56 protein-coding genes, 6 tRNA genes and 1 rRNA gene (1 of these 63 running past the window's edge) are annotated in these 57671 nt (G+C 33.5%); 10 read left to right on the top strand and 53 right to left on the bottom strand.

Translation table 11 applies throughout. The features are described 5' to 3' along the window. From atpE to ACP7BT_RS11660, 21 genes are all read right to left on the bottom strand, one after another. A protein-coding gene (gene atpE, locus ACP7BT_RS11760) for a F0F1 ATP synthase subunit C (protein WP_002482721.1) crosses the window boundary here: on the bottom strand, positions 1–20 show its start. 187 nt of this gene lie to the left of the window's left edge; only the first 20 of its 207 coding nucleotides appear in the window; the start codon lies at positions 18–20; its stop codon lies off the left edge, out of view. A 39-nt stretch (positions 21–59) separates the two neighbouring features. Next, positions 60–788, bottom strand: a complete 729-nt coding sequence (atpB, locus tag ACP7BT_RS11755; RefSeq protein ID WP_002482720.1) for a F0F1 ATP synthase subunit A — start codon at positions 786–788, stop codon at positions 60–62. A gap of 27 nt (positions 789–815) precedes the next feature. Further along, positions 816–1166, bottom strand: a complete 351-nt coding sequence (locus tag ACP7BT_RS11750) for an ATP synthase subunit I (RefSeq protein WP_041080788.1) — start codon at positions 1164–1166, stop codon at positions 816–818. A 159-nt stretch (positions 1167–1325) separates the two neighbouring features. Continuing rightward, on the bottom strand, positions 1326–2456 hold the full coding sequence (gene wecB, locus ACP7BT_RS11745) for a non-hydrolyzing UDP-N-acetylglucosamine 2-epimerase (RefSeq protein WP_011302676.1): 1131 nt from the start codon (positions 2454–2456) through the stop codon (positions 1326–1328). Between the two features lie 23 nt (positions 2457–2479). Then, positions 2480–3109, bottom strand: coding sequence for a uracil phosphoribosyltransferase (gene upp, locus ACP7BT_RS11740; protein ID WP_002482718.1), 630 nt, complete (start codon positions 3107–3109; stop codon positions 2480–2482). A 19-nt stretch (positions 3110–3128) separates the two neighbouring features. Further along, entirely contained in the window at positions 3129–4367 is a 1239-nt protein-coding gene (gene glyA / locus ACP7BT_RS11735; RefSeq protein WP_002482717.1) for a serine hydroxymethyltransferase, read from the bottom strand. A gap of 22 nt (positions 4368–4389) precedes the next feature. Continuing rightward, a complete protein-coding gene (locus ACP7BT_RS11730) occupies positions 4390–4914 on the bottom strand; it encodes a TIGR01440 family protein (RefSeq protein ID WP_002482716.1) in 525 nt (174 codons plus the stop codon). 145 nt (positions 4915–5059) lie between these two features. Further along, positions 5060–5482 (bottom strand): low molecular weight protein arginine phosphatase, encoded by a 423-nt coding sequence (locus tag ACP7BT_RS11725; protein WP_011302672.1) that lies wholly within the window; start codon positions 5480–5482, stop codon positions 5060–5062. Continuing rightward, positions 5479–6522 (bottom strand): L-threonylcarbamoyladenylate synthase, encoded by a 1044-nt coding sequence (locus tag ACP7BT_RS11720; RefSeq protein ID WP_002482715.1) that lies wholly within the window; start codon positions 6520–6522, stop codon positions 5479–5481. The genes ACP7BT_RS11725 and ACP7BT_RS11720 overlap by 4 nt, the downstream gene beginning before the upstream one ends. A gap of 93 nt (positions 6523–6615) precedes the next feature. Next, positions 6616–7452, bottom strand: a complete 837-nt coding sequence (gene prmC, locus ACP7BT_RS11715) for a peptide chain release factor N(5)-glutamine methyltransferase (RefSeq protein WP_002482714.1) — start codon at positions 7450–7452, stop codon at positions 6616–6618. After that, positions 7439–8515 (bottom strand): peptide chain release factor 1, encoded by a 1077-nt coding sequence (gene prfA / locus ACP7BT_RS11710; RefSeq protein WP_002482713.1) that lies wholly within the window; start codon positions 8513–8515, stop codon positions 7439–7441. The genes prmC and prfA overlap by 14 nt, the downstream gene beginning before the upstream one ends. Further along, complete coding sequence (locus ACP7BT_RS11705; protein WP_011302669.1) at positions 8515–9114, bottom strand: thymidine kinase; 600 nt, start codon at positions 9112–9114, stop codon at positions 8515–8517. The genes prfA and ACP7BT_RS11705 overlap by 1 nt, the downstream gene beginning before the upstream one ends. Positions 9115–9456: 342 nt before the next feature. Next, complete coding sequence (locus ACP7BT_RS11700) at positions 9457–9714, bottom strand: type B 50S ribosomal protein L31 (RefSeq protein ID WP_002482711.1); 258 nt, start codon at positions 9712–9714, stop codon at positions 9457–9459. Between the two features lie 144 nt (positions 9715–9858). Further along, a complete protein-coding gene (gene rho, locus ACP7BT_RS11695) occupies positions 9859–11175 on the bottom strand; it encodes a transcription termination factor Rho (RefSeq protein ID WP_037538023.1) in 1317 nt (438 codons plus the stop codon). Between the two features lie 210 nt (positions 11176–11385). Next, complete coding sequence (locus ACP7BT_RS11690; RefSeq protein ID WP_002482709.1) at positions 11386–12813, bottom strand: aldehyde dehydrogenase family protein; 1428 nt, start codon at positions 12811–12813, stop codon at positions 11386–11388. Between the two features lie 412 nt (positions 12814–13225). Beyond that, a complete protein-coding gene (locus tag ACP7BT_RS11685) occupies positions 13226–13549 on the bottom strand; it encodes a winged helix-turn-helix transcriptional regulator (RefSeq protein WP_011302666.1) in 324 nt (107 codons plus the stop codon). Positions 13550–13635: 86 nt separating this feature from the next. Beyond that, positions 13636–14895 (bottom strand): UDP-N-acetylglucosamine 1-carboxyvinyltransferase, encoded by a 1260-nt coding sequence (locus tag ACP7BT_RS11680; RefSeq protein WP_002482707.1) that lies wholly within the window; start codon positions 14893–14895, stop codon positions 13636–13638. A gap of 380 nt (positions 14896–15275) precedes the next feature. Continuing rightward, positions 15276–16136, bottom strand: coding sequence for a class IIb fructose-bisphosphate aldolase FdaB (gene fdaB, locus ACP7BT_RS11675; RefSeq protein ID WP_002482706.1), 861 nt, complete (start codon positions 16134–16136; stop codon positions 15276–15278). A 257-nt stretch (positions 16137–16393) separates the two neighbouring features. Beyond that, positions 16394–18004 (bottom strand): CTP synthase, encoded by a 1611-nt coding sequence (locus ACP7BT_RS11670; RefSeq protein WP_069821669.1) that lies wholly within the window; start codon positions 18002–18004, stop codon positions 16394–16396. 319 nt (positions 18005–18323) lie between these two features. Beyond that, a complete protein-coding gene (gene rpoE, locus ACP7BT_RS11665) occupies positions 18324–18869 on the bottom strand; it encodes a DNA-directed RNA polymerase subunit delta (RefSeq protein WP_002482704.1) in 546 nt (181 codons plus the stop codon). A gap of 109 nt (positions 18870–18978) precedes the next feature. Continuing rightward, complete coding sequence (locus ACP7BT_RS11660) at positions 18979–19839, bottom strand: GNAT family N-acetyltransferase (protein WP_002482703.1); 861 nt, start codon at positions 19837–19839, stop codon at positions 18979–18981. Between the two features lie 215 nt (positions 19840–20054). Between ACP7BT_RS11660 and coaW the strand changes: the two genes are divergently transcribed. After that, positions 20055–20852 carry a type II pantothenate kinase gene (coaW, locus tag ACP7BT_RS11655; RefSeq protein WP_002482702.1) on the top strand — a complete coding sequence of 266 codons (798 nt, stop codon included), beginning with the start codon at positions 20055–20057 and terminating at the stop codon, positions 20850–20852. A 481-nt stretch (positions 20853–21333) separates the two neighbouring features. On the opposite strand, the gene ACP7BT_RS11650 is transcribed toward coaW, so the two are convergent. The 3 genes from ACP7BT_RS11650 to ACP7BT_RS11640 form a co-directional block, all read right to left on the bottom strand. Beyond that, entirely contained in the window at positions 21334–21999 is a 666-nt protein-coding gene (locus tag ACP7BT_RS11650; RefSeq protein ID WP_069821670.1) for a DUF2750 domain-containing protein, read from the bottom strand. A gap of 358 nt (positions 22000–22357) precedes the next feature. Then, on the bottom strand, positions 22358–23554 hold the full coding sequence (gene ldmS / locus ACP7BT_RS11645) for an L-aspartate--L-methionine ligase LdmS (protein WP_037538019.1): 1197 nt from the start codon (positions 23552–23554) through the stop codon (positions 22358–22360). Beyond that, positions 23551–24735: a M20 family metallopeptidase gene (locus ACP7BT_RS11640; RefSeq protein WP_041080792.1), complete on the bottom strand. Its 1185-nt coding sequence runs from the start codon at positions 24733–24735 to the stop codon at positions 23551–23553. Before ACP7BT_RS11640 ends, ldmS begins: the two co-directional genes overlap by 4 nt. 283 nt (positions 24736–25018) lie before the next feature. On the opposite strand from ACP7BT_RS11640, the gene ACP7BT_RS11635 reads away from it, so the two are divergent. After that, positions 25019–25489 (top strand): S-ribosylhomocysteine lyase, encoded by a 471-nt coding sequence (locus ACP7BT_RS11635; RefSeq protein ID WP_002482698.1) that lies wholly within the window; start codon positions 25019–25021, stop codon positions 25487–25489. Positions 25490–25582: 93 nt separating this feature from the next. Here ACP7BT_RS11635 and ACP7BT_RS11630 read toward each other — a convergent pair whose 3' ends face one another. The 4 genes from ACP7BT_RS11630 to deoC all read right to left on the bottom strand — a co-directional run bounded on the left by ACP7BT_RS11630 (position 25583) and on the right by deoC (position 29164). Then, a complete protein-coding gene (locus tag ACP7BT_RS11630; RefSeq protein ID WP_002482697.1) occupies positions 25583–25933 on the bottom strand; it encodes a DoxX family protein in 351 nt (116 codons plus the stop codon). Beyond that, positions 25933–27120: a phosphopentomutase gene (deoB, locus tag ACP7BT_RS11625; RefSeq protein WP_069821671.1), complete on the bottom strand. Its 1188-nt coding sequence runs from the start codon at positions 27118–27120 to the stop codon at positions 25933–25935. Before deoB ends, ACP7BT_RS11630 begins: the two co-directional genes overlap by 1 nt. A 12-nt stretch (positions 27121–27132) precedes the next feature. Then, on the bottom strand, positions 27133–28434 hold the full coding sequence (locus ACP7BT_RS11620; RefSeq protein ID WP_011302654.1) for a pyrimidine-nucleoside phosphorylase: 1302 nt from the start codon (positions 28432–28434) through the stop codon (positions 27133–27135). Between the two features lie 67 nt (positions 28435–28501). Then, a complete protein-coding gene (deoC, locus tag ACP7BT_RS11615; RefSeq protein WP_002482694.1) occupies positions 28502–29164 on the bottom strand; it encodes a deoxyribose-phosphate aldolase in 663 nt (220 codons plus the stop codon). A gap of 184 nt (positions 29165–29348) precedes the next feature. Between deoC and deoD the strand changes: the two genes are divergently transcribed. Continuing rightward, positions 29349–30059 (top strand): purine-nucleoside phosphorylase, encoded by a 711-nt coding sequence (deoD, locus tag ACP7BT_RS11610; protein ID WP_011302652.1) that lies wholly within the window; start codon positions 29349–29351, stop codon positions 30057–30059. A 184-nt stretch (positions 30060–30243) separates the two neighbouring features. On the opposite strand, the gene ACP7BT_RS11605 is transcribed toward deoD, so the two are convergent. The 9 genes from ACP7BT_RS11605 to ACP7BT_RS11565 all read right to left on the bottom strand — a co-directional run bounded on the left by ACP7BT_RS11605 (position 30244) and on the right by ACP7BT_RS11565 (position 38395). Then, positions 30244–30693 (bottom strand): Dps family protein, encoded by a 450-nt coding sequence (locus tag ACP7BT_RS11605; protein ID WP_002482692.1) that lies wholly within the window; start codon positions 30691–30693, stop codon positions 30244–30246. Positions 30694–30873: 180 nt separating this feature from the next. Then, the gene (gene rbsK, locus ACP7BT_RS11600; RefSeq protein WP_002482691.1) at positions 30874–31737 is read right to left on the bottom strand and encodes a ribokinase; all 864 of its coding nucleotides are present in this window, start codon (positions 31735–31737) and stop codon (positions 30874–30876) included. A gap of 33 nt (positions 31738–31770) precedes the next feature. Further along, entirely contained in the window at positions 31771–32154 is a 384-nt protein-coding gene (locus tag ACP7BT_RS11595) for a thiol-disulfide oxidoreductase DCC family protein (protein ID WP_002482690.1), read from the bottom strand. 330 nt (positions 32155–32484) lie between these two features. Beyond that, positions 32485–33852: an EVE domain-containing protein gene (locus ACP7BT_RS11590; RefSeq protein WP_011302649.1), complete on the bottom strand. Its 1368-nt coding sequence runs from the start codon at positions 33850–33852 to the stop codon at positions 32485–32487. Between the two features lie 72 nt (positions 33853–33924). Then, the gene (locus ACP7BT_RS11585; RefSeq protein ID WP_037538011.1) at positions 33925–34905 is read right to left on the bottom strand and encodes a YeiH family protein; all 981 of its coding nucleotides are present in this window, start codon (positions 34903–34905) and stop codon (positions 33925–33927) included. A 206-nt stretch (positions 34906–35111) separates the two neighbouring features. After that, positions 35112–35339 carry a hypothetical protein gene (locus ACP7BT_RS11580; RefSeq protein WP_037538009.1) on the bottom strand — a complete coding sequence of 76 codons (228 nt, stop codon included), beginning with the start codon at positions 35337–35339 and terminating at the stop codon, positions 35112–35114. Positions 35340–35363: 24 nt separating this feature from the next. Then, positions 35364–36302 carry a type I phosphomannose isomerase catalytic subunit gene (locus ACP7BT_RS11575; RefSeq protein WP_002482686.1) on the bottom strand — a complete coding sequence of 313 codons (939 nt, stop codon included), beginning with the start codon at positions 36300–36302 and terminating at the stop codon, positions 35364–35366. A gap of 605 nt (positions 36303–36907) precedes the next feature. After that, the gene (locus ACP7BT_RS11570; RefSeq protein ID WP_002482685.1) at positions 36908–37606 is read right to left on the bottom strand and encodes a FadR/GntR family transcriptional regulator; all 699 of its coding nucleotides are present in this window, start codon (positions 37604–37606) and stop codon (positions 36908–36910) included. Positions 37607–37735: 129 nt separating this feature from the next. Beyond that, positions 37736–38395: an NAD(P)-binding oxidoreductase gene (locus ACP7BT_RS11565; RefSeq protein ID WP_002482684.1), complete on the bottom strand. Its 660-nt coding sequence runs from the start codon at positions 38393–38395 to the stop codon at positions 37736–37738. Between the two features lie 153 nt (positions 38396–38548). On the opposite strand from ACP7BT_RS11565, the gene ACP7BT_RS11560 reads away from it, so the two are divergent. Further along, complete coding sequence (locus ACP7BT_RS11560; protein ID WP_041080804.1) at positions 38549–38845, top strand: ArsR/SmtB family transcription factor; 297 nt, start codon at positions 38549–38551, stop codon at positions 38843–38845. A gap of 22 nt (positions 38846–38867) precedes the next feature. Beyond that, positions 38868–39833 (top strand): CDF family zinc efflux transporter CzrB, encoded by a 966-nt coding sequence (gene czrB, locus ACP7BT_RS11555; RefSeq protein ID WP_002482682.1) that lies wholly within the window; start codon positions 38868–38870, stop codon positions 39831–39833. 181 nt (positions 39834–40014) lie between these two features. On the opposite strand, the gene ACP7BT_RS11550 is transcribed toward czrB, so the two are convergent. Further along, positions 40015–40746: a metallophosphoesterase family protein gene (locus tag ACP7BT_RS11550; protein WP_037538006.1), complete on the bottom strand. Its 732-nt coding sequence runs from the start codon at positions 40744–40746 to the stop codon at positions 40015–40017. Positions 40747–40877: 131 nt separating this feature from the next. Between ACP7BT_RS11550 and ACP7BT_RS11545 the strand changes: the two genes are divergently transcribed. Further along, positions 40878–41984: a hypothetical protein gene (locus ACP7BT_RS11545; RefSeq protein ID WP_069821672.1), complete on the top strand. Its 1107-nt coding sequence runs from the start codon at positions 40878–40880 to the stop codon at positions 41982–41984. A gap of 116 nt (positions 41985–42100) precedes the next feature. On the opposite strand, the gene ACP7BT_RS11540 is transcribed toward ACP7BT_RS11545, so the two are convergent. The 4 genes from ACP7BT_RS11540 to glmS form a co-directional block, all read right to left on the bottom strand. Further along, positions 42101–42958, bottom strand: a complete 858-nt coding sequence (locus ACP7BT_RS11540; protein WP_002482679.1) for an HAD family hydrolase — start codon at positions 42956–42958, stop codon at positions 42101–42103. A 66-nt stretch (positions 42959–43024) separates the two neighbouring features. Beyond that, positions 43025–43810: an ABC transporter ATP-binding protein gene (locus tag ACP7BT_RS11535; RefSeq protein WP_002482678.1), complete on the bottom strand. Its 786-nt coding sequence runs from the start codon at positions 43808–43810 to the stop codon at positions 43025–43027. Positions 43811–43870: 60 nt separating this feature from the next. Continuing rightward, positions 43871–44227: a DUF2200 domain-containing protein gene (locus ACP7BT_RS11530; RefSeq protein ID WP_002482677.1), complete on the bottom strand. Its 357-nt coding sequence runs from the start codon at positions 44225–44227 to the stop codon at positions 43871–43873. 415 nt (positions 44228–44642) lie between these two features. Beyond that, a complete protein-coding gene (gene glmS / locus ACP7BT_RS11525; RefSeq protein WP_041080808.1) occupies positions 44643–46448 on the bottom strand; it encodes a glutamine--fructose-6-phosphate transaminase (isomerizing) in 1806 nt (601 codons plus the stop codon). A 667-nt stretch (positions 46449–47115) separates the two neighbouring features. Between glmS and ACP7BT_RS11520 the strand changes: the two genes are divergently transcribed. From ACP7BT_RS11520 to ACP7BT_RS11505, 4 genes are read left to right on the top strand one after another with little or no spacing between them, the layout of a single operon-like run. Continuing rightward, positions 47116–48645 carry a PTS mannitol transporter subunit IICB gene (locus tag ACP7BT_RS11520; RefSeq protein WP_002482675.1) on the top strand — a complete coding sequence of 510 codons (1530 nt, stop codon included), beginning with the start codon at positions 47116–47118 and terminating at the stop codon, positions 48643–48645. 37 nt (positions 48646–48682) lie between these two features. Next, on the top strand, positions 48683–50713 hold the full coding sequence (locus ACP7BT_RS11515) for a BglG family transcription antiterminator (RefSeq protein ID WP_037538002.1): 2031 nt from the start codon (positions 48683–48685) through the stop codon (positions 50711–50713). Positions 50714–50718: 5 nt separating this feature from the next. Further along, positions 50719–51153, top strand: a complete 435-nt coding sequence (locus ACP7BT_RS11510; RefSeq protein ID WP_002482673.1) for a PTS sugar transporter subunit IIA — start codon at positions 50719–50721, stop codon at positions 51151–51153. After that, positions 51153–52256 (top strand): mannitol-1-phosphate 5-dehydrogenase, encoded by a 1104-nt coding sequence (locus ACP7BT_RS11505; RefSeq protein WP_069821673.1) that lies wholly within the window; start codon positions 51153–51155, stop codon positions 52254–52256. The genes ACP7BT_RS11510 and ACP7BT_RS11505 overlap by 1 nt, the downstream gene beginning before the upstream one ends. Before the next feature lie 352 nt (positions 52257–52608). Here the strand turns inward: ACP7BT_RS11505 and glmM are convergent, their stop codons facing one another. The 11 genes from glmM to rrf form a co-directional block, all read right to left on the bottom strand. Beyond that, on the bottom strand, positions 52609–53964 hold the full coding sequence (gene glmM, locus ACP7BT_RS11500) for a phosphoglucosamine mutase (RefSeq protein ID WP_002482671.1): 1356 nt from the start codon (positions 53962–53964) through the stop codon (positions 52609–52611). Positions 53965–53991: 27 nt separating this feature from the next. Then, the gene (locus ACP7BT_RS11495) at positions 53992–54924 is read right to left on the bottom strand and encodes a CdaR family protein (RefSeq protein ID WP_002482670.1); all 933 of its coding nucleotides are present in this window, start codon (positions 54922–54924) and stop codon (positions 53992–53994) included. Between the two features lies 1 nt (position 54925). Beyond that, positions 54926–55732 (bottom strand): diadenylate cyclase CdaA, encoded by an 807-nt coding sequence (gene cdaA, locus ACP7BT_RS11490; protein WP_002482669.1) that lies wholly within the window; start codon positions 55730–55732, stop codon positions 54926–54928. Between the two features lie 138 nt (positions 55733–55870). Further along, positions 55871–56776, bottom strand: coding sequence for an arginase (gene rocF, locus ACP7BT_RS11485; protein WP_002482668.1), 906 nt, complete (start codon positions 56774–56776; stop codon positions 55871–55873). Positions 56777–57053: 277 nt separating this feature from the next. Continuing rightward, positions 57054–57126, bottom strand: a tRNA-Lys gene (locus ACP7BT_RS11480). A 3-nt stretch (positions 57127–57129) separates the two neighbouring features. Continuing rightward, positions 57130–57204 (bottom strand) — tRNA-Gln (locus ACP7BT_RS11475). A 4-nt stretch (positions 57205–57208) separates the two neighbouring features. Next, a tRNA-Tyr gene (locus ACP7BT_RS11470) sits at positions 57209–57292 on the bottom strand. An 18-nt stretch (positions 57293–57310) separates the two neighbouring features. Next, positions 57311–57386: transfer RNA gene (locus ACP7BT_RS11465), tRNA-Val, on the bottom strand. 9 nt (positions 57387–57395) lie between these two features. Next, positions 57396–57467: transfer RNA gene (locus ACP7BT_RS11460), tRNA-Glu, on the bottom strand. A gap of 4 nt (positions 57468–57471) precedes the next feature. After that, positions 57472–57546, bottom strand: a tRNA-Asn gene (locus tag ACP7BT_RS11455). Between the two features lie 11 nt (positions 57547–57557). Then, positions 57558–57671 (bottom strand): 5S ribosomal RNA (gene rrf, locus ACP7BT_RS11450).

Below are 57671 nucleotides of genomic sequence, written 5' to 3'. Positions count from 1 at the left end.
GCTGCTGCGATTAAATTCATTTATAAAATCCTCCTAGTTTTTCTTTAAAATTTAATTAATTAATGACTGTCCTGAACTTTATGGGACATGTAAACCATTGAAAGCATAACGAAAATATATGCTTGAATTGTACCGATGAATATTGAAAACCCTTGCCAAACAACTAAACCAGGTAACCCGATTATCCAACCCCATGCTCTAGTTGAATCACCTGTTACTAATCCTGCCAATAATCCTAATAGCAATTCACCTGCGAAAATATTACCGTAGAGTCGAAGACCTAACGTTAAAGTTGAAGTGAATTCTTCAAAGATATTAATTGGTAATAAAAAGATTGGTTTTGTATAGTTTTGGAAATAACCTTTTGTACCTTTCATTCTAACACCATAAAAATGTGTTAATAGAATGATGAGTGTTGACAGTGTTAAAGTAACTGTCGCATCAGCTGTTGGTGATTTCCACCACAACGTATGCCCTGAAATTAATTGAAATGGAAGTCCTAGCATATTACTCACAAATATAAAGAATATAAGTGTTACTGCCAAGAAATGGAATTGCCCACCTTTTGACCATGCCATGTTACTTTCAATAATACCTCTTACAAAGTCAAAAACCCACTCTATGAAATTTTGTTTACCAGTTGGTCGTTTTTTGAGGTTGCGTGTACAAATAATAGCAATGACAAAAACAATAACCGCTGTAATAATCAACATCATAATTGATGAAAGATTAAACACTATGTCTAGACCAAATACATTCCAACTGACTAGAGGGTCTTTATGATTCATGCTTTCTCACCTCTTTCGTTTTAAAATTTATTTCTTGTGTAAAAATGGTTTGAAAACAATTAAAACATATGAAATCATTAAACCAATAACCACACCAATGATATTAATTTCATCCTTATAAAAATACCAAATACAACATGCTAGAACCACTATTAAATATCTCCAAACGTTGCCCGTTGAAATATGTATGTTATCTTTTTCTTTTGCCTTTGCTAAATAATATTCGAAAGTAAAAGTATTAAAAAGTGATCCAATTATACCTATTATAAGCCCTAATATAAATGGTGAGTATGTGAAAATAAACACAATTAATAGTACAACTATACCATATAAATAGTATTGAATGTATCTATTAAAAATGATGTTGAAACGTTCCATGACTAAGCCTCACTTCATCTTTTTCATGCAATAATGAGAACCATTTCAATCATACAGTTTTAATAATAATATAGGGGTAGTTAACGTGTCAATTCTATACAAAATGTAGTTTAATTTTTTCTCAAATTGTCACAGAACCGACACATTCCCCCTTTTTAATTATTTGAATGATTCTGGCTTTTTGGAAATTATATGAAAATAATATTTGATATTCTCACAAATTCGTAAAGCGGCATTTCCATCTCCATAAGGATTTCGTGCATGGCTCATTTTGTCATATAACATTTTGTCATCTAATAATTGTTTCGTAGAATCAAATATGTTTTTCTCGTGGGTGCCTACTATTTTAAGCGTACCAGCATTCACACCTTCGGGTCTTTCTGTAGCATCTCTTAACACAAGTACAGGTTTACCTAATGAAGGCGCTTCTTCTTGCACACCTCCAGAATCAGTTAATATCAAGTATGATTGATGGGCAAAATTATGAAAATCCACGACTTCCAATGGTTCCACCAATTCAATTCGCTCGTGATTTGATAAATAAGTTTCTGCAATTTCCCTAACTTTAGGATTTTTATGCACTGGGTAAACCACAACGACATCTTCAAATGCTTCGACAATATCTCTAACAGCTTTAAATATATGCACCATAGGTTCACCAATATTTTCACGTCGGTGCGCAGTTAACAAAATGATACGTTTATCTTTATGCTTTGCTATAATCTCAGAATGATAGTGATCATGTATTGTCGTCTTCATAGCATCTATAGCCGTATTACCTGTCACAACGATTGATTCCTCTGGTTTGTTTTCTGCTAAAAGATTGTGAGCAGCATTATTGGTAGGGGCAAAATTCAAATCTGCCATTACCCCTACCATTTGTCTATTCATTTCTTCAGGAAATGGAGCATATTTATCCCATGTTCTTAAGCCAGCCTCGACATGACCTATAGGAATCTGATTATATAATGCTGCTAAACTACCAGCAAACGTCGTCATTGTGTCACCATGAACGAGTATCATATCTGGTTGTTCTTTCTTTATAACATCCTCTAGTCTCGATAAAATACGTGACGTAATTTCAGACAGTGACTGGCCTTGTTTCATGATATCCAAATCATAATCTGGTGTGATGTGGAAGCTAGTCAGAACTGAATCAAGCATTTCTCTATGTTGAGCCGTAACAACTACGATAGGTTCTAGCGCATCGTCATGTTTCAACGCTTGAATTAGAGGTGCCATTTTTACTGCTTCTGGACGTGTGCCGAAGACAGTCATTATTTTTTTCATTTTTCCTCCACTCCTGGGCGAAACTATTTTGTACCGAATAAACGGTCACCTGCATCACCTAAACCTGGTGTGATATATGCATGATCATCAAGCTTTTCATCTAATGCAGCGATAAATATATCCACATCTTCATGAGCTGCTTGTAATTTTTCTACACCTTCAGGGGCAGCGATTAAACACATAAAACGAATATTTTTAGCACCACGTTTTTTTAATGAATTAATAGCTTCTATAGCTGAAGCACCTGTTGCTAACATTGGGTCTACAACTACAATTTCTCTTTCTTCAATATCTTGTGGTAATTTCACAAAATATTCAACGGCTTCTAGTGTTTCAGGATCTCTATAAAGACCCACATGACCTATTCTAGCTGCAGGTACTAATGTTAAAATACCTTGTGTCATCCCTAATCCTGCTCTTAAGATTGGTACAAACGCTAATTTTTTACCTGTTAATCTTTTAGCAATCATTTTTGTTACTGGTGTTTCTATTTCCACATCCTGTAATTCTAAATCTCTTGTAACTTCATATGCCATTAACATACCTACTTCATCTACTAGCTCTCTAAATTCTTTAGTCCCAGTATGTACGTCACGGATATAACTTAATTTGTGTTGAATAAGTGGGTGATCAAAAACATGTACTTTGCCCATAAATTTATTTCCTCCAATTTTAATTATATAAAGGATGTTTTGAAGTTAAAGTCTTAACTCTTTCTTTCCCTTCGGCTAATGCTTTTTCATTTTCTGGGTCTTTTAAAACTAAACTAATGATTTTCGCAACTTCTTCAAAAGCAGTTTCATCAAAACCACGTGTTGTTGCAGCTGGGGTACCTAAACGGATACCACTCGTTACGAAAGGTTTTTCTTGATCAAAAGGAATTGTATTTTTATTACAAGTTATTCCAATTGCATCTAGTGTTTCTTCAGCAACTTTACCTGTAATACCCACAGAACCTTTGACGTCTACTGCGACGAGGTGATTATCCGTTCCTCCAGATACAACTCTAAATCCTTCGTCAGTCAATGTGTTAGCTAATGTTTTAGCATTTTGAATCACTTGTTGTTGATAAACTTTAAAGTCATCTTGTAATGCCTCACCAAATGCAACTGCTTTAGCAGCAATCACATGCTCTAATGGGCCACCTTGGATACCTGGGAATATCGTTTTATCAATTTGTTTTTTATATTCTTCTTTACATAAAATCATGCCGCCACGAGGTCCGCGTAATGTTTTATGTGTAGTTGTCGTTACGAAATCTGCATATTCCACAGGATTTGGATGTAAACCAACTGCGACTAAACCAGCGATATGTGCCATATCAACCATTAATTTTGCGCCAACTTCATCAGCAATTTCTTTGAATCGTTTGAAATCGATTGTTCTTGAATAAGCTGATGCACCAGCAACAATTAATTTAGGTTTATGTTCTTTAGCAACTTTTAATACTTCATCATAATCAATTTGCTCATTTTCTTGGTCTACACCATATTCCACAAAGTTATAAAATTGACCACTAAAGTTCACAGGTGCACCATGTGTTAAATGGCCACCATGGCTTAAATTCATACCTAATACAGTATCACCGTGTTCTAATGCTACGAGATAAACAGCCATATTGGCCTGAGATCCTGAGTGTGGTTGAACATTAACATGTTCTGCGTCAAATAATTTTTTAGCACGATCAATAGCTAATGTTTCTGACACATCTACGTATTCACAACCGCCATAATATCTTCTATTAGGATAGCCTTCAGCATACTTGTTCGTTAACACTGATCCTTGGGCTTCCATAACTGCTTCTGAAACAAAGTTCTCTGAAGCAATGAGCTCGATATTGTTATTTTGACGGTTAAATTCATTTTGAATCACTTCATATATTTCTTTATCTTGCTTTTGAATAAATGACATTGGTAATTCCCTCGTTTCTGTATTAGTTATATTTTGCTCTTTCGCCACCAATTTTCTTAGGTCTTGAAGAAGCGATGGTTACAATTGCTTCACCAATTTGCTTAACACTTGTACGTTCTGGAATAGCGACATGCTTGATGTGCATTCCAATAAGGGTTTGACCAATATCAATACCTTTAGGTACCGATATATGTTCAACAACCATTGGTTCATCCATATGCTTGTATGCATAAGTGGCAAGACTTCCACCAGCATGAACATCTGGTACAACCGTAACTTCTTCCATCGTGAGGGGATTGAATTGTGCTCTTTCTATTGTTACCGCTCTGTTTATATGTTCACAACCTTGATATACAAAAGAAACGCCTGTTTCATTTTCGATTACTTTCAATGAATCAAATATTTCTTTAGCTACTTCCATAGAACCTACACTACCAATGCGTTCACCAATGATTTCTGATGTTGAACAACCGATAATGCATAATTCATTAGCCTTGAAAAAAGATTGTGATTTTAATTCATCTAACAATAACTTCAAATCTTCCATTCTTGCACCCCTTTTTATTAATGACATAAAAAGTAATTGAATCTCAAACCGCTTTAAAACATACAAAATTGACTGATAGCAAATTTGCTACACGTTTTTATTATAACGTATTTACTAACGTACTTATACTAATTTCACCAATTTATTAGTTTAATATTTTATTTTTTAAACTATCTATCAGTAAATTTAATTCATTATATATTTCAAGATATGCAGATTTACTCCCACCAAACGGATCGGAAACCTCTCCTATCTTGTCTACATACTCATTTAAAGTAAATACGTGATCGGTGTTATCATACAATTCCTTAATTATGCGCTTATGAGATGAACCCATCGTCAATATTAAATCTGCATTTATATCTGAAGCAGTAAAAGACTGGGCTTGGTATGGCACATTTAAATGACGCTCAAGTAAAATTTCCTTAGTATGATCTGATATCGGTTGACCATCTATAGCATACATACCACGTGACACAATTGTATGGTTAGGTAATTTGGACTGAGCGATACTTTCAGCCATAGGACTCCTACAAGTATTTCCTGTACAAACAAAAATGATTTTCATAAATCTGCTCCTTCAATAATAGATTGATTAGCCGCTTTCATCATTCTATTCATAATTGCCGTAGTGTTATCATTCAAATCAAATCCATAAATAAAGGCATGTTGAATTTGATCGTCTTGGTCTAACTGATGCAATATTTGATAAAGATTATGATTAGCCCCTTTAATATCATTTTCATCTTCGCATAAAGGTATAAATTTCGCAGCTTCTGGTATTAACGCTTGTTTGCTACGAGGTACGATAAACGCTGTTTGTGTCCAATTTGAAGTCGATGTAGGTAACGCATTAAAAGACTTCAATATTTTTACTGGTGTATCAGGTGAATAATGTTTATATTTCATACCTGGAGCAATTGGTTTTTCAGAATCTAATGTACCTATTGTTGTCACACTTTCTGGAATAACCGCTTCTATCATAGATTTTGTGATAGAACCGGGTCTAGCGATTTTAAATGGAAATTGTGTACAATCGAGCACAGTACTTTCTAACCCCTCTTCACTTTGGTCTCCATTCACAATACCATCGATACGCCCGTCCAAATCACGATAAACATGTTCAAATGTAGTCGGTGAGGGTCTGCCACTCAAATTTGCACTGGGTGCCGCAATTGGCATATCAACATATTTTAGTATTTGTCTTCCGATTGGATGACTTGGCATACGCACTGCAATGGAATCTAACCCACCACTAACACTTTCACATAAATAGCCTTTTTTTAATGGAACAATAAATGAAATCGGTCCAGGCCAAAATTCATTCATTAACATTTCAACTTCTTTTGACAGCTTATCTGTAAAAGCTTGTATTTGTTCAACTTTATAGATATGAACAATTAAAGGATTGTCAGATGGTCTACCTTTCGCACTATAAATGTGTTTAATTGCTGCTTCATTACGTGCATCTGCACCCAATCCGTATACAGTTTCAGTTGGTATAGCAATTAAACCGCCATTTTCAAAAATTACTTTTATATCATTCAGTTCATTATCTGTATTCAATTGATTATTAGATTGGCGTAAATCCCATATTTTTGTATTCACTTAGACTCACCCTTTCATCTTGTTATCTATTTTAAAACAAAATAAAAAGTTATGCACTCTCATGATTAATCATGTTTAGCACATAACTTATGATCACCAAACAAATGAAATTATTCGGTCGTTATTATTTATATCTTTAATGATTTGTACATCTAAACTTGGATATTTCTCAATAATACGTTGTTTCAATGTTTGTCCTTGATTAAATCCAATTTCAAACACAACTTTCGCATTTGGCAATAATACTTCGGGTAACTGATCTATAATTTTATCATAGATATCATAGCCATTGTTTTTTGCAAAAAGCGCAGTATGTGGTTCATAGTTTAACACTGTATTATCCATAATAAATGCATCATTATCATCAATATATGGCGGATTAGAAATAAGTCCATTTACTTTGATGCCGTGCTCAATCAGTGGCATTAATGTATCACCTTGTAGAAATCTAATTTCTACTTGGTGCATCTTAGCGTTAGCCTTAGCGACAGATAACGCTGAAGTATATAAATCTGTAGCATAAACTTCTAATGAAGGGTTCAATTTTTTTAATGAAATCGGTATATTCCCACTCCCCGTGCCTATATCTACAACACAATCTCCTGAATGAAGTTGATTATAAAAATGAAGCATTACTTCTTCTGTTTCAGGTCTTGGAATAAGACAATGCTTATTCACTTTAAAAACTTCACCATAGAATGTTTGTTTACCTAGGATATATTGTATTGGTTCATCATTTAGCATTCTTTGTGTTGCGTCATCAAATAAGTTTTTATGTTGAAGTGTTACTTCATCATCCATATGCATTAAGTAATTGGCTTTAGACCAATTAAACAAATCCAACATTAACCATTCGGCACGCGTTGATTCAATACCTTGTTCATTGCATTTCACTTTAGCTTGATTTAATAATGTTTTATAATTCACCATTATTTAATTCTTTCAATTTATCAGTTTGTTCCGCTAAAGTTAAAGCATCAATAATTTCATCCAACTTACCTTCCATAATTTGGTCTAATTTTTGTAAAGTTAAACCAATACGATGATCTGTTACACGGCTTTGCGGATAGTTATAGGTTCTGATACGTTCTGAACGATCTCCTGTACCCACTGCTGATTTACGTTGGGCAGCATATTTTTGTTGCTCTTCTTGTAATTTCATATCAAATAAGCGTGCTTTTAATACTTTTAGTGCTTTTTCACGGTTTTGGATTTGCGATTTTTCTGAAGAAGTCGCAATAACACCGGTTGGAATATGTGTAATACGCACAGCTGAATCTGTTGTATTAACGTGCTGACCACCTGCACCACTTGAACGGTATGTGTCAATTTTCAAATCTTCGTTGCGAACTTCTATTTCAACATCTTCTACCTCAGGAAGTACTGCAACTGTAGCTGTTGATGTATGGATACGTCCGCCTGATTCAGTTTCAGGTACACGCTGTACACGGTGTGCACCATTCTCATATTTTAATTTACTAAAAGCACCATTACCAGAAACAGAAAAACTTATTTCTTTATAACCACCATGATCACTTTCGGTAACTTCTACAATATCTGTCTTATAATTTAACGTTTCAGCATATTTGGAATACATTCTAAATAGGTCACCAGCAAAAATTGCTGCCTCATCTCCACCTGCTGCTGCACGAATTTCTACAATAACGTCTTTGTCATCATTAGGATCTTTAGGGATCAATAAGAACTTAAGTTCTTCTTCTAACTTAGGTACTTTATTTTGAAGTGTTTGATGTTCCTCTTTCAACATTTCAATTTCATCATTATCTTTTGTATCACGTAACATTTCTTCTACTTCAGAAATATCTTCTTTTGTTTGTTTATAATCGCGATAAACGTCCACTGTTTTTTGTAATTCTGCCTGCTCTTTAGAATATTTACGTAAATTATCTGGATTATTTACGACATCAGGATCACTTAACATTTCATTTAATTGTTCATATCTTTCTTCTACTATGTCTAATTGATCAAACACTACATTTCCTCCTTCTCAGTATTGCTAGGCGCTACTATATGATGCGCTCTGCATCTGGGTTCATAGCTTTCATTAGCACCAACTAAAATGACTGGGTCGTCGATTTTTGCTGGGTTACCATCAATTAATCTTTGCGTACGACTTGACGATGCACCGCAAACCGCACAAACTGCTTGAAGTTTAGTTACATCCTCACTCACAGCCATCAATTGTGGCATTGGCTCGAAAGGTTGTGCTCTAAAGTCCATATCTAGACCAGCAGTAATGACTCTATGTCCTTTTTCAGCTAACTGTTCAGCTATATGTACAATACCATTTTCAAAAAATTGCACTTCGTCTATTCCAATTACATCTACTTCTGATAAATCGTGCTTTAATATCTCAGCTGCTGTCGAAATATTAATTGCTTCTATAGCATTGCCATTGTGAGAAACAATCTTATCTTTATGATAGCGGTCATCTATAGCTGGTTTAAATACAACTACTTTTTGTTTAGCATAAAGCCCTCGTCTTAATCGACGAATAAGCTCTTCAGATTTGCCACTAAACATACTTCCAGTAATACATTCAATCCACCCGGAATGATAAGTTTCATACATTATGCGTTCCACCTTTTTTCAAAACATAATCGATTCATTATATCATATTTTCCACTACAAAATAGGATATATTTTCAAGTTACTGCGTTAATTTTATGTAACAATTTGGGATATACAAATAGAACTATCGTTAAATTCTCATTGAACTGCCTACTAACAAAACTGATCCACTTTGTTTCAACATTGTATACAAACTTAAATTTAATGCTATACTTGCAGCCAGTATCGTTACTCATAAAATAAAGGTATTTCAACATTGTTTATGATATCTATTTGTGATTAGGAAGTGCTTTTTAACATAAAAAGGCATTCTCATAAAATGAGAATGCCTTATACCAACAATTATTCGTTGCTTGATTTGAATCCGAATTTTTTGTTGAAACGTTCCACACGACCATCCGCCGCAGCGAATTTTTGACGTCCTGTGTAGAATGGATGTGAATCAGATGAAATGTCTAAACGAATAACTGGGTATTCATTACCATCTTCCCATTCCATTGTCTCTGATGATGTTTTAGTTGAACCACTTAAGAATTTAAAATCTGTAGTAGTATCTAAAAAGATAACATTGTGATATTCAGGATGAATATTTTGTCTCATTATTTTCAGCTCCTTTGCCCTGAACCATCTGGAACAGAGTTTTTTGTGAGTTTTTTACCCAATACTTGATAATTATAATGTCTATAAATATAAAACGCAACCCTAAATCTCATATTGGTATTATATCTATGAATCATTTAGTAATTAAATGATTGGTTTACCCGTTTTTGTGCTTTCTTTAGCAGCTTTTTGTAACTGTTCAAAGAATTCTTGGTTATTGTCTGTTCGTTTGAGTTTACGAACAAATCTTTCTGTAAAGTCCGTTGAATCTGTAAACATATTGCGTAATTGCCATAATGAATCCAGTTCTTTGGGATCAATGAGCAATTCTTCTTTACGTGTTGAACTGCGTCCAATATCAATTGCTGGAAATACTCGACGTTCTGCTAATTTACGATCTAAATGTAACTCCATGTTTCCAGTACCTTTAAATTCTTCGTAAATCATGTCATCCATACGCGAACCAGTTTCAACTAAAGCTGTAGCTAATATAGTCATACTGCCACCCGCTTCAATATTTCTTGCTGCACCAAAGAATGCTTTTGGTTTGTGTAAAGATGCTGGATCTAACCCACCAGATAACGTCCGACCACTTGGCGGAATAACAAGGTTATAAGCACGTGCCAATCTTGTTATAGAATCCATTAGTATAATGACATCCTTACCAATTTCAACTAAGCGTTTCGCACGTTCTAATAATAATTCTGCAACTTTGACATGGTGTTGAGGTGGCTCATCAAATGTAGAATGAACTACTTCTGCAGTTTCTACAGATCTTTCTATATCAGTAACCTCTTCTGGTCGTTCTCCTACTAATAATACAAATAATTCTGCATCAGGTTTATTCGTTGCAATTGCATTTGCAATTTCTTTTAATAAAGAGGTTTTCCCTGCTTTAGGCGGTGCAACGATAAGTCCACGTTGTCCTAATCCAATTGGCGTGATTAAATCCATGATTCGAGTTGAAAAATTCTGCTTTGTAGTTTCTAACACAATTCTTTCTTCTGGATATAACGGCGTTAACGCCTGGAAATGAGGACGTTTTTTTACTTCTTCTGCATTCTCATCATTAACAAAATCAACCTGTAATAAACCATAATACTTTTCATTATCCTTTGGCTTTCTAACCTTACCAGTCACTTTATCTCCTCGTTTAATTTCAAAACGACGAATTTGACTAGCTGAGATATAGATATCTTTTTCTCCCTTAGAATAATTAACTGTTCTTAAAAAGCCATAACCATCTTGTTGGATATCATCTAGAATGCCTTCCATATAATAGTTACCATCTTTTTCCATTTGCGCTTCCATAATCGCGAGAACAAGTTCTTTTTTATTCAATTTACTATAGTTTGTTAGCTTAAGAGATTTTGCTTTTTGAGTGAGATCTTTTGTAGTGTAATTTTTGTATAACTCGTGGAACGATTCATACTGAGGTGATGTTCGTACTTTTTCAGGCATTATCTTGCACCCATTTCATAAATAAGTTTTTTAAATAACATAGTAACTACGCTACTACTTTTATAACTATAGCAAATTTCCTATTTAATTACAAAATGTATTTCGATATATAAATTATAAAAAGAGAGTAGAACAGAAATCTAATTTCTCTTAAAAAGATTTCATTGTTCTACTCTCATATAGATTCACATTACCTATTAAATTAACTTATTAATTGTAGTAACCTGCAATTGATTTAACTTCTAAGAATTCTTCGATTCCGTAGTCGCCCCATTCACGGCCTATACCAGATTGTTTATAACCACCGAATGGTAAATCAGGTTTACGTCCAGCTTCGTTAATTTCAACTGTACCTGCTTCAATTGAACGTGCTACTTTATGAAGTGTATCTTTATCACTACCATAAACGTAACCAGCTAAACCATATTTTGTATCATTTGCAATTTTGATTGCTTCATCTAAATCATTATATGTGATCACAGACATTACTGGTCCAAATATTTCTTCTTGGGCAATTGTCATGCTGTTATCTACATTATTAAAAATAGTTGGTCTTGCAAAGTAACCTTTGTCTAATCCTTCAGGTTTACCAGGGCCACCATATAATAATTCGGCACCTTCTTCAATACCTTTGTCAATATAGGCTTGTACTTGGTCAAATTGTTTTTTGCTTATAATTGGTCCAACTTGTGTACCTTCTTCTCTAGGGTTACCTACTTTTACTTGACTGAATTTTTCTTTTACAGCTGTTAAAAAGTCTTCTTTTATACTTGCTGGAACGATTGTTCTTGTACCTGCAGTACAAACTTGCCCTGTGTTGAACACTACTTTATTAGCAGCTGCACTTGCTGCACCATCGATATCAGCGTCATCTAAAATAATATAAGGTGATTTACCACCTAGTTCAAGTGATACTTTTTTGAAATCTTCTGCAGCTTTTTTCATAATACTTGAACCTGTTGGGCCAGAACCAGTAAATGACATCATTCTTACTTTTGGATGTTCACTTAATGGATTACCTACACCTTGTCCATCACCATTGACTAAGTTAAATACACCTTTAGGTACACCCACTTTATCAAAAATTTCTGCTAATATAATAGCTGCAAATGGTGTTTCTTCTGAAGGTTTTAATACTACCGGACTACCAGCAGCAAAAGCAGCAGCTAATTTCAATGACGTTTGATTTGTTGGGAAGTTCCATGGTGTAATAAGTCCTGAAACACCGATTGCTTCTTTGACAACTAAATCATCGCCTCGACGTTCTTCAAATTGGAAATCATTTAATGCATCACGTGCTGCTTCAAAATGATCTAAGCCCATTTGATAGTGTACATTTTCTGCTACAGATAGAGGTGCACCTAATTCGTCTGTAATTGCTTGAATTAAGTCTTCTTTTCTATTTTTATATTCTTGTACTATTTGATCTAATAAATCTTGTCTTTCTTTAACTGAAGTGTGTCTGAATTCTAAATATACGTTATCTGCTGCTTCTACAGCTTTTTCCACGTCTTCTTTATTACCTTTAGCAATCGTACCAGCAACTTCTTCTGTTGCAGGATTAATTACTTCAAGTGTTTCTCCACTTGTACTTTCAACCCATTCTCCGTTGATATATTGTTTAATGAAATTTCTCATCAATAATTCACTCCTTAACTTGTGTTGATAATACCATTTTAACCGAGATTTCATTTTTTTAAACATAAGTGCTCACGCCAAATCGTAGCAAACGTTGTTATAAAGCGTTTTCCATTCATTTTATACAATTTTTTTAACCCATTAAATTTCAGCGCCATTTTGTTATTCAGTGAATAACTACATGTACACTCCAATTCATATACAAAAAGAGACCAAGACATCGATTTATGTCTTGGTCTCTTTAAAAATTCAGAGCAATCGAAAATGATTAAATTATACTTCCACTTTAATACGCTACTTTCCAATCACAACTAATAGAATTGATTGTCTTTAGAAATACCTAATTAAGACTGTGTGCTCCATTCTCTTTTAGTAATATTTTGAATTTCGCTTTTACTTTAGAATTTAATTACTATTTATTTTCGAGTTCAATATAATCTTGAGCCCATTTTTCCATTGGCACTAATGCTGCTGCTAAAGCATCACCTTTATCTGTCAGTTGGTAAAGAATATTCATTGGACTGGTAGAAACCACTTTCTTTTCAACTAGTCCCCATTCACTAAGATCCGTTAACTTTATGCTAAGTGCACGTGGTGTAATTGTCTTTAAATCACGTTTCATATCTGAAAAGTGTGCAGACTTTTCCGTACATCTAGATAAATAATTAATAATAAGACCATTCCAACTTCTACCTACTATTTTAAAGGTTTCTTCTAGATAAGGGCAAACTTTCATGGTCATCACCTCAATATCGATTTATTCTATTATCATTTAAACTAAGTACACTTTGGTTACTAAGTATATTTATTATACCACATTTTCTATACTTCTTCAGTCCAAATGTCTGCACCTAAAGATTTTAAAGTACTAACGATATTAGTATAACCACGATAAATATGCTTTACATTATAAATTGTTGTAACACCTTCAGCGAATAAACCAGCTACAATAAGGCAAGCACCTGCACGTAAATCACTAGCATAAACTTCTGCGCCAGTAAGTTTAGATGGCTTAATTGTTGCTGTACCATTATCTGCCGAAATATCTGCACCCATGTTTTTCAATTCATCTACATGTCTAAAACGTGCTGGATAAATCGTTTCGGTAACAAATGATACACCATCAGCCATAAACAATAATGGGGTAATAGGTTGTTGAAGATCGGTAGCAAATCCAGGATATACAAGTGTTTTAATATCAACACTAGCATATGGTGTACTACGTTTGATTACGGCGCTATCATCACCAACTTGAATATCAACACCAAGCTCTTTTAATTTCACTGTTAATGGTTCTACATGCGTTGGAATAATATTATTAATTGTTATATCTTCACCACATGCTGCGGCAATACACATATATGTACCAGCTTCAATTCTATCTGGAATGACCTGATGATGTGAACCGTGTAAATGTTCTACGCCATTAATCTTAATCGTACTTGTGCCAGCGCCTTTGATATCTGCACCTAAGCTTGTTAAGAAATTAGCTACGTCAACTACTTCTGGCTCTTTTGCAGCATTCTCAATGACAGTTTGACCTTCAGCACGAACTGCTGCAAGCATAATATTGATTGTTGCACCAACACTTACAATATCTAAAAAGATATTCGCACCTGTTAATTTGTCAGCCTCTATCTTCATTGATGTAGAACTTGATTCATCAATTTTAGCACCTAAAGCTTTGAAACCTTTAATGTGTTGATCAATGGGTCTCGGTCCTAAAGGACAACCACCTGGTAATCCAATCACACATTTTTTAAACCTACCTAACATAGCGCCCATCATATAATATGAAGCACGTAACGATTCTACTTTATTATTAGGTAATGGTGCATTTTCAATTTCATTTGGATCAACATTTAATGTCATACCATCTAATTCAGTCTTAATATTTAAATCTCCAAGTAAACTTACTAAAGTTTCTACATCAGAGATTTCTGGAAGGCCTTCAATAGTTACTTTGTCTTCAGCCAAAATTGCGGCTGGAATAATTGCTACTGCACTATTTTTAGCACCGTGGTTGTTCACTTCACCTTTTAGTGTTTGACCACCTCTAATTTTAATCACTTCTTGAGCCATTCGTATGTTCTCCTTTGCCTTTCAATCAATATTTCTCTTCCATAACATCATTTGCATTATAAATTAAATTATTACAGTTTGCAAAGCACATCAGTTTATTAAAATTTATTTCATATAAAATAAAGTGTCTTCTCTTGTATATAATTTTTTTACTATTGTTTTCAATTCCCATTATTTACCAATTCAAATCATAATTATAAGGATTTATTATTAAAATTTTATGTTATCCGTGCTTTCCTGATTGCTTTTTTACACAAACCTAACAAATTATAACATAAAAAAGAGAGCGAAGCAGAAATCAAAAAAATGAATTTGATTTCGACGTCTCGCCCTCATAAATCGATACAACATATATAAAGTATCAAAAGTTATTCGTTAACTTATTTTGCTTGGTTAGATGTACCAAACTCTTTAATTTTACCAATAACAGTAGCTTTAATTGCTTCACGTGCAGGTCCTAAATATTTACGAGGATCATACACTTCTTTATCATTGTCTAAAGCTTCACGAACAGCTTTAGCTGAAGCAATTTGGTTTTCTGTATTTACATTGATTTTAGCAGTACCAAAAGTAATTGCTTTTTGGATATCTTTCGTTGGGATTCCTGTACCACCGTGTAATACTAATGGTAATCCTGTAGAAGCACCAATTTCTTCCATTTCTTTAAATCCTAATTTTGGTTCACCTTTATAAGGTCCGTGTACTGAACCTAATGCTGGCGCTAATGTATCGATACCTGTTTTTTCAACAAGTTCTTGACATTCTTTAGGATCTGCATAGATTACGCCGTCAGCAACTACATCATCTTCTTGTCCACCAACAGTACCTAATTCTGCTTCAACTGAAACACCATGTTCATGAGCATATTCTACAACTTTTGAAGTGATTTCAACATTGTCTTCGAATGAACCATGTGAAGCATCAATCATTACTGATGTAAATCCAGCGTCAATTGCTTCTTTACATTTTTCAAAGCTTGAACCGTGGTCTAAGTGAATTGCAACTGGTACAGTAATTTCTTTGTCATGCATTAAACCTTCAACCATTTTAACAACTGTATAGAAACCACTCATGTAACGAGCAGCACCTTCAGATACACCTAAAATTACAGGAGCGTTCTCTTCTTGAGAAGCTTCTAAAATTGCTTGAGTGAATTCTAAGTTATTAAGGTTATATTGACCTACTGCGTAACCATTTTCTTTTGCATCTATTAACATTTCTTTCATTGAAACTAAAGGCATGAAAGTTCCTCCTTGGTGCTTTAAGCACATATTTTTACAATCTAATTATATCAAAGTCGTATACCTTTTGCATTCTTCAATATATTTGTAAGCGTTTTTATTTTATATTTTTATTCTAGATGTATAAAAATCGCCTAAATTTCAAATTTTAATAATCATTTATACCCCATTTTTATATACATACATTTGAACGAAGCACTAAATAAAAAAAGACACACATCTCGACGTAATAGTTCGAGTATGTGTGTCTTAACATATTATTTAGATTGCTGATGGTTCAATGATGCTTCTATAAATGCTTTGAAAATCGGTTGAGGGCGATTAGGTCTTGATAAAAATTCTGGATGGAATTGACATGCAACGAAAAAGTCATTGCTTGGAATTTCTACCATTTCTACTAAACGACCATCTGGACTTGTTCCAGAAAACACCATTCCGTTTGCTTCGAGTTGTTCTCTATATTCATTATTAAATTCATAACGATGACGGTGTCTTTCTTCAATTTCAGTTTCATTATAAATTGAATTTGCTAATGTACCTTCTTTGATATGACATGGGTATAAACCTAAGCGTAGTGTACCGCCTAAATCTTCGATATCTTTCTGTTCTGGTAATAAGTCGATTATAGGATGTGGTGTATTAGGATCTAATTCTGCTGAATGCGCGTCATCTAGTCCAATGACATTTCGAGCAAACTCAACAGTTGCTAATTGCATACCTAAACAAATACCGAAATATGGCACATTATTTTCACGTGCATATTTAATAGCTGATATCTTACCTTCACTTGCACGGAATCCAAATCCACCAGGTACTAATATACCATCAACTTCTGCTAATATTTCAGCAACGTTTTCATCGGTAACTTCACTTGAATCAATCCATTTCACTTCGATAACTTTTTTGAATGGATAGCCAGCGTGTTTTAATGACTCGACAACTGACAAATATGCATCTTGTAAGCTTACATATTTACCTACTAAACCAATTGTTATCTTGCCATCTAAACTGTTAACCGTATCTAATAAATATTGCCACTCATCTAATTGCGTTTCGTATTTTGGATTTAATTCTAAACGCTTAATCACAATATCGTCCATATCTTGTTTACTTAATTGTAAAGGTATCTCATATAATGAATCAGCATCACGACATTCTATAACGCTTGCTTTATCAATATCACAGAATAGCGCAATTTTATCTTTTAAATCTTGAGTAAGTTCATATTCTGTTCTAACAACAATTAAATCTGGTTGGATACCAAGACCTCTTAATTCTTTCACACTATGTTGTGTTGGTTTTGTCTTCATTTCTCCAGCAGCTTTGATATATGGTAACAAAGTACAGTGAACATACATTACATTTTCGCGTCCTAAATCACTACGGATTTGTCTAATTGCTTCAATAAATGGCAATGACTCTATATCCCCTGTTGTACCACCAATTTCAGTAATAACTACATCTGCATTTGTACTTTCCCCAGCTAATAATAAACGCTCTTTTATTTCATTCGTAATGTGCGGGATAACTTGAACTGTACCACCTAAATAATCACCACGACGCTCTTTTTTTAAGACATGAGAATAAACTTTCCCAGCCGTTACATTTGAATATTTATTTAAATTTATATCAATAAATCTCTCATAATGTCCTAAGTCTAAGTCAGTTTCAGCACCATCGTCTGTCACAAAAACTTCACCATGTTGATATGGACTCATTGTGCCTGGGTCAACATTTAAGTATGGATCAAATTTTTGAATCGTGACTTTTAATCCTCTATCTTTTAATAATCTTCCTAAAGATGCTGCCGTGATACCTTTACCCAATGAAGAAACAACTCCACCAGTTACAAAAATGAATTTTGTCATGTTCTGCCTCCTATGATTAAAACCGTATTTTCTTACAATACGTTTTGATTCGTATCAAATCTCCAAATTAGTTGCTAAATTTTGTGATACAACATTTACATATTTAAATGCTTCATCATTATATGTATTAATTGTCGTAACAAGTACTTTCAAAATATAAAATACTATAAAACTGATATATTATTTAAAACAAAAAAATCGCTCCCTCTCACATGGTTGTAAGGGGGAGCGTATAATATTTATACACGTCGTCCTAATTAAAGGAGCCCGAATAAAATTTTATCATGTTCACGAAAAAAGTCAATTAAATCTCAAAGAATTATTCTTCTGTTTCTTCTTCGTCTTCAAATTCTTCTTCTTCATCTTCTTCGTCTAAATCTTCATCATCTTCATCGATAACGATATCTGTTTCATTAAGATCTTCATCAACATCGTCATCTTCTGGATCTTCTGGATCATTCAAAGTCTCTTGGTCATCTGTAACTGCTGGAATATCATCATCATCATCAGCCTCATCTTCACCAAGTAATTTTAAGTTTTTATCTTCTTCATCATCGTCGTCCAGAATATCAAATTTTTGAATCGTAGGCGCAATTTTTTCTTCAATATCTGCAACTGAATACCAATCACGTAATCCCCAAATATTTTCACCAACATTTAAAAAACGACCATCTGTGTTTAAATCTGTATAGAATTGAACAATTCTATTTTCGATTTCGTCGTCTTCATAATGTCCAAGTGCTTTAAATTCATCAATAATATCATATAAGTTCATTGTGTCATTTTTTTCATTTAATAACGTATATGCCATATCGATAAATGATTTCTCATCAACCATTTCTTTTGTGTAATCTTGAATTCTCATTATTTATTCTTCCTTTCAAAGGCGTTTATCCAAATCAGTACTAAGTTTAACATAAGTAATAATAACAAATGTAAATTATAAATGACAATTCCTGATTTCGCAATCGCATTTAGTAATTTATATATTTTTCAAAGACAATATAATCATCTGCGGCATCTATTTCAACAAAATTACTGTTTATACATAACGGTTTTAATTCATTATTTTCACCATACAAAGTGATTGTCAATAACTTTACACTATCAAAATGTTTACGTACATATGTAGATAATTGTCTCAATGCGCTTTCAGCAATACCATGGTGCCGTTCTTCTTTGTTAACTTCAACCGAAGAGATATTCATTCGATCTTCATGTCTTTCAATAGCAATAAATCCCACTTTATTATCATCTTTAATTAAATCAATGATATGAATATTGAATGGTTGTTCTTCTGTGTTCGGTTTTAATTTTAAAGAAGAGACATGTTTAGAATCTAGATCAAGGTAATATAACCTTTCTTTTCCAATAGGTCCTTCTTCTTTTGTAGCTGCATGCATAAAGCCCGCACGTTCATAAACATTCCAAGCGCCTTTATTTTCAGCGTCGACCACTAAATATAAATGGTTAAAATTTGGAAAAAGTGTCTGTACATACCTAGGCAGATACATCATCATTTTCGTACCATAGCCATAACCTTGAAAATCTTCATTGACTGATAAGGATCTCACATATATAACTTGATTTGGCGTGTCATATCCTTCATGTTGATAATACTGATGCAGTACAAAGAAGCCAACAACTTCACCTTCATCATTTAGTGCAATATTTGGAATTCTATCTTCATCAATGATCGCATCATCCAATACATCTTTAGGTAATGATGAATAAATTTGCTGTCTTTCACTTAATTTGAAATCATATAAAGATTGTCTATATTTTTCTTCATAAACTTGTACCGTAATATTTTCAAAATTTTCCTTTATAAACATGTTTTAATCCCCTATTAAAAACGTAGTCGTTATTTATTCATACCACTTCTGAATCAAATCAACCTATAAATTTACATATAATTTAGAAACATACCTAATTAATTAACAGCCTTAATTGTGAACTATTCTATCAATCCTATTAAATTCATATTTGATTTTCCTTCATTTTATTATACTATAAGTTATAATGGAAATTTTTATTAGGGGGAATACAGATGAAGATAGGTGTCGATGCTGGTGGCACGCTCATTAAAATTGTTCAAGAAAAAAACGGTGAACGAACATACAGCACAAGATTAACTACTGAAATTGAGGAAGTCATTCAATGGTTAAATCAACAAGATTGTAACAACATTAATCTGACGGGTGGGCAAGCTGCCATGATTAATGAACAACTCAATTGTGAATCTCGTGTATTTGTTGAATTTGATGCTGCAGCTAAAGGGCTAGAAATTCTATTAGAAGAACAAGGTCACTTCTTAGATGATTATATTTTCACTAATGTTGGTACTGGTACTTCACTTCATTTTTCAAATGGCAAAGCGCAAAAGCGTGTAGGCGGAATAGGCACCGGTGGCGGTATGATACAAGGCCTTGGATACCTACTCACAGGTATCAGTAACTATAAACAGTTAACTGATACAGCTCAAAATGGTAACCGTGATATTATAGATTTAAAGGTAAAACATATATATAAAGATAGTGAGCCTCCTATTTCTGGCGATTTAACTGCAGCTAACTTTGGTAATGTGCTACATCATTTAGATGAATCATTTACAGATGCAGATAAATTGGCTTCTGTAATTGCAGTCGTCGGTGAAGTCATTTCGACAATGTCAATTACTGTCGCAAGAGAACATAATACAAAAAATGTTGCCTATATCGGTTCTTCCTTCCACAATAACGATTTATTAAAGGAGGTGGTCAAAGACTATACTGTTTTACGTGGGTGTGAACCTTATTATATTGAGCATGGTGCATTTTCTGGTGCTCTAGGTTCTATACATTTATAATGCTTATATTCATTAAATTATATAATGTATAGACTGCTCATTAAGCACGTTTATTTGCCACAATGTGACATATTAAAAACAGGACATTATATGAGTTATCTAAATGAAAAATGATTTTGTAGGATTTTATACAATCATACTGAATGGGTATAAACAAAAAACAGTAATTTCTAGTTTAAAACACTAGAAATTACTGTTTTATTTATAAATATGAAATTGAATAATACAGATACTAATCATGTAACTGTTTAAAATAAGCAGTTGGACTTTACACCAATTGTTTAAATTGACAAAAAGCCTAGACGCCTAATTATGTTCCAGACTTTTTGACATTATCTATTTATGACTCAATCTCTTTATTTCAACTAGTTATTACTCCAAACAAATCTATAACTATTTCGATACGATAAAATTTGTGCTCTAAATTATAAATATTATAAATACATAACTCATAAACAGCTATATTGTTGATAACCTTTAATTAAAATGTTAACTGGTCAATTACTTTTTGAGCAGGCACAACGGTTCCGACTACGCCTGACTTCAAGTCTATTGCAACTGCATGGTCATCATCACGTAACGTATCTAACCATTCAGCAAATACTTCCCCTTCAATCTCAATAATTTCACATTCTTCAAAATCTTGATTTCTCACCTTTTCAGCTCTATTTTTAATACTCCATACAGGCATAATATGTGGTTTTTGGTGTGCTTCATCACTGATCATGATAAATTGTTTTTCATTCTTATTAGTTAATCCAAACACAGCATCTTCTTTAGCAACATCTTTAACAAATTCTTTCAATCTAATACTATCCAAATCAGACATCAATTCATTTGAAGCTGCAACGATACGAACGCGTTCACCATCTTTATGTGAAGTTGGGTTCATCAATACCTCATCATCTTTATCAAAAATATCGTCAATTTCATAAGTTACAAAACGATCAATATCAACCGTTTTTACTTTGTCATATTCAATTTGCTCTTTATTTAAATAACTTTCTGCTGTTGCTTTATCTGTCCAAGCACATACTACATTTTGTTCAGATATTTCTTGTCTAATCAAATGCTTTGATTTAGTTCCGACATAAAAAACTTCATTTATTAAAATATCTTGAAAAAATGAACTTTCTTTGTAAGACATATTTTCACCTTCAATTCATTTATAATAATTACTTATATTTAAAATATAAATGACTGTATGTTTCTAGTCAATCAACGAATGTTCCTTATAAATTTAGAAAGTATTAACAGGAATCAAATTTTTTAATAAAAATTAAAGAATAAAAGTCATTCTCTTCCTTGGCTAATATTCTAATCGTATACATAACCACTACGCATTCGCATAAAATATATCAATAGTACTTTGGATCGCTGGTAGTAATTCACATCTATTGTCCAATTAAAAAATCTGAGACACCTATTTATGTCCCAGACACTTTACATTTTTAGCTTTTAAATTATTATCTACTGAGTAGAACCACTAATTTTAATTCCACATTTTATTTTTCTTGAATCTCTTTTAGAAATTGTTGCTCCAATGTATCAACCGTAGCTTTGTTTTCAGCATGCCATATACAACCAAATCTAGATTGCACCGTATCATTTTCAAACCATTCACCATCATAATAAGAAAGTGGAAATAATACGCCCAGTCGCACATATTTCAAAATTGTCGCAAAAAATTGTTCGTTATCACCAGGCGAAATATAACTATAAAATTTATGATAGCCTTGTTGAAGTATAGGCTCTAACAACAACATACTTGTCGAACCATTTTGTCTAAAATTCAAATCAATCGCATATACATCATTTTTGTCGTCTAATAACAAGTCAAAGCCCGCTACGCCAAAGTAACCTTTAGATACCCCAATTTCCATGATTTCTCTACCAGCTTCTATCACGTGTTTAGGTACATCCGGCGCATTTTCATTTCCACTATAATGGCCGTAAGCATCTGTGAGTTGAGCTGAAGTACCTATATATCGTATGCCTTCATTTTCAGAATATGCAAATTGTACACAATAATTAGCAATCGCTTCTATCTTTTGCTCTATAATCATTGTGTCAGTTTCTGATTGAGCTTGAGCAATTCGTGTTTTTGCTTTTGTTAAATCTTCTTCTGAATAACAAATCATTACACCATACCCGCCAGCAGTTGGTAAGTCATCCCCAGGTTTTAATACAAATGGGAACGACCATTCAGACACCGCCGCCTCAAAATCTTCAATGTTTACAACTTCTCGACGGGGAAGGAATTGATTGTTCGTCCATTCAGGAATTCTTGCTTTATTATTTAATGCAACAAAGATATCTTTATCTAGTGCATAATGCGCTTTAGTTAATATATCTTCACCATGAATATATTGAAAATAAATTTTCTTATTCTCTTCTTGCGCTAACACTTTTAAAGTTTGTTCATAACTTTGTTGATCGTTGAATTGAATGATATTTGTAGGCATTGTTTTCCCTACCGCTTCAAATAACTGCTTTAATTTATCAGTGACGCTCGCTTCATGAACGATTACTGGCATATGATTAGCAATTATCAGCTCTCTACCTGTTAAAAAATTCGATTGGTGTTCTTCAGGTTCCAGCCATGGATTTGAAATATAAGACGGTCTAGAAGTATAGACAACGCGAGAATCGTAAAGATCACTAAGTGTTAATTTGGGTCTATGAGAGCGTTCTTTAGTCATTTTTTATGCCCCTTTATAAATTGATGTTGTTCAATAATCTCATCAAACAACGCTTGATTCGTTAATAATTCTAATCCCATAAGCGAGAGAATCTTAGCACCTCTAATTAACGCTTGGTCCCCATGGGTACTTGCTGCAGCCTCTCTAAATCTATGCGTATGACCTACTAAATTACGTGATCCAATTTTAATATGTGGATGTATCGTTGGTACAACATGACTCACATTTCCCGTGTCAGTAGAGCCATAACCAAAATCATCATCAATGACAGCTTCACCCATTTCTGTTGCATATTTAGCAAATAAATCATCTAGTTTTGAAGATTTTATAAACTCGTTCACGCCATTTTGTATAGGTCCAAATTCATAATCACATCCAGTTTGCAATGCCGCACCTTTAGCTATTTGACCAACTCGTTCAGTTAAAATGTCTAACTCATGGCGACTTGTTGCTCTAGTATAGAATCTCGCATGTGTAAAATCAGGTATAATATTGGCTGCTTGTCCACCATCCAATATAACGCCATGGACACGTTGACTACTTTTTATATGCTGACGTAATTGCGCAACCCCATTAAAATATGAAATCATTGCATCAAGTGCATTTTTCGCTTCATCTGCATTTTCAGATGCATGCGCACTTTTACCAAAAAATTTAACATCTAGTACATCTACAGCCAAAGTATTGATTGTTCTGTATGTTTCATTACCAGGATGCACCATTAAGGCGATATCTAAATCATCAATAATACCTTCTTTAACATAAGTCGCTTTAGCACTACCGTTTTCTCCACCTTCTTCTGCAGGACAGCCTAATACAATTACTTTTCCGCCGACTTTATCAATGACTTGCTTTAAGGCTATACCCGCAAATGTACTAGCGGTACCAATAATATTATGACCACACGCGTGACCTAACCCTGGCAATGCATCATATTCGGCCAAGTAACCTATAGTTGGTCCCGTTTGTCCTGAATCATAACTTGCTATAAAGCCAGTCGCATGTCCTGCTATATTTGTTTCGACTTCAAAACCATGTTGCGTTAACGTTTCCGTTAACGTTCTAGATGCAAATATCTCCTCATTACCTAATTCAGGTCTTTGATGGATTTGATGGCTCATTTCTAAATATTTATACTTTTCATTTTCTATATAGTCCAATACAATTTGTTTATTCTCCATAATTCAACACGGCCTCCTAAATTACTTGGCATTATGTTTATACTCAATTTATAAAATAAATCAAATGCAATAAGTAATTTATTAAATAACACAACATATGATTCATAATGCACAAAACATGATTTAATTATTACTTATTCTATCGGGTTTATTGAATTCTGTCATTCATTTTCTGAAATTTATAAAAATAACTTTCATACGCCTTTATACCACATTTCAAAAATTGTAAATCCTCTTTTAACTTGTTACAATTAATTTAAGTTATATATGAGGAGGATACACCATGCCAAAAATGAACGTAGAAAGTTTTAATTTAGATCATACAATCGTTGTAGCACCTTTTGTGAGATTAGCAGGGAAAATGGAAGGCGCTAACGGTGATGTAATTCATAAATATGATATCCGCTTTAAACAACCAAACAAAGAGCATATGGATATGCCTGGGTTACATTCATTAGAACATTTAATGGCAGAAAATATTAGAAATCATTCAGATAAAGTCGTTGATATTAGTCCAATGGGTTGCCAAACAGGATTTTACGTTTCATTTATCAATCATGATGACTATGAAGATGTGTTAAATATTATCGAAGCAACAATTAAAGATGTATTAAATGCTACAGAAGTGCCAGCATGTAATGAAGTTCAATGTGGTTGGGCTGCTAGCCATTCATTAGAAGGCGCCAAAGAAATAGCCCAAACATTCTTAGACAAAAAAGCTGAATGGCATGATATCTATGGTGAAGCACAATAATTTATAATGTGAGTTAGCATTTTATAAATATATAAAATAAGAGAGCACAGCGTCATTTCAAACGCATGTGCTCTCTTATTTTAGTTTAGTAAGTTATAATTTTTTGATTAATTTCATCATCACAAATTGCAATGGAATACGTCCGTATAAAGCCCATTTCGGAAGTTGTTGACCAGCAATTGGAATTTGTTTGCGCGCCATATAAATATTCGCTGGTAAGACCGCCCATAAAAACGCTATGAGTGCATTTTTTTGACCCTTAGTAGGTTGTTTCATTAATAATATGACACCAAACACGATTTCCATAACGCCTGTGATTAACACAGCTGCTTTTCGAAATGGTAAGTACGCTGGTACAATACGTCTAAATTGTTCTTCATCTTTAAAATGGAGTACCCCTGCAACACTAAAGACAATTCCAAATAGCATTCTTAAAATACGCATTACTTTTCAACACCCATTTCTTTCAAATAGCTTTTGCCAAATTCAGGTAATTTCACACCAAAATTATCAGCAATCGTTGCACCTAAAGAACTAAATGTGCTGTCTATCGTTAGCTCATGATAGTCACTCATTTTAGGACTAAACATAAGTACAGGAATGTATTCTCTAGTATGATCCGTACCATCTGCAGTTGGATCATTACCATGGTCTGCTGTAATAATAACTAAATCTTCTTCTTGTAAGTGATTCATAAGTTCAGGTAAACGTTCATCAAAATCTTTAATCGCTTGTGCATATCCTGGTTTATCACGACGATGGCCATAAAGGGCATCGAAATCAACAAGATTTAAAAAGCTTAACCCATTAAAGTCACGTTGCACAGTTTCAATTAATTTATCCATACCATCCATGTTATCTTTGGTACGTATCGATTCAGTCACACCTTCACCGTCAAATATATCATTAATTTTACCAAGGGCAATGACATCATAACCATTATCTTTTAATTCATTCATTACTGTTCTACCAAATGGTTTTAATGCATAGTCATGTCTATTAGAAGTTCGTTTAAATGAACCTGGCTCTCCAATATACGGTCTAGCAATGATTCTGCCTATTAAATATTTAGGATCCTTGGTTAATTCTCTTACTTTTTCACAGATGTCATATAGTTCCTCTAAAGGAATAATATCTTCATGAGCTGCAATTTGAAGTACTGGGTCTGCAGAAGTATAGACAATTAGATCACCCGTCTTCATCTGATGTTCGCCCCATTCATCTATGATTTGCGTACCGGATGCAGGACGATTGGCTACAACTTTACGTCCTGTTAACGTTTCGATTTCATTAACCAGTTCTTCTGGAAAGCCTTCTGGATAGACCTTAAATGGTTGCATGATATTTAGCCCCATAATCTCCCAATGGCCAGTCATGGTATCTTTGCCGACTGAAGCTTCACTCATTTTTGTGTAAAAAGCTTGTGGTTCCGCTTCTTTATCAATAACCGGAAGAGGTTCAATATTACCTAAACCTAATTTTTGTAAGTTAGGTAATGACTGTTCAAATCCTTCGAGCGTATGCTTTAAAGTGTGACTGCCTTCATCATCAAAAGCTTTTGCATCAGGTCCTTCTCCAATACCAACAGAGTCCATGACAATTAAATGAACTCGTTTAAATGGTGTAGTCATAATATTCCTCTCCTATTCAGTAATTATTTTATGAATCAATGTTGGTTCATTACCAGTGTCACTAATCGTAATACTTTGCAATAGTTTATCTTTTACGTTATCAATTTGTTCTTGATTGCTGTGGATTGTTAACAAAGCCTCTCCTTTGTTGACGCTATCTCCAACCTTTTTATGCAATACGAGACCCACACTTAAATCTATTTCGTCTTCTTTAGTTTGTCTGCCTGCACCTAACATCATAGAAGCTACACCGACTTCATTTGCAATAATTTCAGTTACAATGCCTTCACTTTGTGCGGGTAGTTCAATTTGATATTTGGCTTGTGGTAATTTTGATACATCGTCTACAACAGAACCATCGCCATCTTGGTTTTCTAAAAATGTTCTGAAACTTTCTAACGCTGAACCATCTTGAATTGCTTGTTCTAACATTTTACGTGCTTCATCAAGATTTTGAGCTTTTCCACCGACGACTACCATCTGTGAACCTAGCGTCATAACTAACTCTGTTAAGTCTTCTGGTCCATTACCTTGCAACGTTTCAATCGCTTCTTTAACTTCTAAAGCATTACCTATTGCATTGCCAAGTGGTTGGCCCATATCCGAAATAATTGCCATTGTATTTCTACCTACATTATTACCGATACGAACCATGGCATGCGCTAATGCTTCTGCATCTTCTAACGTTTTCATAAATGCGCCATTACCGGTTTTAACATCTAATACAATTGCATCCGCGCCAGCAGCAATTTTTTTACTCATTATAGACGATGCAATCAGTGGAATTGAATTCACCGTACCGGTAACATCACGAAGTCCATATAGTTTTTTATCAGCGGGTGTTAAATTCCCAGTTTGACCAATGACTGCAACTTTCGCCTCATTAACCAATTTAACAAATTGTTCTTCGCTAATTTCAACATGGAAACCTTCAACTGATTCTAATTTATCAATGGTACCACCAGTATGGCCTAGTCCGCGACCACTCATTTTCGCTACTGGCACACCTACCGCAGCCACTAATGGTGCAAGTACTAGTGTCGTCGTATCACCAACACCACCCGTTGAGTGCTTATCCACTTTAACCCCATTAATATTAGATAAATCAATGACATCACCTGAATTAACCATCGCCATCGTCAAGGCAGCTCGTTCATCATCATTCATATCTTGAAAATAAATCGCCATCGCTAAACTAGAAGCTTGATAGTCAGGAATATCTCCATTTGTATATCCATCAATAAAGTATTCAATTTCTTGTTTCGTTAGCGCTTGACCATCACGTTTTTTTTCAATAATATCTACCATTCTCATATGAGTTGGCCTCCCCTATTTTTCAAGTCAATACATAACTATATTCAGACAAGATTTCAGTTATTTATTAATAATCTGAGTCACTTTCTAAACCTTGTACAATTTCAACGCCTGCACTAGCGCCAATACGTGTGGCACCTGCTTCAAGCATATGATTGAAGTCTTCAAGATTTCTAACGCCACCAGAAGCTTTGACTTCTAAATCATCGCCCACTGTATCTTTCATTAACTTAACATCTTCAGGTGTAGCACCACCACCAGCAAATCCTGTTGATGTTTTAACAAAATCAGCACCAGCTACCTTGCTTAATTCGCTTGCTTTGACTTTTTCCTCATCAGTTAATAAGCATGTTTCAATAATAACTTTAACTGTTTTACCGTTCGCTGCACCTACGACACCTTCGATATCTTTTTGAACGTCTTCAAAGCGTCCATCTTTTAAAGCACCAATATTAATTACCATATCTACTTCTGATGCACCTTTATTAATAGCATCTTCTGTTTCAAATATTTTTGTTTCAGTCGTTGATGCTCCTAATGGAAAACCTATAACTGTACATACTAATACATCTGAACCCTTAAGTTGTTCAGCAGCATATTTTACATGTGTTGGATTAATACAAATCGATTTAAAATTAAACGCTTTCGCTTCCTCGATAATTTTATCTATTTGATTTCTCGTAGATTCCGGTTTAAGTAATGTGTGGTCTATATATTTTGCGTAATTCATATTAAATCCTCCTATTATTTTGTTTATTAGCATATGGTGTTTTAACCCACTCATAATTATATAGTAAAATTTAACATATATGTTTATAAACATTCTCTCTTTACCTCTATACTACAAAAATTCGCAAAAATAATAAACAAATGTTATCTTTAATTTGATAAAGAATTTAAAGGAGAAGATGATTATGACAAAAGCAACACCTCATATTCAACCTAATGGGAAAAAAATAGCTAAAACCGTATTAATGCCAGGGGATCCACTTCGTGCAAAATATATTGCGGATAACTATTTAGAAAACGTTGAACAATTTAACGAAGTACGTAATATGTTTGGTTATACAGGTACATATAATGGTAAAGAAGTATCTGTAATGGGATCAGGTATGGGCGTTCCAAGTATTGGTATCTATTCGTATGAACTATACAATTTCTTTGATGTAGACACAATCATCCGTATCGGCTCATGCGGTGCTTTACAAGAAAACGTTAACTTATATGATGTGATTATTGCACAAGGTGCTTCTACGAATTCTAGTTATGTGGAGCAATACAACATTCCTGGTCATTTTGCACCATTAGCAGATTTTGAATTAATATTAAAAGCTAAACAAAAAGCAGATGATATCGGTGCTACGACACATGTTGGCAATATCTTATCTTCTGATACGTTCTATAATGCCGACCCTACATTCAATGAACAATGGCAACGCATGGGTGTCTTAGGTATTGAAATGGAGTCTGCAGCACTATATTTAAACGCTACTTATGCAAATAAAAAAGCTTTAGGCATATTTACAGTAAGCGATCATATCTTACGTGATGAAGCGACAACTGCTGAAGAACGCCAAAACTCTTTCACTCAAATGATGGAAATAGCATTAGAAATTGCTGAATAACATTTTCTTTAGGTTTCAGATTGATATGTAAATAAATACATATAGAGCTAGTGTGCTAATTCATAACACTCAGCTAACATTTTTTATAAAGAAAGAGGCCCTGTCTATTTAAATAGACAGGGCCTCTTTTATACGTCTAAGCTATATGCCCAGACACTATTCTCTTTATCTTAAACTGAATGTATTATCTACCTAAATATGATTTTAACATCCAGTTATGTTTATCTATATTTGTTTGCATACCGATGAACATATCTTCAGTCACATCATCATCTGCATTTGAAGCAACTTCAATTGCTTCTTCTAATTGTTTAGATACATTATCGAAGTCTTGTGAAAGTTCTTCAACCATTTCTTCAGCTTTGTAACCTTTGTCTGCTTCTTTGATAATTGAAAGATCTAAACTTTCTTTTAATGTTGCAACTGGATTACCACCAGCAGCTAAAATACGCTCAGCTAAATCGTCAATGTATTGACTTGCTTCGTCATATAATTCTTCGAATTTTGTGTGTAGTGAGAAGAAATTAGGACCTTTTACATACCAATGAAAATTGTGTAATTTGGTGAATGCGACTGTCCAGTTTGCTACTTGTTGATTTAATACTTTTACTACTTCTTCATTACTTTTTGCCATGTAAAATCTCTCCTTTAAATTTCAATATTATCATTAAATGACAACAACGTTCTTGATTACAATAATTATTATATTATAATAATTCTAATCTGTAAAGAATATTCGTGCTCTAAATTAGAATTATTTTAATTTAGATGTCCATTTAACGACCTACACTTATTATAACAAATTGCACACTACTTATTCCAGGTCTTTTCTGTACGGCATTGCGCTTTGTGCACCTAAACCTGTCACTGAAAAACTACCAGCCAAATTAGCAAAATTCACAGCATCTTCCAATGACTTATTTTCAATTAATGCAACTGCTAGTGCACCATTAAAAGTATCTCCAGCTCCTGTTGTATCTATGACTTCCTTTTTATAACCTTCAATCAGTTGTTGCGTATCGCTATAAAACAATGCGCCTTTTGCGCCTTGCGTAATAATAAGTTTACGTGGATATGCTTTAAGTGCTTGTTCTACTTGATGGTCAAATAGTAATTCACTTTCTGATTCGTTCGGCGTTATCCATGTTACTTTTTCGATTACTTCTTTATCCAATTCACGATAAGGCGCAGGATTTAAAATAACTTTGATACCATGCTTTGCTGCATATGTGACAACTGATTGAACCGTTGCTTCAGGAATTTCATGTTGGAGCAAAATAATGTCATCTTCACCAAAGTTTTCCAACTTTGGCAAAACAATATCTGGTGTAATATAGTTATTGGCAGCCGGAACGACAATAATACGATTATCATCTTCAAATAATGTAATGTGTGCTGTACCTGACTTCTCATTGTCAATGATGTCCATATAAGTGGTATCAACATGGTTATCTTTCAAGTTTTCCAAAATTTGTTTGCCGTATGCATCATCGCCCACTGCACCTATCATATACACTTCATTACTTAAGCGTGCAGCCGCTACCGCTTGATTTGCGCCTTTGCCACCAGGATTAGTAAAAAATGAAGTGCCCATTACTGTTTCTCCTGCTTCGGGCAATATATCAGTTTTTACAACTAAATCTATGGATGCACTACCAATTACAATAATTTTTCCCATGTTTGTTTCCTCCGTATTTTCAGTAAAAAATAATCAGTCAATAAAAAATGATTTTTCATAATCATTAGGTTCATGCCAATGGGTTTTCCACATATGATTTCTATTATCAGCAAATAATTGATAACCAAAATCTCTGATTATATTTGGCACGAAACGCAACAATATACCTAACCATTTGTAGTTAGTCAACGATGTGATTAAGGTTGTAATTGCATCAGATTTATATTTCAACTGGTCACCTTCTTGTAAAATCACACTATCGTATTGTTGCGCTTCTGGATAATTTTCTAATAAATTTTGTGCTACATCACCCTGTAATTTGGCAAATTGATAACGTGTAGAAAGTCCGTGTTGAATTAACCAGATCGCATAGTTATAACAATAAACACAGTTACCATCATAATAAATTATTGGCATATACAACGCTCCTAAAATGATATATTTAGTCTACCATTATCATTATATAATGGTACTTACTTTTATTATATCCTAATTTCCTTAAAATAAACCATAAGTGCTTATATCTGCCTATTCCTATCAGTGCTCGTCGATTAAAAACATTATGTCTTTTTTACGCTTCTGTTTTAAAAGTATCCACTATAATTTAAATAATTAATAGACATTTATATTGTCATACTTTGCATAAAAAAATGACCAATCCAATCTTGAAGGATTGATCATTTCATATGCTTTCATAATTACTTATGCTTCATCATAACGTATAAGTTCAATTACTCTAAACTCTTTTTAATCTTGGTTCACTTTAACAATTCTAGTATATTTTAGAAACTGTTCTGTGTATTTTTGTTTAATTTCATTTAAACTGTCATACGTGATAGCGACAATATGCCAATTCGGATTAAAATGATAAAACGAATCTTTTTTTCTAGACCATTTAACCATAGTACCATCTTTATTATAACGTGGTAACGTCATCTCATAGCCTTCCAACACATTGATATATGTTTGAAAAATATCAGGATCTATACGGTTAAAATTATCTATAACTAAATAACTTTTATCTTTTCGAGGCATGAGATTCGTTATAAAACCTTCTCTATAATATAAAGCGCCCGTCTCATTTGGTAAATATTTTCCATAAAGCATGTCTTCTGTGAAATCCGGGTGCCCAGAAGTAATAACTGGATTCGCATTTGTTTTTTGCAATAAGTCTTCTGCCGCTTTTAATCCTTCTCCTTTATCTACTACAAGCAGAATAAATGGTTTCAAATCTTCTGCTGGCTTATCTATCACATTATCGCTTTGCACGGCTTCAAATTGTGGTTTCAAACCATCATTCGCACTCATTTCAAGTATAGATTCAAATTGCGTTTGTGACATACTTGCAATCGCTTGTTTTGCATTTTCCTGTAAGTAGTAAAGATTTTTTAATTTAGGATGCTTATTCAAAGTACTTAATGAGACAGGTTCAATTTCTTTTTCAAAATATACTTCAATAGCCGTACTATTAGTTCTACCAGGAATAGGTGGCTTTTCATGTATATGTTTACTCACTTCACCAACGCCAATGACCGATTGCTCTCGTTTTTTATTATAAAAAACAAGTTGGTCCCCTATTTCTAACTGTGTATAAAAATGATAACCATTTCTTTTTATACCATTATACGTATGTGTAAATATCGTGTTATATGATTCTGGTTCAAATTCTTGTTCCTCAGATATAAAAAAGTATCTAGGTATTTTAGTTTGGCCTTTGCCTAAGCTAACGATTAGTTCATACTCTTCTTTAGTAATTTGATTAAATAATGTTTCTTTCATATTACCCATTCTAAATTCTAACTGTTCACTTCTTTTTAAATAATCAGCTGTTAACGGCTTTAATTGTTCTTGTAATTCAAAATGAACGCGAATTTTATTTTGAGCACCCGTTTGTACACTTGTGATTTCACCAAATCCTAATAAACCAGTGTCCATCTGCACTTGATAAAAGATGACCTGGTCACCAACTTTGGCCTGTTTAAATGAACGGAAACCTTGAGAGGGATTAAATTGTGCACCTGATTCAAATAATGTTGTTTGTCCAACCATTGGTTCATTATGGTTCCAGCGATTATAACCGCAGTTTAACCAAAAATAACTTGTTTCCTCTGCCATTTAGATACTCCTTATCTCATATAAAAATTCTATTTTTCCTATTATATGAAAAATCACCTTATAGAACAAACATTACAATAAGTTGATTAATTTCATAGTGATTAAACTTGTAATAATAACAACGATCCAAGTCACTAAACCAAGTAATATAGGTTTGATACCCGCTTGTCTAAATTGTTTGAAATCCACATTCAAACCAATACCAGCCATCGCCATTGTAATTAAAAATAACGATAATTGTTGAAACATATGAATCACTGATGGTGAAAAATTGAAAATTGTACTTATCAATGATGCTATGACAAACCAAACAATAAACCATGGGAAGATTTTAGCTATGGATGTGTGCGATTGCTTCTCTTTTTCTTTTTTAATAGTTCTATATGTAAAAAATAAAACGACTGGAATAATCATTAACGTACGTGTTAATTTAACAACGGCCCCTGTTTCCAATGCAGTTTTACCGTAATTAGAAGTTGCTGCAATGACACTTGACGTGTCGTTAATCGCCGTTCCTCCAAAATAACCAAAAGTCGCTTGTCCCATATGCATGATATGACCAATTGGTGGGAAGATGAACACTGCTATGAGATTAAATAAGAAAATCGTCGAAATAGCAAATGCAACTTCACTTTCCTTTGCTTTTATAACCGGACTCGTTGCGGCAATTGCTGAACCACCACATATGGAAGTCCCTACCCCAATTAATATACTTAAATGTTCATTAATATTAAACAGTTTCATTAATACATAAACAATTAATGCCGCTGCAAACAATGTAACAAAAATAATTGGTAAAGATCTCCAACCGATGGCGCCAATAGATTGGAAGCTTAATGTAAACCCTAACACGACTATACTATAGTGTAATATTTTTTTACTGCTGAATTTTATACCAGCATCATATTTTTTAGGGATTGTTATTATATTATTAATTAAAATACCTATTATGATTGCAAATATAGCACTCCCAATGATAGGGAATTTACTGCCCATAATTGTAGCGACCATTGCGATTACTAAAGTCATAATGAGGCCTCTTGCTTTATCCAATCTTGCCACCTCCAATTTAAATACTATTTTAACATATTTCAGATTATCTAAACTGTAAATATTGAAATGTACACGGTGTTATAAAGAAAAATTAAACTGATGTTTAAGAACTTTATTGCTAATCACACATTGTCTCTCCATATTTTATAAAATTCATAAAAAAAGTATCATTCACGCAATCGCAAAGATACTCAATTTATACATTGTTAAGTTAACGTTAAAGCGCCCAGAATTGGCATCGTATTAATTAACACACCACCGAATTTGAGCATACCACTTATTTCTTTATCCGGTATTGTAATCAATGCTGCAATAATTCCTATTACACCAAAAATCATTGGAACAGCCATCGAAGGAAATATATCCGTCTTTAAAAATATGCCTGCACCAGATAAAAGACCACATACAAGTGATACATATAAAAACTTAATCATTTTAATGCACTCCCACTTCTATCTCTATAAGTAACTTACAATCAATTCATACTGACCTTCAAATATTGTATCTAAATCATCAGACGTTAATATAAAATTCTGTCCTTGTACTAAATCGAATACTTCACCATCAATAATGACTTGACCTTCACCTTTGAGCACAGAAATCAATACAAACTCTCTTGGTTTCATATAATTTAATGTACCTGAAATGTTCCATTTTACAATTGTAAAAAAGTCATTAGAAACAAGTTGTGTACGTTTATGATTTTCAATGATTTCAGTATCTGTTGGTATATTAATACTTTCATTTGCGATTTCAATTACTTCTTTCGCTTTAACTTGATTTAATTCGCGTTTATCGCCTGAATCTTGTGCACGGTCATAGTCAAACACACGATAAGTCACATCAGATGATTGCATCGTTTCGTAAACAAGTACACCTGCGCCAATAGAATGAATCGTTCCAGCAGGTATAAAATAGAATTCTCCCGCTTTAACTTTCACTTTATTAAATAACGAATCGTAATCCGCTTCATCAATCTTGTCAATTGCTGTTTCTTTCGATTGGGTATTTAATCCATATATAATTTCAGCGTCTTCTTCAGCATCTATAATATACCAACATTCAGACTTACCATATTGTCCATTCTCATTTTCATATGCATACGCATCATCTGGATGTACGTGTACAGATAAAGATTCTCTGGCATCTACAATTTTAGTCATTAATGGAAATTCTTGGCTCGGAAAATCACCAAATAGTTCTCGATGTTCATCCCATACTTGATCTAGTGTTTGCCCACGATATGGTTCGTTTAATATTTCACATTTGCCATTTGGATGTGCTGAAATCCCCCAAACTTCTCCGATATAATCACTGGGTAAATCATATCCAAATTCTTTTAATCGACTGCCACCCCATATTTTTTCATGAAAAATTGGTTTTAAAAATAACGGCATTCATCGCACCTCCAAATTCTTAAGTTGTAATCATATTTAAAATTATATTTTTTAAGTGAATGTTCTCATTTAAATTCATCTTTTTTTACAGAACTAGTGTGATTGTATCACATAATTACTGAGAGTATAAATGACTATACGCGTATTTCAATATATTTAAAATCACTTATTATTATATCAACGACCCATTTAAATTGGTAGTTCATTCTATTTTGTACAATCACATGACGAATCATTTTAATGAATGATTATATTGTCGCCGGAAATTTTTCTTGTTTGGACTTGCCAATACAATCTAATTGACTTTATAATTAGATATAGAGTTTTTTACAAACTCTATCTGTTTTTACATATAAGGTATTGTATTAATTTATGATTATTTGGAAAAGCTGATTACTTTTTCAAATTATAAAATTTGCTATTAGGGGTCTGAGACATAAATAGGTGTCTTAGGCCCCTTTTCTATTTAGTAGTAGATGTAAAATACGCTGACTATTGGACACTATTTCATGTATGTATAAGTACCTTGCTCTAAAATTACTAAAATCCACACAACATGATAAAAGCACCTTTTCATATTATCATGTGAAATGGCGCTTTTTTTATTATGTTTCTTTGAAGTTAGCTAATATGGTTTGTTTTACTTCGAGTAAGTGAGATTGCATGGCTTTAACTGCTGTCTTATCATCCTGCTCTAAAATGGCATGATAAATCATCTCGTGTTCTTCGAGTAATTTAGTCATTGTTTTTTGTTTATCATAGATAAATATTTTTCTAGTTTCTTCCATTGAATTTTGCATAAGTTCTGATATGTTATTTAATAACTCTACTAATAATGAATTTTGAGCTGCATGTGCGATTGCAAGGTGGAATTCTAAATCTGCTTTTTCTCCTGAAGTGCCATCAATTACTGCTTCCCCCATCACAGACAATGCTGTCGCTAGCTTTTCTAAATCTGCTTTATTACGGTATCGTGCAGCATTTGCTACTGTTGCACTTTCAACAATTTCTCTGAGTTCTAATAATTCTTTTATTTGAACTAAAGAATTGAATTTGTCCCCAAATTCAAAAAAAGTAGGCTCAATTTGTTTGATAAAAGTACCATATCCTTGTTTCATTTCTATTACGCCTATCGTTCTCAGTGCATTCAACGCTTCCCTCACTGACGCTGTGCTTACTCCAAATTGCTTACTTAATTTTTGGATAGACGGTAATTTATCACCAACCTGATAATCCTCAGATTTAATATTCTCTAAAATGATATCTGCAACTTGTTCATATATTTTTGGGTTTGAAATATTCATATTAACCTCCAAGCGATATAATTTATTGTATCAAATTTTCGCTCGTAATTTGCTTAAAAAAGCAATTATTTCTAACAAAAAAAACCAATTTACACCATCATGTAAATTGGTTCTTTATTTAATTATATTTTATTTATTTTTAAACTGGTCTAATGCGTCTTCGATTGATTGTTCACCGCTCACAACTTGAAATTCAGTATTTATATAATCATCTGTTGCAAGTACTTCTTTAATGACTGACGCAACATCTTCGCGTGGAATTGAACCTTTATCTTCGAAAAATGCATCTGCTGCAAATTTGTTTATGCCAGGATCATTTAATAATATACCCGGATGCACAATTGTATAACCTACATCCGCTTGTTTAAGATATTCATCTGCATAATGTTTCGCGATTGTGTATGGTTTCAAATCACCACTTGCATCAAAAGCTTCTCTTCTAGAATCATAAGTAGACACCATGACATATTGTTTTACATGGTTTGCTTCACTGGCTTTAATTGATTTGATAGCGCCGTCTAAATCTACGCTAATTGTTTTATCTGCACCAGTGCTACCACCTGATCCTACTGAAAATACAATTTTATCGAATCCTTGTAACTTTTGAGTTAACGTTTCAATATCATCAGCTTCAACATCAATCAATGTCGCTTTCACACCATTGTCTTCTAAAGCTTGCACTTGTTCTTCTTTTCTAACACCTGCGACAAATGATTCGCCACTTTCTTTTAATTGATTTACTAAATATTGACCTACGCCACCGTTTGCACCTATAACTAATGTACTCATTATATAGCCTCCTTCAATAAAATCTTAAATTCATTTTAACACTTCTACATATTTTTAAAACTATTGTGCTTTGAACATTGACTATTCAACAAAATTATATTAATATATGAACAAATATTCATATATTAATGTGAAGAAATGAGGTTAGTAGATATGGCGGAGTCAATTAATGAACAAACGGTAGCATATGTCACCGATATTTTTAAAGCGTTAAGCGAAGGTAATCGCCTACGTATCATGCACCTTTTGATTCAAGGCGAATGTAGTGTAGGTCACATCGCACACACTTTAAATTTAAGCCAATCAAATGTTTCACATCAATTACGTATTCTTAAACAAGCACATTTAGTGAAATCGAATCGCCATGGGCAATCTATGATTTATCAAATAGATGATACGCATGTGACTACTTTAATAAAACAAGCAATTCATCATGCCTCACATAAATAATAATTGAAAGGTGGATATTCATATGTCAGAACATCACGAACATAATCATGCTCACGGTCATGTACACACTAATAATAAAAAAATATTGCTTATCAGCTTTTTAATTATTGGTAGTTTTATGATTGTCGAAATAATCGGTGGTCTTTTAGCAAATAGTTTAGCTTTACTTTCGGATGGTTTACACATGTTTAGTGATACAATTTCACTTGGTGTCGCACTCCTTGCTTTTATCTATGCCGAAAAATATGCAAATAAAAATAAAACTTTTGGGTATAAAAGGTTCGAAATTTTAGCTGCACTTTTTAATGGCGTAACACTTTTTGTCATTGGTATCATTATCATTATTGAAGCTATTGAAAGATTCTTTAATCCAGTAGAAGTACAATCGACTGAAATGTTTATCATCAGCGTTACTGGCCTGATAGTCAACATCATTGTTGCTTTATTAATGTTTAGAGGTGGCGATACATCGCATAACATTAATATGCGTGGTGCTTTCTTACATGTTATGGGAGACCTTTTAGGTTCTGTTGGAGCTATTATCGCTGCGATACTCATATGGACTTTAAATTTAACGATAGCTGACCCAATAGCTAGTATCATTGTGTCACTACTAATTATTAAAAGTAGTTGGGGCATTACAAAGTCTTCATTAAACATTTTAATGGAAGGTACACCTATCGATATAAATATGTCTGAAGTCATTGCCACTATTAAGGAAGAGGATGCAATCCAAAGCGTACATGATTGTCACATTTGGACAATATCTAATGAATTAAATGCATTAAGTTGTCACGCTGTTGTCCCTCATGAGATGTCAGTAGCTCAAGGTGAGCAATTGTTAAATAAAATAGAACACAAACTACAACACTTGAATATTCAACATATGACGATTCAGTTAGAAACCAAAGATCACCAACATGACGATGAGACGTTATGTTCATCTATATATAAAACTACTGCACACAATCATGCACATGATCATTAAAAATCTTGACCAATTAAACAAATTAAAAAAAGCGAGTGTACGAAAGTCAAAGTCGATTTCGCATGCTCGCTTCTTTAGTATAATTTAGCATTTCTACTACTTCTAATATTAATCACTACTTGGGATTTCATTATTGATAGTCTACCCCTATATACAGCATATATAGGTTTAAATTACGTGTTTATAAAAATTTATCAAATATCAGCGCTTTAGCTGGTACTTGTTTCTCGTCAAATCCTCTTATAAATTCTTCATTGTCATATGGAACTTTAACACGTTCAATTGAAAATTCATTTTCATCAATCGTTACAATACCATAAACTGCATATGCACCATTATTAAGACCTACAGAGCCCGGATTAAAATAAACTGTAGATTTATCATCATATAAATGTACAGTGTGGTTGTGACCAAATACGATTAAATCTGCTTGTTTATCTTCAAACAAAGCTTTTATGTTTTCTTCACTAGGTTCCACAATTGGACTATATGGTTGACCATCAATCGGTGTAGTTAATTGTTCATTTGGTATTTCATAATGAATAAACAGCACTTTTTTATGATTAAATGTTTTTTCAATCACACGTGGTAGTTCATTTAATCTGTCGTAATAATCTTCATCTAAATGACTTTCAATCCATTGGTGATGTTCGTAAAATTTGTCTTTTAAGTCTTCAGGATAAGGTGTGTCATTCACTATCGACATCACCGCTTCATCATGATTACCCGCGATGATTTCCATATCATCTCTGTCAAAAATTTCATCAAGTACTTTATTCGTTTCATGTCCAACCCCGATATTATCACCCAGGTTAAATATCTTATTGATATCTTCTCTTCTATCAATATCATCTAAAACAGTTTCTAATGCATCAAAATTTCCATGAACATCAGTAATTATTGCAAATTTCATGATGATATCTCCTTTCAACTTTTTCTCATTAGGACATTTTAACATTTTATTGCCATTTTGTTACCTATTAATTTTAAAATTATCAAATTTTTGATATCGTATGTTTATGACTAAAAAGGAGTGCTTAAAATTTGTTTAAATTTCATAAATTAGCATTACAAAATGCAAAACCCCAAAATGCTAAAATTTTAATGTTCACAATTGTAAGTTTTATAATATTGTTTGCTTTAACAGTCCTGACATTTATGCCAGTACAACCCGCTATTTATAAATTGTTAATGGCAATGGCTATGCAACAATCTATCGGTGGCGCCATATTTTCACTTGTACTTGCAATACTCATACCATTAATCGTATTTATATTTATTGGTTACCCATTAATAGCTGGAACTATCTACACTATAGACAAAGCTTTAAATAAAGACAAGGTAAATTTCAAAGATTTATTTTCAACATTTAAAAAAGGCAAATACTTAAAAGGATTAAAATTTTCTTTATTTACTTTAGTTTTTGTTATTATCGCATTGTTACTTAATTTACTAGTTTCAAAAGTACTAAATTTAGGAATCGTTCAACTATTTTCAGCAATACAAGGACCATTAAGTAGTTCTGATCATGCACTTGGATGGTCTCTTACTTATCAAATTGTCGCAGCAACAATCGTATTATTTATTCAATCATTCATTTACTGGTTCTTAGCGATTATCGCAATCAATTATACTTTAGCTTTTGTTAAAGAACCTAGTAATGGTGCATGGTCATCAGTAAAAAGAGGATTTAAAGGCATTAAAAATGGTCAAAAAACTTGGTTCAAATTCTACCTTGGTTTATTATTACTAAATTTAATCGTCATCCTACTTGCTAATCCATTTAGTCAATTAGTTGCTATATTTACTGGTAGTATGTCTCAAACATTAGCAATGGTAATTATTTACATTGTTACAGTCATTGTGATTATCATTAGATTAATCGTTTACTATACAAATATATTAGCGATTATTCAGTACTATAATCGTAATGGTGAAAGCATTGAAACTACAAAAGTTAAGAAAAATAAAAAGTCAAAACAACCTATAGATAATGAACTAGAAAGTAAGCAATCTAAAGCAAGCAACAGTGTAACGAATACAACTGAAAAGACAAAATCGAATGTTACTGAGCAATCTGAAAACATGCAAGACAAAGTCAAAGATGAAACATCAGATTTAAAAAACAATCTAAATAAAACTGACAAGTAATATCATTCGAAAAATAATCACGCAGATGCAAAAAGAGTCTGGGACAAAAATAGATGTCCCAGACTCTTTTTCATTTAGCCATTAGATGACTACCTTATTTTCTCTATGCCTATCATTTAATCTTGTAAGAAACGTGCTTTTAAATAACGTGCTGCACCATTATCTTCATTAGTATCATCAGTCACATCATCTGCTAGAGCTTGAATTTCAGGACGTGCATTTTTCATAGCGACAGTATAATGACCAAATGCAAACATAGCTCTATCATTGTCACTATCTCCAATCACTAATGTTTCTTGTTGCGCGATGCCGAAATGCTCAATCATTTCTTTTATACCCGTCCCTTTATCAATACGATATGCCATCGTTTCAGCATTACAACGTGAAGAATTAGACACACTAATTTGTAACTTATCTTGATCTTTTAATAAGTTATTTCTAAAGTTTGTTATTTTTTCAATATCTGGTGAAAATAAATAAATTTTTGAAAATGATTTTTCAGGTATACTTGTTTCCCAATCCACCTTATCAACGAGCGAAGCTTTTCGAGAAGACCATTCGGAAACACCTACATCACCCGGTGGCGTTGCTGGTTCAAATAATGCATTTGCCCATGCTTTATCTTCCTGTAAAACAATACGATTACTGTCAAATGGGAATATTTCATAATAGATTGCCTCTTGTTGTGCGCGTTGTACAATGTCAATTACAGCGTTGTAAGACAAGCTGTGCTTAAATAAAACGCTATCCTTAACCATTCCTAAAGTACCATTTGAACTAATAATACCATCGACTGCAAATGATTCAGGAACAAGATAATGTATTTCATTATGTGCACGACCTGTTGCTAAAAAGACTTTATATCCCTTATCTCTTAATTGTTGAATAACTTCTGTTGTTTCTAAATCAACACGATTATCTTTATGTAAAATCGTGCCATCCATATCTAAAAATATTGCCTTAACATTATCCATTTTTATATAATCCTCCATCACATATGATCATCTTAAATTATGGCATTAACTATGCTAATGTGCAATCTACACATTATTCATAAATAGTGCGTAGCGTTGATTTTGATAGCGTACATTGACATTTCTATTAAAAAAGTTGCTCATAACATCACTATTTAAAATATCTTTAATATTACCTTGTTTATAATTCTTACCTTGCTTCAGTAAAAAGCCTTTTTGTATATCTTGTGTAATCTCTTCAATAAAATGCGTCACATATATAACAGCTAATTCAGGTTGTTGTTGGTACAATTTTTCGAGCGCTTGTAACAGATCTTCTCGTGCTATAAAATCTAAGCCAGATGCTGGTTCATCTAAAATAAGTAATTTGGGGTGACCCATCAGCGCACGAGCAATAAGTACCTTTTGACGTTCTCCTGTAGATAGATAACCATAGTATTGTGACTCAAAATCACGCATTCCCATTTGTTCTAAATATTGTTGTGCCAATTCAATATGATGTGGTTCTATAGTTTTAAATACACCTATGGAATTAAATATGCCACTAATTACAACATCTCGCACCAATTCGCCATCTTGAAAACGATCCATTAAACTATTTGAAACAAACCCTATGTAATCTCTGACTGTTTCAGCAGAATAGCCCACTTTTCCTGGTTGCATGCCAAATAAGTTTATCGTTCCAGCAGTATTTGGTTCGTAGGCGTTTAATATGTTTAGCAATGTTGTCTTACCAGCACCATTTAGGCCATAAAGCATCCATTTTTCACCTTCGTTAATTTGCCAGCTCACATTTTTAATGATTTCCTTACCTTGTTTTCTACGTGATATATTTTTCAAGTCAATTAACATGTTATACCCCTTTTCTCTTATGCAATTTCTAACATGACTTAACAAATCACCTTCATTCGATCATTTGTGTTGTCTAAATATTTTATCCAATGCCTTTCCTTTTGCCAGTTCATCTATCATTTTATCTAAATATCTAATTTCTTTCATAACGGAGGCTTCCATATTTTCTACACGTACACCACAAATGACACCCGTTATTTTTGTTCGCTCTGGATTTAAGTTAGGCGCTTGATTTATAAATGTTTCATAATCTGTCCCATCCGCAACCAAGCGATCAATCTCTGATTGCGTGTAACCTGTCATCCATCTTATAATTTCATCCGCTTCTTGTTTGGTTCTATCCTTTTTCTCTACTTTTTTAATTAATAAATCGTATACTTTTCCAAAAGCCATAGAATAAATTTTAGGTTTTTCCACTATATTCAACTCACTTTTAAAGTTTATCTAGTTATGATGATAAGCATAATAAACATAATAACATTTTAAAAATATTTTGATTTATATAATAATTAAAGTTCAAATTTGATTGTAATCGTTATCGTTGATTTATATTAGTGCTACTCATTTAAAACAATACAATTCATGATTAATCCACAATAACTATCATTTAACTACATACCTCAAACATTTAGTTCTCAATATACTGCCTATTGCACTGTATATCACTGAAATATAAATCAAAGTCATATGTTTTTATTATAAAAAAAGAGCAAGAATGAAATCAAAACTTTAAGTTTGATTTCATTCTTGCCCTATTTATACAATATATGATTTCATGCATTTAAATTAGATATTACAATAGCACTACTAATTAGCTGTTAATCATATGTCTTTATTCAACTGTTACTGATTTAGCTAAGTTACGTGGTTTATCAACATCTAAATCTCTGTGTAATGCTGCATAGTATGAAATCAATTGTAATGCAACAACTGAAACTAATGGTGTTAATAGTTCGTGCACATGTGGAATAACATATGAATCGCCTTCTTTATTCAAGCCATCCATTGAAATAATACATGGGTTTGCGCCACGTGCAACTACTTCTTTCACGTTACCACGAATAGACAAGTTGACTCTTTCTTGTGTAGCAAGTGCAATAATTGGTGTACCTTCTTCAATTAAAGCAATCGTACCGTGTTTTAATTCACCACCAGCAAATCCTTCAGCTTGAATGTACGAAATTTCTTTTAATTTTAATGCGCCTTCTAAACTGACATTGTAGTCTCCAGTACGACCGATAAAGAACGCATTACGCGTTGTTCTTAAGAAATCTGTTGCAATTTGTTCCATAATATCTGCATCATCTACGATTGTTTCGATTGCAGTTGTTACTTTTGCTAATTCACGTAATAAACTTACATCAACATCTTTACCATGCTCTTTAGCAACGATTTGTGACAAGATAGATAATACTGCAATTTGTGCTGTATAAGCTTTAGTAGATGCTACTGCAATTTCAGGACCTGCATGTAACAATAATGTATGATTTGATTCACGTGATAATGTTGAACCAGCTACATTAGTGATTGTTAATGATTTATGACCTAAGCGGTTTGTTTCAACAAGCACGGCACGGCTATCTGCTGTTTCTCCTGATTGAGAAATGTAGATAAATAGTGGGTTCTCAGAAAGTAAAGGTGTATTATATACAAACTCAGAAGAAACATGCACTTCTGTAGGGACACCAGCCCATTTTTCAATAAATTCTTTACCTACTAAACCAGCATGATAGCTTGTTCCGGCAGCAATGATATAGATACGATCTGCTTCGGCAACATCTTTAATCACTTCTGGATCCATCTTCAAGTTACCCTCTTCATCTTGGTACTCTTGGATAATACGACGCATCACTGCAGGTTGTTCGTGAATTTCTTTTAACATATAGTGATCATAAACGCCTTTTTCTGCGTCTGCTGCATCTATTTGTGCAGTATATGCTTCTCTTTCTTGAACTTGACCCTCTTGATTTTTGATAATGACTTCGTCACGTTTAACAATAACGATTTCATGGTCATGAATTTCTTTATAACGATTTGTAACTTGTAACATAGCAATTGCATCTGATGCAATAACGTTAAAGTCATCACCTACACCGATTAATAATGGTGATTTATTTTTAGCTACATAAATTGTATCTTTATCTTCATTATCAATTAATCCTAAAGCGTATGAACCGTCTAATAGTGAAACAACTTTTGTAAATGCTGCTTCTGTATCAAGGCCACTATTTGAGAAATATTCTACAAGTTGAACAATGACTTCTGTATCTGTTTCAGAAATAAATGATACATCTGATAAGTATTCGTTTCTTAATTCTTCATAATTTTCAATTACACCATTATGAACTAATGTAAAACGTTCCGTCGTTGATTGATGCGGATGTGAATTTTCATAATTTGGCACACCATGTGTAGCCCAACGTGTATGACCAATACCTACATTACCGTCAGTAGCTTCACTATCTGCAACTTTTCTTAATTCTGCGATACGACCCTTTGCTTTGAATACTGAAGTACCTTCATCATTTACCACTGCTACACCAGCTGAGTCGTAACCTCTATATTCTAATTTTTCTAAACCTTTTAATAATAATTCTTTGGCATTATCTTGCCCAATATATCCAACAATTCCACACATTTTAAAATTTCCTCCAATTTAATGGTGAAGAGATAATTGAACTTCTAGCGAATTCGAACCTGTCCAATTTAATATAAACCATCGAAGGCAGACTTATCCCTATATTTATCATATAGAAATTGAAAATACCTTGATGGCAATGGTTATCTCATTCACCGTATATTTTTATATTTAATTTTTGGCTATCTTATTAACTTTGTGCACCAGGTTACCCTAATGTTTTCCTTAATAAGTTAACGAATGAGCCACATCCGGGATAGCATCCGCCGATGGTTCGATAACTACCCTCCTCGTCTACAAACTTCGATTATCGTGTCTATTAAGATTTCTGTTATAAACCTTAAATTACAAACACATAACCTCTTCACTTGTACAGGCGCTTTATTGAACTAACGCTTAAACTGTCCTCCTTCCTATCAATATTATTAATTGTACAATGTTCTTATTACTTAATGCAAATAATTTATTAACAATTTATTTACAAAATAACTTTGTGCTTAATCAGTGACATTTAACATGTAATATCCATATTTATGAAGCGTCCAGTTATATTCACAAACTTGTCAAAGATACTGTGACAAATTTGATATTACTTTCTCTTGTTTATTCCCCTGTCCCCCCCATACAATAAAGTTATAAATAAAAAGAGAAAAAGAGGTGCAATTCTATGTCACAAACAGAGACGCAAGAAAACAAAGGTCTTGGACGTAAGGTACAGGCATTTGGTTCATTTTTAAGTAGTATGATTATGCCGAATATCGGTGCATTTATCGCATGGGGCTTTATCGCTGCAATCTTTATTGATGGTGGTTGGTGGCCTAATAAAGATTTAAGTGAATTAGCTGGACCTATGATTTCATATTTAATTCCCTTGCTTATTGCATATAGTGGTGGTCGTTTAATTCACGAAATGCGCGGTGGTATTATTGCTGCTGTTGCAACTATGGGTGTTATCGTAGCATTACCTGATACACCAATGTTACTTGGTGCTATGATTATGGGACCACTTGTAGGTTGGTTAATGAAGAAAACAGATGAGTTTATTCAACCTAGAACACCACAAGGTTTTGAGATGTTATTCAATAATTTCTCAGCTGGTATCTTAGGATTCATCATGACTATTGTTGGATTTAAAATATTAGCTCCAATTATGGAATTTATTATGCATATCTTGTCACTTGCTGTTGAAGCATTGGTACATGCACATTTACTTCCATTAGTAAGTATTATCGTTGAACCTGCTAAGATTGTCTTCTTGAACAATGCAATTAACCATGGGGTTTTCACACCACTTGGTGCAGATCAAGCAGCATCTGCTGGACAATCTATCTTATACACAATTGAATCTAACCCTGGACCTGGTCTTGGTATTTTAGTTGCTTATATGATTTTTGGTAAAGGTACAGCAAAAGCAACATCATATGGCGCAGGGATTATCCACTTCTTAGGTGGTATTCATGAAATTTACTTCCCATACGTATTAATGCGTCCTTTATTATTTATCGCTGTAATCTTAGGTGGTATGACTGGTGTGGCAACTTATTCATTACTTGATTTCGGCTTCAAGAGTCCTGCCTCACCTGGTTCATTCATCGTTTATATGTTGAACGCGCCTAAAGGTGAATTCTTACACATGGTGCTTGGTGTACTCTTAGCAGCAATCGTATCATTTATCGTGGCAGCACTTATTTTGAAATTCACAAAAGAGCCTGAAGAAGACTTAGAAGCAGCTACCGAAAAAATGGAAGCTTCAAAAGGGAAAAAATCAAGTGTATCTTCTAAGCTAAAAGGGAATGAAGATAATAATGCAACTTCAACTACCGCTTCTACTTCAACTTCAGAAAATAATGAAGAACAATCAGAAGAAGCATTGTTAGATAATTATGATACTGAAAATGTAGACGCACATGATTATAGTAAAGTGAATCATGTTATATTTGCTTGTGACGCTGGTATGGGATCAAGTGCTATGGGTGCAAGTATGTTACGTAATAAATTTAAAAAAGCAGGCATCCAAGATGTAAATGTTACAAATACTGCAATCAATCAATTGCCTAGCGATGCACAACTTGTTATCACTCAGAAGAAACTTACTGACAGAGCAATCAAACAAGTTCCAAATGCAATCCATATCTCTGTAGATAATTTCTTAAACTCTCCTAGATATGATGAATTACTTGAAAATCTTAAAAAATAAATAATCACTATATAGAACAATACTGGAGGGTATGGCTATGTTTTTGAGTACACGTGAAAAAGAAATTATCGAAATGTTAATTAAATATCACGGTCAATATGTCACAATTTACGACATTGCTCAAAACTTAGCTGTATCCTCTCGTACTATTCATAGAGAATTAAAATCAATTGAATCGTTCCTATCTAATTTTGATATAGCATTAGAGCGCGTCACAAAAAAAGGCATACAACTCAATACAAGTGAAGGTGCTCTATCTTCACTGAAACATGCCTTATTGCATGAAAACACCATAGATTTATCACAAGAAGAACAAAAAGTAATCATTTTATATGCATTGATACAATCTGATACCCCTATTAAACAATATGGATTGGCACAAGAAATTGGTGTATCGAATCAAACACTAACGAAACTCTTAGATGAGCTCGATGTGGAACTTGATTTATATCAATTACGTTTACACAAAAAACGTGGAGAAGGTATTCAATTACATGGCGCAGAATCTAAAAAACGTGAATTATTAAGTCAATTAATGGTCAATAACCTAAATAGTACCAGTGTTTATTCCGTAATCGAAAATCACTTTGTTTATCAATCTATTAATCAATCCCAACTAGCTATGGTAGATATGGATAAGATTTTCCAAATTGAACGAATTCTTATGGACCATCTCGATCAATTGCCCTACTCATTGACTGAGTCTAGTTATTTAACCCTTACAGTGCATATCGTCTTAAGTATTGATCGGATGTTAAATGGTCAGTATGTTGCATTGAACGACGATATTTATCAAAGTGTTAAAGATTCATTTGAACATGAGGTGGCACAAGCGCTTGCACTACATCTTGAGCATATATACGGGGTTCAGTTTAATCAAGCCGAAGTGACCTTTATTACGATTCACCTCCGCGGCGCAAAACGAAAAGAATCTGCAGAAGTATTTAAAGACAGTAAAGATGAATCAAAAATCGAAAAATTCATACAGTCAGTCACGCATTTTTCACAGCAAACATTTAAAGATACTGAAACTTTAAGCGAAGGTTTAAAATTGCATATCATTCCAGCTATTAATAGATTAAATGCCAATATTGAAACATATAATCCATTAACTGAAATGATTAAGCACAAATATCCGCGATTATTTGAAAGTGTACATCGCGCCTTATTACAAACTTGGCCAGATTTTACATTTCCAGATAGTGAAATTGCATTTATTGTTTTACATTTTGGTGGCGCTATTCAAAGCCAAGGTGCTCACTTATATAATGTGCTGGTCGTATGTAGTAGTGGTATAGGTACGAGTCGTTTACTTGCTACGCGTTTGCAACAAACCTTTAGCGAAATCCAAAAAACTACACAGGCTTCTGTGGGTGATTTAAAAGAAATGGATACATCACAATTTGATGCAATTATTTCTACTGTAGATATCGATATTACAACCCCTTATATTACAGTAAATCCCCTACTACCTGATGCAGATATCAATCATGTTGCAGCGTTCTTAAATACACAGCAACATCAATTTAAGCATCAAGCTATTGAACCGAAGCATCATAATATTTTAAATCCTGAAGACAAACTAAATTATATAAGAAAAGGTTTAGAAATTATCGATTCGGTAAATATTGACTACACAATGGTATCAGATTGGAGTCAGTATTTAACATCAACATTATTATCACATCAAATTATTACGGATGGGCCGTCATTCGCTGAACTTATTAAGCAACATATGGACAGTCAAGGGTTTGTTTTAGAACCCTACCCTATCGCTATACCTCATTTAAAAAATGATATCATCAAAAAACCATTCATACTTATAACGATTTTAAATGAGCCTATTGTGCTTAAAAGTAATCAAAATGGCAATCAATCCGTGAGATATTTATTAAATATGTTTGTACCTCCCGATGACACCATGTCTCAATTGGTAAGTGAAATATCTGGAAAAATGGTAGAGCATCTTGATAATATCGATGGATTTATGGAAAGACCCGAACAACTTCAAGTTTTATTGAAGCAAAGTTATCTGATACAATTACAAAATTTATTAAATATGGAGTGAAGACAATGAGCGAATTATTTAGCAATGAAAACATTTTTATTAACCAAACAGTAAAGGATCAAAACGAAGCTATTGAAAAAGCAGGTCATGCCTTAGTATCTAGCGGTGCAGTGACTGAAGATTATATTCAAGCTATGAAAGATCGTGAACAAGTTGTATCTACATTTATGGGTAATGGTTTAGCCATTCCACACGGTACAGATGAAGCTAAAACAAGCGTATTAAAATCTGGTCTAACTTTAATTCAAATTCCTGAAGGTGTCGATTGGGAAGGTGAAGAAGTTAAAGTTGTCGTAGGTATTGCTGGTAAAGATGGCGAACATTTAGATTTGCTTTCTAAAATTGCGATTACTTTTAGTGAAGAAGAAAACGTTGATCGTATTATTAATGCATCATCTGCTGAAGAAATCAAACAAGTCTTTGAGGAGGCTGAAGCATAATGAAAGCATTACACTTTGGTGCAGGTAATATTGGTCGTGGTTTTATTGGATATATTCTTGCGGATAACGATGTAAAAGTTACTTTTGCTGATGTGAACGAAGAAATTATAAATGCTTTAGATAAAGAACATCAATATGATGTCATCCTAGCAGATGAAGCAAAAACAACTACACGTGTGCATAATGTCGATGCAATTAATTCAGATGGCCCTTCTGAAAGCCTAAAACAAGCCGTATTAGAAGCAGATTTAATTACTACTGCTGTAGGCGTTAATATCTTGCCTATTATTGCAAAATCATTTGCACCTTATTTAAAGGAAAAAGAGACGCCAGTTAATATTGTTGCTTGTGAAAATGCAATAATGGCCACAAATACATTAAAAGATGCCATTTTAGATATCACTGGTCCTTTAGGTGATCATATTCACTTTGCAAACTCTGCTGTCGATCGCATCGTTCCTTTACAAACAAATGACAATCTTTTAGATGTTATCGTTGAACCATTTTACGAATGGGTAATTGAAAAAGATGCTTGGTTTGGTCCAGAATTAGATCATATTAAATATGTAGACAATTTAACGCCATACATTGAACGTAAATTACTCACTGTTAACACTGGTCATGCTTATCTTGCTTATGCAGGTAGATTTTATGGCCAACCAACAATATTAGATGCTGTTAATGATGATAATATTAGACATGGTTTAGAAAATGTTCTAAAAGAAACAAGTCAATATATTACAACACAATTCAATTTTACAGAAAGTGAACAAGCTCAATACGTTGATAAAATCATTGGTCGTTTCAAAAACCCTAATTTATCAGACGAAGTAACACGTGTTGGACGAGGCACTATGCGTAAAATTGGACCACAAGATAGAATCATTAAACCACTATCTTATTTATACCAAAATAATTTGAAACATGATGCACTCATCAAAACAGCGGCATTATTATTAAAATATGATGATACCAATGATCAAGAAACAATTGAAAAAAATGAGTACATTGATAAACATAGTGTAGAAGGCTTCTTGAAATCATTTGCTAAAACAGATGATCAATTAACTTCAGAAATAGTAAAAGAATATAATGTATTGTAAAATTAATCTATAATTAAAAAAGCACGGATAAGCTTAATTCAGCCTATTCGTGCTTTTTTATATCAAAATTATTTTTAGAGCCACTTTTTAGAACTACTTTTTAGAACTACTTTCACATTTTATGTGAATTAGTAGTTCTTATGCATGAGCTTAGCTCGTGTAATCCTTAATCATTCTAGTAGTTCTTATGCATGATCTTAGCTCATGTAATCCTTAATCATTCTAGTAGTCTTATACATGTGCCTTAGCTTATATAATATTAAACTATTTTCAATACAATAACATCTACTACTCTATTAAGAAAGAGACTGAGGCATCTATTTATGTCCCAGTCTCTTTCCTTTAAAATATATTAATTGTCTAAGCCCATTTTATCTTGGACTACTTCAGCAATTGTATTGGCATAACGTTGCGCATCCTCATCTGTCGCAGCTTCAACCATTACACGAACAAGGGGTTCTGTACCTGATGGTCTTACTAAGATACGGCCTTCTCCATTCATTTCAACTTCAACCTTAGTCATTATTTCCTGTACATCTATATTCTCTTCCACACGATATTTATCAGTAACACGAACGTTGACTAATGATTGAGGATATTTCTTCATTTGACTTGTAAGTTGACTCAAGCTTTTACCAGTCATTTTAATGATACTTGCAAGTTGTACACCTGTTAACAAGCCATCACCCGTTGTATTATAATCCATTAATACAATATGACCTGATTGCTCTCCACCAAGATTATAGTTACCACGTCTCATCTCCTCAACAACATAACGATCTCCAACTTTTGTTTTATTTGATTGGATACCTTCATTCTCAAGTGCTTTATAGAAACCTAAGTTACTCATAACTGTAGAAACAATCATATTATTATTTAATTCCTGATTCTTACTCATAGCTTGACCAATAATAAACATAATTTGATCACCATCTACGATATTTCCCTTTTCATCGATAGCAATTAATCTATCACCATCACCATCAAAGGCTAATCCAAAATCACACTCAGATTCTACAACGACTTTAGCAAGTGATTCAGGATGTGTTGATCCTACTTCTTGATTAATATTATAACCGTTAGGATTACATCCAATTGTTACTGTATCAGCTTCTAAGTCACCAAATAGAAATGGTGCAAGTGATGAAGTCGAACCATGTGCACCATCTAGTGCAATTTTCATACCTGCTAAATCAACGTCTACAGTCGATTTTAAATAACTAATATATTTTTGCGCACCCTCAAAGTAGTCTGAGTAATGTACGATGTCTTCACCAACCGGTCTTGGTAAATCAGGGTTATCTTGATCTAATAAATGTTCGATTTCTTGTTCTTGATCATCTGATAATTTAAATCCATCAGAACCAAAGAATTTAATCCCATTGTCTGGTACTGGATTATGAGAAGCTGAAATCATTACACCAAGATCAGCCTCCATTTCACGTGTTAAATAAGCCACACCAGGTGTTGAAATAACACCTAAACGCATAACCTCTGCACCAATAGAAATCAATCCAGCAATTAAAGCAGATTCTAGCATTTCACCAGAAACACGTGTATCTCTACCTACTAGTACTTTAGGATGCTTTTCACCTTCATTATGTGCTAAAACATAGCCACCATAGCGTCCTAATTTAAACGCAAGTTCTGGCGTTAATTCTTTATTTGCAACGCCCCTTACGCCATCTGTACCAAAATATTTAGCCATTATATATATCTCCTTTATTTTAAAAATCTATTTAACTGTTATTTTTGCAGTGGTATCTTTCGGACTAACTTTTGTGACCTTATCTGGAACTTGGAAATCTACCTTTTCCTCAGTTGTATCTGAAATGCCATCCAAATTAATTCTTGCTGTAATTTCATCAATGTCATCTAAGTCGTCTTTGTTACCATAGATTTCAACTTCGTTATCATCTAATTTAATATCTTTAACTTCTTGTCCATTTGAAAGCGAACCAACAGATTTCATTTTCACTTTTACTTTTTTACTATAATCTTCTACTTTAACACTTAAATTGACTTCATTAGGGTCAATTGAAACATCAATTTTGTTTAAGTTTCTATCAAATGCTGTTATTTTCGCAACGTCTGTAGTGTCTTTTGAAACTTTACTTTTGTTTTTATAAGTAGCTTTTAAATAAGCGATTTTATCTAGTTGCTTTTGTCCACCTGTAACTTTAACTGTATCAGGTGAAACGCTTTGTTCACTTATTTTATAGTTAGAATTCAAATCGTTATTACTTACATCTGGTTCAATTTTAAATGTTTTACTTACTTTTTCTTCCAGTGAAACAGTTGTTTCTTTTGGTTTCACTGTGTAATCAATATCTTTGTTTAATCCATTAATTTTAAATTGAGCTGTATGTTTACCAGCTTTTTCACCACTAAGATCTAAAATAGCTCTAATGTTTTCACCATTTTCTGCTTTTAAAACTTGTGATTGTGGTCCAGAAATTTCAACATCTACTTTATTTGGAACTTCACTTGCATAAAGTTCTTTATTATTGTATTTCACTTGAACTGGCACATCTTGAATAGTTTCAGATGATTTTTGACTTAAGTTATCTGCATCAAAAATATTTCCAAACATGTTATTAGCTGACAAGAAAAATAATACAGCTAACATCAATGCGATTAATCTTAAACCCCATTTACTCTCTAACATATTAGTTCACACCTTTCTCATGAAAGTGTGTGCCAAACCAATGTTCAGCTAGTAGTTCTTCAAAAGCTTCATTAGAAATATCTTTTCTCAATTTACCATCAAATGTAACAGAAATCGAACCCGTTTCTTCAGATACAACTACAGTAAATGCATCTGATACTTCTGAGATACCAACTGCTGCTCTGTGTCTTGTACCTAAACTTTTTGCTATTTTTGCGCTATCAGATAACGGTAAATAACATGCTGCACTTGCAATTTTATTTGCTTGAATAATCATTGCACCATCGTGTAATGGCGTATTTGGTATAAACACATTCGTTAATAATTCTTGTGATATTTCTGAATTCATAGCAATACCAGTTTCAATATAATCCTGTAAACCTGTTTCCTTTTCAAAAACAATCAAAGCACCTATACGACGTTTAGCCATATATTGTACAGCTTTTGACACAGATGATATTAATTTATCTTCATCACTATTTAAATTCGTAGAATATCGTTTGAATAAACTGCCTCGACCAAGTTGTTCTAAGGCACGTCTGATTTCTGGCTGGAATATTACAATTAATGCTAATACACCCCATTGAATAACTAAATCAAATAAACGGGATGTTGCTGTTAAGTTAAGCATTTTACTCAATTGTTGGCCAATCACTATCACGACAATACCTTTTAATAGTTGAATGGCTTTGGTACCTTTAAAAACTGTAATGAGAAGATAAAGTACATACCATACGATGAGTAAATCGAGTACACTAGCAATAATTTTTACTGTACTCCAGTCGTCAAAAAAGTTGGATAAATCCATAACATCTCCTCCGGTTATCTGTTCCCATGTTACCTATTATACCAATCATAACACTAACTGTCATATTTAGTATTTATTTTTTATCTAAAATAAACGAAAACGGATGTAGAAGGCATCTACATCCGTTTGCTTTATTATTTATAATAACGTTTCTCCAAAGAAGCTGCCTACAAGCCCAACAGCTTGTTCAGCTGTATCATTATTATGATCTATTAATGGGTTAACTTCTACAAGATCCATTGAAGTTACTAAATTAGAATTATGTAGTAATTCTAACGCAAAATGACTTTCACGATAAGTTAGTCCACCTAATACTCTAGTACCTGTACCAGGTGTTTCAACTGGATCTAAAGCATCAACATCCAGAGATAGATGAATGCCATCTGTTTTTTCTTTCAAGTAGTCTATTGTTTCTTCAATGACTTGTTTAATACCATATCTATCTACTTCAGCCATCGTATATGTTTTAATATTATTGTCTTTAATATATTGTCTTTCGCCTACATCCAAGTCTCTCATACCAATGAGAACGATATTCTCAGGTTTTACTTTGGGCGCATAATTAGCAATGTTGACTAACTTGTCATCCCCATCGCCAGCAAGTATTCTTAAAGGCATACCATGGATGTTTCCTGAAGGTGACTCTTCTGGTATATTTAAATCTCCATGCGCGTCATACCATATAACTCCTAAATTTTCATAATGCTTACTGACTCCAGAAATAGAACCAATCGCAATAGAATGGTCACCACCTAAAATTAATGGAAAATGGTTATTTGATAAACTATTGGAAACAGACTGACTTAATGTTTCAGATGTTTCAATAATTTCCTCTAAATTTCGTAGTCCTTGTTGCTCTGAATTGAATTTATTTAAATTAAGTTCTGGTACATTTATATTGCCAGAATCTTTTACAGTTAATCCAATCGCTTCAATTCTTGCTACTATACCAGCATAACGTATTGCATCTGGACCAAGGTTTACCCCTAATTTCCTTTGTCCAAATGTAGATGGTGCACCTATAATTTCTACTGTTTTGTTCATCTATAAAACCCCTTTGTTGTTATCTTGTTACTAGAATAATCTAAAGCGTTTGAGTTTTCAACCTTGGGTAATACAGTACATTTAGCTATTTCATTTCTTTTTACATATAAAACCACTTTAATGATTTATCATTCAATAAAATGATGATAAACACACTGTTTTTACTATTTTCAATCATAATATTGTATAAAAAGAAAATGATAAATTTAATTTCAACAAAGCGATAATTAATTTAAAACATAAAAAAAGTACTTCTCATATGAGAAGTACTTAAGAGTGAGCCATAGTGGGCTCGAACCACTGACCCTCTGATTAAAAGTCAGATGCTCTACCAACTGAGCTAATGGCTCTAATGGCTGGGCTAGCTGGATTCGAACCAGCGCGTGATGGAGTCAAAGTCCATTGCCTTACCGCTTGGCTATAGCCCATTAATGGTGGAGGGGGGCAGATTCGAACTGCCGAACCCGAAGGAGCGGATTTACAGTCCGCCGCGTTTAGCCACTTCGCTACCCCTCCAAGCTATTCAATTAAGAATGGTGGAGAATGACGGGTTCGAACCGCCGACCCTCTGCTTGTAAGGCAGATGCTCTCCCAGCTGAGCTAATTCTCCTAATATGTATGACCCCGACGGGACTCGAACCCGTGTTACCGCCGTGAAAGGGCGGTGTCTTAACCGCTTGACCACGGGGCCATAATGGCTCCACAGGTAGGACTCGAACCTACGACCGATCGGTTAACAGCCGATAGCTCTACCACTGAGCTACTGTGGAATAATCAAATTGCCTGGCAACGTCCTACTCTTGCGGAACGTAAGTCCGACTACCATCGGCGCTAAGGAGCTTAACTTCTGTGTTCGGCATGGGAACAGGTGTGACCTCCTTGCCATTGTCACCAG

The sequence above is a fragment of the Staphylococcus sp. Y174-1 genome, assembly GCF_049897865.1.
Taxonomy (GTDB): Bacteria; Bacillota; Bacilli; order Staphylococcales; family Staphylococcaceae; genus Staphylococcus; species Staphylococcus saprophyticus.
The sequence above is the reverse complement of the archived record's forward strand: the minus strand, read 5'-3'. Positions and strand labels throughout refer to the sequence as shown.

What these genes read in the sequence shown, in the direction of transcription:
- ACP7BT_RS11730 (WP_002482716.1), bottom strand. Translation starts at nt 4,914, where the DNA reads ATGGAAGATTTGAAGTTATTGTTAGATGAATTAAAATCACAATCTTTT.
- glmM (WP_002482671.1), bottom strand. Translation starts at nt 53,964, where the DNA reads ATGGCTAAATATTTTGGTACAGATGGCGTAAGGGGCGTTGCAAATAAA.
- ACP7BT_RS11700 (WP_002482711.1), bottom strand. Translation starts at nt 9,714, where the DNA reads ATGAGACAAAATATTCATCCTGAATATCACAATGTTATCTTTTTAGAT.
- deoC (WP_002482694.1), bottom strand. Translation starts at nt 29,164, where the DNA reads ATGAATTACGCAAAATATATAGACCACACATTACTTAAACCGGAATCT.
- ACP7BT_RS11630 (WP_002482697.1), bottom strand. Translation starts at nt 25,933, where the DNA reads ATGCGTATTTTAAGAATGCTATTTGGAATTGTCTTTAGTGTTGCAGGG.
- ACP7BT_RS11505 (WP_069821673.1), top strand. Translation starts at nt 51,153, where the DNA reads ATGAAAGCATTACACTTTGGTGCAGGTAATATTGGTCGTGGTTTTATT.
- ACP7BT_RS11590 (WP_011302649.1), bottom strand. Translation starts at nt 33,852, where the DNA reads ATGGCAGAGGAAACAAGTTATTTTTGGTTAAACTGCGGTTATAATCGC.
- deoB (WP_069821671.1), bottom strand. Translation starts at nt 27,120, where the DNA reads ATGACTACACCATTTAAACGAGTTCATTTAATTGTCATGGACTCTGTT.
- wecB (WP_011302676.1), bottom strand. Translation starts at nt 2,456, where the DNA reads ATGAAAAAAATAATGACTGTCTTCGGCACACGTCCAGAAGCAGTAAAA.
- fdaB (WP_002482706.1), bottom strand. Translation starts at nt 16,136, where the DNA reads ATGCCTTTAGTTTCAATGAAAGAAATGTTAATAGATGCAAAAGAAAAT.
- ACP7BT_RS11575 (WP_002482686.1), bottom strand. Translation starts at nt 36,302, where the DNA reads ATGCCGTTATTTTTAAAACCAATTTTTCATGAAAAAATATGGGGTGGC.
- atpB (WP_002482720.1), bottom strand. Translation starts at nt 788, where the DNA reads ATGAATCATAAAGACCCTCTAGTCAGTTGGAATGTATTTGGTCTAGAC.
- czrB (WP_002482682.1), top strand. Translation starts at nt 38,868, where the DNA reads ATGTCAGAACATCACGAACATAATCATGCTCACGGTCATGTACACACT.
- ACP7BT_RS11515 (WP_037538002.1), top strand. Translation starts at nt 48,683, where the DNA reads ATGTTTTTGAGTACACGTGAAAAAGAAATTATCGAAATGTTAATTAAA.
- ACP7BT_RS11640 (WP_041080792.1), bottom strand. Translation starts at nt 24,735, where the DNA reads ATGGAGAATAAACAAATTGTATTGGACTATATAGAAAATGAAAAGTAT.
- ACP7BT_RS11560 (WP_041080804.1), top strand. Translation starts at nt 38,549, where the DNA reads ATGGCGGAGTCAATTAATGAACAAACGGTAGCATATGTCACCGATATT.
- deoD (WP_011302652.1), top strand. Translation starts at nt 29,349, where the DNA reads ATGACAAAAGCAACACCTCATATTCAACCTAATGGGAAAAAAATAGCT.
- glyA (WP_002482717.1), bottom strand. Translation starts at nt 4,367, where the DNA reads ATGTCATTTATTCAAAAGCAAGATAAAGAAATATATGAAGTGATTCAA.
- ACP7BT_RS11535 (WP_002482678.1), bottom strand. Translation starts at nt 43,810, where the DNA reads ATGTTAATTGACTTGAAAAATATATCACGTAGAAAACAAGGTAAGGAA.
- prmC (WP_002482714.1), bottom strand. Translation starts at nt 7,452, where the DNA reads ATGGTGAATTATAAAACATTATTAAATCAAGCTAAAGTGAAATGCAAT.
- ACP7BT_RS11565 (WP_002482684.1), bottom strand. Translation starts at nt 38,395, where the DNA reads ATGAGTACATTAGTTATAGGTGCAAACGGTGGCGTAGGTCAATATTTA.
- ACP7BT_RS11750 (WP_041080788.1), bottom strand. Translation starts at nt 1,166, where the DNA reads ATGGAACGTTTCAACATCATTTTTAATAGATACATTCAATACTATTTA.
- ACP7BT_RS11650 (WP_069821670.1), bottom strand. Translation starts at nt 21,999, where the DNA reads ATGTCTTACAAAGAAAGTTCATTTTTTCAAGATATTTTAATAAATGAA.
- ACP7BT_RS11520 (WP_002482675.1), top strand. Translation starts at nt 47,116, where the DNA reads ATGTCACAAACAGAGACGCAAGAAAACAAAGGTCTTGGACGTAAGGTA.
- ldmS (WP_037538019.1), bottom strand. Translation starts at nt 23,554, where the DNA reads ATGACTAAAGAACGCTCTCATAGACCCAAATTAACACTTAGTGATCTT.
- glmS (WP_041080808.1), bottom strand. Translation starts at nt 46,448, where the DNA reads ATGTGTGGAATTGTTGGATATATTGGGCAAGATAATGCCAAAGAATTA.
- rpoE (WP_002482704.1), bottom strand. Translation starts at nt 18,869, where the DNA reads ATGAGAATTCAAGATTACACAAAAGAAATGGTTGATGAGAAATCATTT.
- ACP7BT_RS11510 (WP_002482673.1), top strand. Translation starts at nt 50,719, where the DNA reads ATGAGCGAATTATTTAGCAATGAAAACATTTTTATTAACCAAACAGTA.
- ACP7BT_RS11685 (WP_011302666.1), bottom strand. Translation starts at nt 13,549, where the DNA reads ATGAAAGTTTGCCCTTATCTAGAAGAAACCTTTAAAATAGTAGGTAGA.
- ACP7BT_RS11620 (WP_011302654.1), bottom strand. Translation starts at nt 28,434, where the DNA reads ATGAGAATGGTAGATATTATTGAAAAAAAACGTGATGGTCAAGCGCTA.
- upp (WP_002482718.1), bottom strand. Translation starts at nt 3,109, where the DNA reads ATGGGCAAAGTACATGTTTTTGATCACCCACTTATTCAACACAAATTA.
- ACP7BT_RS11670 (WP_069821669.1), bottom strand. Translation starts at nt 18,004, where the DNA reads ATGACAAAATTCATTTTTGTAACTGGTGGAGTTGTTTCTTCATTGGGT.
- ACP7BT_RS11705 (WP_011302669.1), bottom strand. Translation starts at nt 9,114, where the DNA reads ATGTATGAAACTTATCATTCCGGGTGGATTGAATGTATTACTGGAAGT.
- ACP7BT_RS11580 (WP_037538009.1), bottom strand. Translation starts at nt 35,339, where the DNA reads ATGATTAAGTTTTTATATGTATCACTTGTATGTGGTCTTTTATCTGGT.
- coaW (WP_002482702.1), top strand. Translation starts at nt 20,055, where the DNA reads ATGAAGATAGGTGTCGATGCTGGTGGCACGCTCATTAAAATTGTTCAA.
- ACP7BT_RS11495 (WP_002482670.1), bottom strand. Translation starts at nt 54,924, where the DNA reads ATGTTAGAGAGTAAATGGGGTTTAAGATTAATCGCATTGATGTTAGCT.
- ACP7BT_RS11725 (WP_011302672.1), bottom strand. Translation starts at nt 5,482, where the DNA reads ATGAAAATCATTTTTGTTTGTACAGGAAATACTTGTAGGAGTCCTATG.
- ACP7BT_RS11660 (WP_002482703.1), bottom strand. Translation starts at nt 19,839, where the DNA reads ATGTTTATAAAGGAAAATTTTGAAAATATTACGGTACAAGTTTATGAA.
- ACP7BT_RS11680 (WP_002482707.1), bottom strand. Translation starts at nt 14,895, where the DNA reads ATGGCTCAAGAAGTGATTAAAATTAGAGGTGGTCAAACACTAAAAGGT.
- ACP7BT_RS11540 (WP_002482679.1), bottom strand. Translation starts at nt 42,958, where the DNA reads ATGGATAATGTTAAGGCAATATTTTTAGATATGGATGGCACGATTTTA.
- ACP7BT_RS11570 (WP_002482685.1), bottom strand. Translation starts at nt 37,606, where the DNA reads ATGAATATTTCAAACCCAAAAATATATGAACAAGTTGCAGATATCATT.
- rho (WP_037538023.1), bottom strand. Translation starts at nt 11,175, where the DNA reads ATGCCTGAAAAAGTACGAACATCACCTCAGTATGAATCGTTCCACGAG.
- ACP7BT_RS11595 (WP_002482690.1), bottom strand. Translation starts at nt 32,154, where the DNA reads ATGCCAATAATTTATTATGATGGTAACTGTGTTTATTGTTATAACTAT.
- ACP7BT_RS11690 (WP_002482709.1), bottom strand. Translation starts at nt 12,813, where the DNA reads ATGAGAAATTTCATTAAACAATATATCAACGGAGAATGGGTTGAAAGT.
- ACP7BT_RS11635 (WP_002482698.1), top strand. Translation starts at nt 25,019, where the DNA reads ATGCCAAAAATGAACGTAGAAAGTTTTAATTTAGATCATACAATCGTT.
- ACP7BT_RS11550 (WP_037538006.1), bottom strand. Translation starts at nt 40,746, where the DNA reads ATGAAATTTGCAATAATTACTGATGTTCATGGAAATTTTGATGCATTA.
- rbsK (WP_002482691.1), bottom strand. Translation starts at nt 31,737, where the DNA reads ATGGGAAAAATTATTGTAATTGGTAGTGCATCCATAGATTTAGTTGTA.
- rocF (WP_002482668.1), bottom strand. Translation starts at nt 56,776, where the DNA reads ATGAACAAAACAGTAGAAATTATAGGTGCACCATCTACATTTGGACAA.
- cdaA (WP_002482669.1), bottom strand. Translation starts at nt 55,732, where the DNA reads ATGGATTTATCCAACTTTTTTGACGACTGGAGTACAGTAAAAATTATT.
- ACP7BT_RS11605 (WP_002482692.1), bottom strand. Translation starts at nt 30,693, where the DNA reads ATGGCAAAAAGTAATGAAGAAGTAGTAAAAGTATTAAATCAACAAGTA.